The 56862-nt window shown below is 36.2% G+C and carries 58 protein-coding genes and 2 pseudogenes (1 of these 60 only partly in view); 35 read left to right on the forward strand and 25 right to left on the reverse strand.

Annotation, left to right across the window (positions count from 1 at the left end; translation table 11 throughout):
• Positions 1 to 240: 240 nt before the first annotated feature.
• Together QNJ66_RS07490 and QNJ66_RS07495 are read right to left on the reverse strand one after the other, a co-directional pair.
• Positions 241 to 1218, reverse strand: coding sequence for a J domain-containing protein (locus QNJ66_RS07490; RefSeq protein ID WP_366146275.1), 978 nt, complete (start codon positions 1216 to 1218; stop codon positions 241 to 243).
• 176 nt (positions 1219 to 1394) lie between these two features.
• Positions 1395 to 2417 carry a long-chain acyl-[acyl-carrier-protein] reductase gene (locus QNJ66_RS07495; RefSeq protein ID WP_300504718.1) on the reverse strand — a complete coding sequence of 341 codons (1023 nt, stop codon included), beginning with the start codon at positions 2415 to 2417 and terminating at the stop codon, positions 1395 to 1397.
• Positions 2418 to 2682: 265 nt separating this feature from the next.
• Here QNJ66_RS07495 and QNJ66_RS07500 point away from each other — a divergent pair, with 265 nt between their 5' ends.
• Positions 2683 to 3690 (forward strand): lysylphosphatidylglycerol synthase domain-containing protein, encoded by a 1008-nt coding sequence (locus QNJ66_RS07500; protein WP_300504720.1) that lies wholly within the window; start codon positions 2683 to 2685, stop codon positions 3688 to 3690.
• Positions 3691 to 4216: 526 nt separating this feature from the next.
• Positions 4217 to 4900, forward strand: coding sequence for a hypothetical protein (locus QNJ66_RS07505; RefSeq protein ID WP_300504723.1), 684 nt, complete (start codon positions 4217 to 4219; stop codon positions 4898 to 4900).
• 95 nt (positions 4901 to 4995) lie between these two features.
• Here QNJ66_RS07505 and QNJ66_RS07510 read toward each other — a convergent pair whose 3' ends face one another.
• Positions 4996 to 6477 carry a hypothetical protein gene (locus QNJ66_RS07510; RefSeq protein ID WP_300504725.1) on the reverse strand — a complete coding sequence of 494 codons (1482 nt, stop codon included), beginning with the start codon at positions 6475 to 6477 and terminating at the stop codon, positions 4996 to 4998.
• Positions 6478 to 6679: 202 nt separating this feature from the next.
• On the opposite strand from QNJ66_RS07510, the gene uvrC reads away from it, so the two are divergent.
• From uvrC to QNJ66_RS07535, 5 genes are all read left to right on the forward strand, one after another.
• Positions 6680 to 8533, forward strand: coding sequence for an excinuclease ABC subunit UvrC (gene uvrC, locus QNJ66_RS07515; RefSeq protein ID WP_300504727.1), 1854 nt, complete (start codon positions 6680 to 6682; stop codon positions 8531 to 8533).
• 439 nt (positions 8534 to 8972) lie between these two features.
• Complete coding sequence (locus QNJ66_RS07520; protein WP_300504730.1) at positions 8973 to 9749, forward strand: HAD family hydrolase; 777 nt, start codon at positions 8973 to 8975, stop codon at positions 9747 to 9749.
• A 630-nt stretch (positions 9750 to 10379) separates the two neighbouring features.
• A complete protein-coding gene (locus QNJ66_RS07525) occupies positions 10380 to 11156 on the forward strand; it encodes an RNA polymerase sigma factor SigF (RefSeq protein ID WP_300504733.1) in 777 nt (258 codons plus the stop codon).
• Positions 11157 to 11272: 116 nt separating this feature from the next.
• Entirely contained in the window at positions 11273 to 12532 is a 1260-nt protein-coding gene (locus QNJ66_RS07530; protein ID WP_300504736.1) for a response regulator, read from the forward strand.
• A gap of 68 nt (positions 12533 to 12600) precedes the next feature.
• Positions 12601 to 16203 carry a HEAT repeat domain-containing protein gene (locus tag QNJ66_RS07535; protein WP_300504739.1) on the forward strand — a complete coding sequence of 1201 codons (3603 nt, stop codon included), beginning with the start codon at positions 12601 to 12603 and terminating at the stop codon, positions 16201 to 16203.
• A gap of 145 nt (positions 16204 to 16348) precedes the next feature.
• On the opposite strand, the gene hemH is transcribed toward QNJ66_RS07535, so the two are convergent.
• The 5 genes from hemH to QNJ66_RS07560 all read right to left on the reverse strand — a co-directional run bounded on the left by hemH (position 16349) and on the right by QNJ66_RS07560 (position 20916).
• Entirely contained in the window at positions 16349 to 17512 is a 1164-nt protein-coding gene (gene hemH, locus QNJ66_RS07540) for a ferrochelatase (RefSeq protein ID WP_300504742.1), read from the reverse strand.
• Between the two features lie 428 nt (positions 17513 to 17940).
• On the reverse strand, positions 17941 to 19194 hold the full coding sequence (locus QNJ66_RS07545) for a DUF445 family protein (protein WP_300504745.1): 1254 nt from the start codon (positions 19192 to 19194) through the stop codon (positions 17941 to 17943).
• A gap of 83 nt (positions 19195 to 19277) precedes the next feature.
• Positions 19278 to 20000: a bifunctional demethylmenaquinone methyltransferase/2-methoxy-6-polyprenyl-1,4-benzoquinol methylase UbiE gene (gene ubiE / locus QNJ66_RS07550; RefSeq protein WP_300504746.1), complete on the reverse strand. Its 723-nt coding sequence runs from the start codon at positions 19998 to 20000 to the stop codon at positions 19278 to 19280.
• 58 nt (positions 20001 to 20058) lie between these two features.
• Positions 20059 to 20496, reverse strand: a complete 438-nt coding sequence (locus QNJ66_RS07555) for a DUF1353 domain-containing protein (protein WP_300504749.1) — start codon at positions 20494 to 20496, stop codon at positions 20059 to 20061.
• 72 nt (positions 20497 to 20568) lie between these two features.
• Complete coding sequence (locus QNJ66_RS07560; protein ID WP_300504752.1) at positions 20569 to 20916, reverse strand: hypothetical protein; 348 nt, start codon at positions 20914 to 20916, stop codon at positions 20569 to 20571.
• Between the two features lie 216 nt (positions 20917 to 21132).
• On the opposite strand from QNJ66_RS07560, the gene QNJ66_RS07565 reads away from it, so the two are divergent.
• The 4 genes and pseudogenes from QNJ66_RS07565 to QNJ66_RS07580 form a co-directional block, all read left to right on the forward strand.
• Complete coding sequence (locus tag QNJ66_RS07565; RefSeq protein WP_300504755.1) at positions 21133 to 21960, forward strand: photosystem II manganese-stabilizing polypeptide; 828 nt, start codon at positions 21133 to 21135, stop codon at positions 21958 to 21960.
• 259 nt (positions 21961 to 22219) lie between these two features.
• A complete protein-coding gene (locus tag QNJ66_RS07570; protein ID WP_300504758.1) occupies positions 22220 to 22936 on the forward strand; it encodes a heme oxygenase (biliverdin-producing) in 717 nt (238 codons plus the stop codon).
• A 377-nt stretch (positions 22937 to 23313) separates the two neighbouring features.
• Positions 23314 to 23871 carry a hypothetical protein gene (locus QNJ66_RS07575; RefSeq protein ID WP_300504761.1) on the forward strand — a complete coding sequence of 186 codons (558 nt, stop codon included), beginning with the start codon at positions 23314 to 23316 and terminating at the stop codon, positions 23869 to 23871.
• Between the two features lie 171 nt (positions 23872 to 24042).
• Positions 24043 to 24543: pseudogene (locus QNJ66_RS07580) on the forward strand (Uma2 family endonuclease); the annotation flags it as partial.
• Here QNJ66_RS07580 and QNJ66_RS07585 read toward each other — a convergent pair.
• On the reverse strand, positions 24532 to 25452 hold the full coding sequence (locus QNJ66_RS07585) for an alpha/beta fold hydrolase (protein WP_300504764.1): 921 nt from the start codon (positions 25450 to 25452) through the stop codon (positions 24532 to 24534). The pseudogene QNJ66_RS07580 and the gene QNJ66_RS07585 overlap by 12 nt on opposite strands.
• A gap of 241 nt (positions 25453 to 25693) precedes the next feature.
• On the opposite strand from QNJ66_RS07585, the gene infC reads away from it, so the two are divergent.
• The 3 genes from infC to QNJ66_RS07600 all read left to right on the forward strand — a co-directional run bounded on the left by infC (position 25694) and on the right by QNJ66_RS07600 (position 28533).
• Positions 25694 to 26233: a translation initiation factor IF-3 gene (gene infC / locus QNJ66_RS07590; RefSeq protein ID WP_300504767.1), complete on the forward strand. Its 540-nt coding sequence runs from the start codon at positions 25694 to 25696 to the stop codon at positions 26231 to 26233.
• Positions 26234 to 26315: 82 nt separating this feature from the next.
• Entirely contained in the window at positions 26316 to 26792 is a 477-nt protein-coding gene (locus QNJ66_RS07595; RefSeq protein WP_300504770.1) for a DUF6174 domain-containing protein, read from the forward strand.
• A gap of 16 nt (positions 26793 to 26808) precedes the next feature.
• A complete protein-coding gene (locus QNJ66_RS07600) occupies positions 26809 to 28533 on the forward strand; it encodes a diflavin flavoprotein (protein ID WP_300504773.1) in 1725 nt (574 codons plus the stop codon).
• 164 nt (positions 28534 to 28697) lie between these two features.
• Here QNJ66_RS07600 and QNJ66_RS07605 read toward each other — a convergent pair whose 3' ends face one another.
• Positions 28698 to 30479, reverse strand: a complete 1782-nt coding sequence (locus QNJ66_RS07605) for a fatty acyl-AMP ligase (RefSeq protein WP_300504776.1) — start codon at positions 30477 to 30479, stop codon at positions 28698 to 28700.
• Between the two features lie 135 nt (positions 30480 to 30614).
• Entirely contained in the window at positions 30615 to 31160 is a 546-nt protein-coding gene (locus QNJ66_RS07610) for an alpha/beta hydrolase (protein ID WP_300504778.1), read from the reverse strand.
• Positions 31161 to 31434: 274 nt separating this feature from the next.
• On the opposite strand from QNJ66_RS07610, the gene QNJ66_RS07615 reads away from it, so the two are divergent.
• Entirely contained in the window at positions 31435 to 32763 is a 1329-nt protein-coding gene (locus QNJ66_RS07615) for a hypothetical protein (RefSeq protein ID WP_300504781.1), read from the forward strand.
• Between the two features lie 48 nt (positions 32764 to 32811).
• Here QNJ66_RS07615 and QNJ66_RS07620 read toward each other — a convergent pair whose 3' ends face one another.
• Positions 32812 to 33408, reverse strand: a complete 597-nt coding sequence (locus tag QNJ66_RS07620) for a GUN4 domain-containing protein (protein WP_300504784.1) — start codon at positions 33406 to 33408, stop codon at positions 32812 to 32814.
• A 163-nt stretch (positions 33409 to 33571) separates the two neighbouring features.
• Between QNJ66_RS07620 and QNJ66_RS07625 the strand changes: the two genes are divergently transcribed.
• The 3 genes from QNJ66_RS07625 to QNJ66_RS07635 all read left to right on the forward strand — a co-directional run bounded on the left by QNJ66_RS07625 (position 33572) and on the right by QNJ66_RS07635 (position 36591).
• Positions 33572 to 34762, forward strand: coding sequence for a methyltransferase domain-containing protein (locus tag QNJ66_RS07625; RefSeq protein ID WP_300504789.1), 1191 nt, complete (start codon positions 33572 to 33574; stop codon positions 34760 to 34762).
• 68 nt (positions 34763 to 34830) lie between these two features.
• Positions 34831 to 35826 carry an arsenosugar biosynthesis radical SAM (seleno)protein ArsS gene (gene arsS / locus QNJ66_RS07630; RefSeq protein WP_300504792.1) on the forward strand — a complete coding sequence of 332 codons (996 nt, stop codon included), beginning with the start codon at positions 34831 to 34833 and terminating at the stop codon, positions 35824 to 35826.
• Positions 35827 to 35859: 33 nt separating this feature from the next.
• Entirely contained in the window at positions 35860 to 36591 is a 732-nt protein-coding gene (locus QNJ66_RS07635; protein ID WP_300504794.1) for a TVP38/TMEM64 family protein, read from the forward strand.
• A gap of 187 nt (positions 36592 to 36778) precedes the next feature.
• Here QNJ66_RS07635 and QNJ66_RS07640 read toward each other — a convergent pair whose 3' ends face one another.
• The 3 genes from QNJ66_RS07640 to QNJ66_RS07650 all read right to left on the reverse strand — a co-directional run bounded on the left by QNJ66_RS07640 (position 36779) and on the right by QNJ66_RS07650 (position 39357).
• Positions 36779 to 37279 carry a DUF3368 domain-containing protein gene (locus QNJ66_RS07640; RefSeq protein ID WP_300504796.1) on the reverse strand — a complete coding sequence of 167 codons (501 nt, stop codon included), beginning with the start codon at positions 37277 to 37279 and terminating at the stop codon, positions 36779 to 36781.
• Positions 37266 to 37511 (reverse strand): UPF0175 family protein, encoded by a 246-nt coding sequence (locus QNJ66_RS07645; RefSeq protein ID WP_300504799.1) that lies wholly within the window; start codon positions 37509 to 37511, stop codon positions 37266 to 37268. The genes QNJ66_RS07640 and QNJ66_RS07645 overlap by 14 nt, the downstream gene beginning before the upstream one ends.
• A gap of 265 nt (positions 37512 to 37776) precedes the next feature.
• A complete protein-coding gene (locus QNJ66_RS07650) occupies positions 37777 to 39357 on the reverse strand; it encodes an NAD(P)H-quinone oxidoreductase subunit 4 (RefSeq protein ID WP_300504801.1) in 1581 nt (526 codons plus the stop codon).
• A gap of 288 nt (positions 39358 to 39645) precedes the next feature.
• Between QNJ66_RS07650 and QNJ66_RS07655 the strand changes: the two genes are divergently transcribed.
• The 5 genes and pseudogenes from QNJ66_RS07655 (at position 39646) to QNJ66_RS07675 (ending at position 41929) form a co-directional block, all read left to right on the forward strand.
• On the forward strand, positions 39646 to 40974 hold the full coding sequence (locus QNJ66_RS07655) for a TIGR03279 family radical SAM protein (protein ID WP_300504805.1): 1329 nt from the start codon (positions 39646 to 39648) through the stop codon (positions 40972 to 40974).
• 118 nt (positions 40975 to 41092) lie between these two features.
• Positions 41093 to 41287 (forward strand): annotated as a pseudogene (locus QNJ66_RS07660) (type II toxin-antitoxin system HicA family toxin).
• Entirely contained in the window at positions 41284 to 41493 is a 210-nt protein-coding gene (locus QNJ66_RS07665) for a type II toxin-antitoxin system HicB family antitoxin (RefSeq protein ID WP_300504807.1), read from the forward strand. The pseudogene QNJ66_RS07660 and the gene QNJ66_RS07665 overlap by 4 nt, the downstream one beginning before the upstream one ends.
• Positions 41494 to 41612: 119 nt before the next feature.
• Positions 41613 to 41819 (forward strand): type II toxin-antitoxin system HicB family antitoxin, encoded by a 207-nt coding sequence (locus QNJ66_RS07670; protein WP_300504810.1) that lies wholly within the window; start codon positions 41613 to 41615, stop codon positions 41817 to 41819.
• 5 nt (positions 41820 to 41824) lie between these two features.
• Positions 41825 to 41929, forward strand: a complete 105-nt coding sequence (locus QNJ66_RS07675; protein WP_300504888.1) for a type II toxin-antitoxin system HicA family toxin — start codon at positions 41825 to 41827, stop codon at positions 41927 to 41929.
• Between the two features lie 52 nt (positions 41930 to 41981).
• Here QNJ66_RS07675 and QNJ66_RS07680 read toward each other — a convergent pair whose 3' ends face one another.
• The 3 genes from QNJ66_RS07680 to QNJ66_RS07690 all read right to left on the reverse strand — a co-directional run bounded on the left by QNJ66_RS07680 (position 41982) and on the right by QNJ66_RS07690 (position 42727).
• The gene (locus QNJ66_RS07680; protein ID WP_300504813.1) at positions 41982 to 42269 is read right to left on the reverse strand and encodes a type II toxin-antitoxin system RelE/ParE family toxin; all 288 of its coding nucleotides are present in this window, start codon (positions 42267 to 42269) and stop codon (positions 41982 to 41984) included.
• Positions 42244 to 42474 carry a hypothetical protein gene (locus tag QNJ66_RS07685; RefSeq protein ID WP_300504816.1) on the reverse strand — a complete coding sequence of 77 codons (231 nt, stop codon included), beginning with the start codon at positions 42472 to 42474 and terminating at the stop codon, positions 42244 to 42246. The genes QNJ66_RS07680 and QNJ66_RS07685 overlap by 26 nt, the downstream gene beginning before the upstream one ends.
• 85 nt (positions 42475 to 42559) lie before the next feature.
• Entirely contained in the window at positions 42560 to 42727 is a 168-nt protein-coding gene (locus QNJ66_RS07690) for a DUF2281 domain-containing protein (protein WP_300504819.1), read from the reverse strand.
• A 167-nt stretch (positions 42728 to 42894) separates the two neighbouring features.
• On the opposite strand from QNJ66_RS07690, the gene QNJ66_RS07695 reads away from it, so the two are divergent.
• Positions 42895 to 43545 carry a hypothetical protein gene (locus QNJ66_RS07695; protein ID WP_300504820.1) on the forward strand — a complete coding sequence of 217 codons (651 nt, stop codon included), beginning with the start codon at positions 42895 to 42897 and terminating at the stop codon, positions 43543 to 43545.
• Between the two features lie 2 nt (positions 43546 to 43547).
• Here the strand turns inward: QNJ66_RS07695 and QNJ66_RS07700 are convergent, their stop codons facing one another.
• Genes QNJ66_RS07700 through QNJ66_RS07710 form a run of 3 tightly spaced genes read right to left on the reverse strand, consistent with a single transcriptional unit; the run spans position 43548 to position 44544 of the window.
• Positions 43548 to 44003, reverse strand: coding sequence for a hypothetical protein (locus tag QNJ66_RS07700; RefSeq protein WP_300504821.1), 456 nt, complete (start codon positions 44001 to 44003; stop codon positions 43548 to 43550).
• Complete coding sequence (locus QNJ66_RS07705) at positions 43990 to 44337, reverse strand: type II toxin-antitoxin system RelE/ParE family toxin (RefSeq protein ID WP_300504824.1); 348 nt, start codon at positions 44335 to 44337, stop codon at positions 43990 to 43992. The genes QNJ66_RS07700 and QNJ66_RS07705 overlap by 14 nt, the downstream gene beginning before the upstream one ends.
• Before the next feature lie 6 nt (positions 44338 to 44343).
• Positions 44344 to 44544 (reverse strand): type II toxin-antitoxin system HicB family antitoxin, encoded by a 201-nt coding sequence (locus QNJ66_RS07710; RefSeq protein ID WP_300504826.1) that lies wholly within the window; start codon positions 44542 to 44544, stop codon positions 44344 to 44346.
• A gap of 378 nt (positions 44545 to 44922) precedes the next feature.
• Here QNJ66_RS07710 and QNJ66_RS07715 point away from each other — a divergent pair, with 378 nt between their 5' ends.
• The 4 genes from QNJ66_RS07715 to QNJ66_RS07730 all read left to right on the forward strand — a co-directional run bounded on the left by QNJ66_RS07715 (position 44923) and on the right by QNJ66_RS07730 (position 49975).
• Positions 44923 to 48915, forward strand: coding sequence for a magnesium chelatase subunit H (locus QNJ66_RS07715; RefSeq protein ID WP_300504828.1), 3993 nt, complete (start codon positions 44923 to 44925; stop codon positions 48913 to 48915).
• Between the two features lie 85 nt (positions 48916 to 49000).
• A complete protein-coding gene (locus QNJ66_RS07720) occupies positions 49001 to 49360 on the forward strand; it encodes a type II toxin-antitoxin system RelE/ParE family toxin (RefSeq protein ID WP_300504831.1) in 360 nt (119 codons plus the stop codon).
• A gap of 22 nt (positions 49361 to 49382) precedes the next feature.
• Positions 49383 to 49727, forward strand: a complete 345-nt coding sequence (locus tag QNJ66_RS07725) for a helix-turn-helix transcriptional regulator (RefSeq protein ID WP_300504834.1) — start codon at positions 49383 to 49385, stop codon at positions 49725 to 49727.
• A gap of 2 nt (positions 49728 to 49729) precedes the next feature.
• Positions 49730 to 49975 (forward strand): type II toxin-antitoxin system HicB family antitoxin, encoded by a 246-nt coding sequence (locus tag QNJ66_RS07730; RefSeq protein WP_300504836.1) that lies wholly within the window; start codon positions 49730 to 49732, stop codon positions 49973 to 49975.
• A gap of 64 nt (positions 49976 to 50039) precedes the next feature.
• On the opposite strand, the gene QNJ66_RS07735 is transcribed toward QNJ66_RS07730, so the two are convergent.
• Positions 50040 to 51029, reverse strand: coding sequence for a hypothetical protein (locus tag QNJ66_RS07735; RefSeq protein WP_300504837.1), 990 nt, complete (start codon positions 51027 to 51029; stop codon positions 50040 to 50042).
• A gap of 103 nt (positions 51030 to 51132) precedes the next feature.
• Here QNJ66_RS07735 and QNJ66_RS07740 point away from each other — a divergent pair, with 103 nt between their 5' ends.
• The 4 genes from QNJ66_RS07740 to QNJ66_RS07755 all read left to right on the forward strand — a co-directional run bounded on the left by QNJ66_RS07740 (position 51133) and on the right by QNJ66_RS07755 (position 52715).
• Positions 51133 to 51276 carry a hypothetical protein gene (locus tag QNJ66_RS07740; protein ID WP_300504840.1) on the forward strand — a complete coding sequence of 48 codons (144 nt, stop codon included), beginning with the start codon at positions 51133 to 51135 and terminating at the stop codon, positions 51274 to 51276.
• A gap of 271 nt (positions 51277 to 51547) precedes the next feature.
• On the forward strand, positions 51548 to 51784 hold the full coding sequence (locus QNJ66_RS07745; protein ID WP_300504843.1) for a hypothetical protein: 237 nt from the start codon (positions 51548 to 51550) through the stop codon (positions 51782 to 51784).
• A gap of 8 nt (positions 51785 to 51792) precedes the next feature.
• Positions 51793 to 52059, forward strand: a complete 267-nt coding sequence (locus QNJ66_RS07750) for a type II toxin-antitoxin system RelE/ParE family toxin (protein WP_300504845.1) — start codon at positions 51793 to 51795, stop codon at positions 52057 to 52059.
• A gap of 80 nt (positions 52060 to 52139) precedes the next feature.
• The gene (locus QNJ66_RS07755; protein WP_300504846.1) at positions 52140 to 52715 is read left to right on the forward strand and encodes a Uma2 family endonuclease; all 576 of its coding nucleotides are present in this window, start codon (positions 52140 to 52142) and stop codon (positions 52713 to 52715) included.
• Positions 52716 to 52763: 48 nt separating this feature from the next.
• Here the strand turns inward: QNJ66_RS07755 and QNJ66_RS07760 are convergent, their stop codons facing one another.
• Genes QNJ66_RS07760 through QNJ66_RS07770 form a run of 3 tightly spaced genes read right to left on the reverse strand, consistent with a single transcriptional unit; the run spans position 52764 to position 55376 of the window.
• Positions 52764 to 53960, reverse strand: coding sequence for a DNA double-strand break repair nuclease NurA (locus tag QNJ66_RS07760; protein WP_300504849.1), 1197 nt, complete (start codon positions 53958 to 53960; stop codon positions 52764 to 52766).
• Positions 53961 to 54013: 53 nt separating this feature from the next.
• Complete coding sequence (locus QNJ66_RS07765) at positions 54014 to 54706, reverse strand: TIGR00266 family protein (protein ID WP_300504850.1); 693 nt, start codon at positions 54704 to 54706, stop codon at positions 54014 to 54016.
• Between the two features lie 7 nt (positions 54707 to 54713).
• Positions 54714 to 55376 carry a TIGR00266 family protein gene (locus tag QNJ66_RS07770; RefSeq protein WP_300504851.1) on the reverse strand — a complete coding sequence of 221 codons (663 nt, stop codon included), beginning with the start codon at positions 55374 to 55376 and terminating at the stop codon, positions 54714 to 54716.
• Between the two features lie 167 nt (positions 55377 to 55543).
• Between QNJ66_RS07770 and QNJ66_RS07775 the strand changes: the two genes are divergently transcribed.
• The 3 genes from QNJ66_RS07775 to QNJ66_RS07785 form a co-directional block, all read left to right on the forward strand.
• A complete protein-coding gene (locus QNJ66_RS07775; RefSeq protein ID WP_300504854.1) occupies positions 55544 to 55861 on the forward strand; it encodes a DUF4359 domain-containing protein in 318 nt (105 codons plus the stop codon).
• 6 nt (positions 55862 to 55867) lie between these two features.
• Entirely contained in the window at positions 55868 to 56671 is an 804-nt protein-coding gene (locus tag QNJ66_RS07780; protein ID WP_300504856.1) for a segregation/condensation protein A, read from the forward strand.
• Positions 56672 to 56796: 125 nt separating this feature from the next.
• Positions 56797 to 56862, forward strand: partial view of an NDP-sugar synthase gene (locus QNJ66_RS07785; RefSeq protein WP_300504891.1) — the start only. It continues 1098 nt past the right edge of the window; only the first 66 of its 1164 coding nucleotides appear in the window; the start codon lies at positions 56797 to 56799; the stop codon falls past the right edge of the window.

Here is a 56862-nt window from a genome sequence, read left to right on the forward strand (position 1 = left end):
AGTTACTAGCCAAATTTCTGACCTGGCTTCCCCACTATTAATTTTCCTCCATTCTTAAAAACTAATAAACTTCTCATAGGTTTATTAGGGATGATTTTTTAAAAAAGTCTTTTCATTTTCTTTTTACAAACAGTCTCTTAAAGTGGGAAGTCATAAGTTATTCCTATTTGATTTCTCCCCGTCCCCCCGTCTCCCCGTCTCCCCATGAGTCACTACAGAGTAATTTAACTGCTTAACAGCTTACTGAAGGGAACTAAACCATTTTCCCACAGACTCAAGCCTTTCAGTATTTCGTTGACGACGCAGTTGATATTCTGCGTAAGCAGTATTAATACGGGCAGTAATTTGATGTGCTAGGGGATGTTCCGTGCGATCGGGATGCCACGATCGCAATAAATTTTTATAAGCTTGTTCTACTTTATTGGGGGGAGAAAATGCGGTAATTCCTAACACTTTCCACCAAGAAGAAGCAGGATCAAGTAAGATAGGATCAATCACTAAAGAACTATCCCAGAGAATTAATTTTACTCTTTCCCAAGGCATTCCATAACAACGATGATAAATTTTTTTGAGGGAATTTAACCCTAAAATTTCTGTACTGTGTTGATGCCATTGTCTAAAGGCACAAAGTTTATCCCACTGCCAAAAGGTATGATGGTCTTCGGCCAAAGATTCTAAAACAACTTTAACTAAGCTTGGTGGTTCTTTTAACTGTAATAAATTGGATAATTCAGGAGAAAATTCTCGATGTAAAGGATAATCTACCCATTCCCAATAATTAAAACCTGGTTTTCCTAAGCGTTGACGATAAAAAGAAAACCAACCCATTTCCCATACAGAAGCTAAAGGCGTAACTAAGGGGTAAAATTGACCCTTGAGAGCCGTTTCTGGACTATCTTCTAAGACACAACTTAAGGGAGTGAGTAAAGGGCTTGCTAAAGGATAAAATTGACCCTTGAGAGCCGTTTTCGGACTATCTTCTAAGAGACAACTTAAAGGAGTGAGTAAAGGGCTTGCTAAGGGGTAAAATTGACCTTTGAGACGATCTCGAGGAATATCCTCTAATAAACAAGCGATCGGTTTATGTTGACCCCTTAAAATAGGGGGAGAAGACTTGTGACGTTTGGCTGTGGATAGGAGTAAAGAAACTGCCAACAACATCCCTCCACAGATTAATATATTAGACAAAAAATCACTAATAAAAGCCATCACTCCCATAATTAAACCCCAAAAAATTCTAATAATCTATAGCAGTCAGTAATAATATGCGAGAAGAGAGAATATATCAGGACATAATACTATTATTTATGTCCCTACAAATACATCCTTGTAGGGGTTTAACACTGTTAAACCCTGCTCTTCATTGTCTCACAACCGAAACCTGATTTCTACAGTTACGAACTTAATAATGGTTGTAATCCATGTTTAACAGATGCCCCTCCTATTTGTTCCATCTTAGTCACTGTAATTTGATTACGTCCCCAAGAGAAATTAGTATGCCATTGTTCAAACTCTAATAAAATGGCTTCGGCAAAACAAGCAAACATTTGACGAGAAGGAACATCCATATTGACAGTTTCCATAATCTTCCAGTCAATATCTAGAGAATGTTCCACAACTCCGCCTTTAATGATATGGACATCAGGATGTTTAATTTTTGTGTCTAAATTCTTGGGATAACCACCATCCACAATTAAACAGGGTTTTTTCAGGGTTTCGGGATTAATTTCTACCCCTTTAGGCATACTCGCCACCCAAACGATAACATCTGCTTCGGGTAAGGCTTCTTCTAGCCCCATAATTTTACCCCGTCCCAACTCATCTTGTAGTCGTTGTAATCTTTCTTTATTGCGAGCAATTAATAAAAGTTCCTGAGTATCGGTTTTTTTATCTAACCAACGACACACCGCACTACCAATGTCTCCTGTTGCCCCACAAACGGCAACAGTTGCCTGGGATAAGTCAATACCCAGTTTAGCTGATGCGAGTTCTACTTGACGGGAAATTATATAAGCAGTGTGGGTGTTTCCAGTGGTGAAGCGATCAAACTCTAAAGAGACATTACGAACTTGTCGATTATCCTTAAGGTTGAATTCTTCAAAAATAATCGAAGAAAAACCCCCCAATGCTGTGATATTAAGGTCATTTTTCTGCGCAAAGGCCATTGCATTTAAGATTTTACGAATTGCTGCTTTAATCCGTCGCTTGATCAGCATTTCTGGTAAAAAAGCAGATTCTATATACTTTCCTTCGATTGTTTGTCCTGTGATGCTGGTAACACGAAAATGCTCGACGAATTGGGGTGGAGCAGAACACCACAAATCAAGTCCCTGACTTGCATAAGGACCATAGCCAAAGGCATCAGCGACGGAGTGGGCGTGTTCTAAACTTGTAAGATGACCAATTAAACCAAACATTGATTATTCTATATGATAATTAAGCAGAAAAGAGACTATATTATAGGAAAAAGTTAAGACTCTTAACAATAGTACCGTAATCTTTTACTTATTGATCATATTTTGAGAGTAGATAGCCTTTATCATAGAGGTAGGATTGGTGAAATTACCCATATTGCTGGTTTTAAATCTAAAAAAATACTCGACTTGAGGGAAGTGTCGGAAATTTTGATCTAGCTTTTTAGAGTATCACATCCAATTTTTGAAGTATTTTTACCCTCTATCTATGGCTAAAAACAATATTTTACGTTGGTTTCCCCCCTGTCTCAGTCTGGGGCTATTTGCTTTATCTCTATGGACGATACAAAATAACTTACAGCATTATCAAGCTGAACATTTTTGGGGCAGTTTATCGCAGATTCCTCCTAGTCATATTATCTTAGCGATCGTCCTGACGGCAATAAACTATTTAATTATGACTGGATATGAATGTTTAGGATTAGCTTATATTCGTGAATCCCTTCCCTATAGGAAAAAAGCCTTAGTGGGTATTATTTGTTCTGGGATTAGTAATAGTGTGGGGTTTGCGGTTTTGAGTAGTTGTATGATTCGTTATCGTTTCTATTCTACTTGGGGATTTTCTGTTGTCAAAATTGCCCAAGTTTCTGCTTTTTGTAATCTCTCATTTTGTTTGGGTTTATTTGTAGTTGGTAGTGTCATTTTCCTAAAAGAACCTTTAGCAATCCCCCAATTAATAGATTTCCCATTTCTGTCAGTTCGTCCCATTGGAATCATTTTTTTAATTGTTATTTTAGCCTATTTATTTTTAACTGTTATTCGTCAAAAGCCTTTAATTATTGGTAAGTGGATTATCCCCCATCTTACTTTTAAATTAGCAGCCAGTCAATTAATTATTTCTGCTCTGGATTGGTGTTTAGCTTCGGCGGTTTTTTATACTCTTTTATATCATTCTGTTTCTTTATCTTATTCTGCTTTTTTTGGGATTTACATGTTAGCACAAGTTGCAGGATTAGCTAGTAATATTCCAGGGGGATTGGGAGTTTTTGAAACGGTCATGATGTTATTATTAACTCCATTTATTACGTCAGAAAAATTATTAGGAACCTTGTTAATCTATCGGGGTATTTATTATTTTATTCCTCTGAGTGTAGCTGCTTTACTGTTAGGCAAATATGAATGGCATCATTTCTTTCAGAAGAAAAAGCCTGACTACGAATCAGTCTCTAGCCTCTCAACACCAGCTAGAGAAACTATCAATAAGGTAAATAATTAAAATAAGGGGAAGGAGTTTGAGACTCCCTGGGTTAAAACCGCAGGGATTCTAGAGGTTATCTAATCAGGGGATAAATCCAATGGATTCCCTTCGGTCAATTTATATTTTGGTCGGTCATTCATCCCCACCTTGTGGAAGGATCGGGTATAGTGCCCGACATTAGGATAAAAATAATCTTTGATGAGCGATGGGGTGTGTTCAAGATTCACAATTTTGGCAAAAGAAAGATAAGTCCAAAAACCCAGGCCAGCAAGGAGTTTAGACTATGAGTATATAAACTAGATCGAAAAAGTTACACTCTCCCTGTTAGATTTCTAAGGATTTTGGGAAATATAGGAATAACAAGGGACAAGTTCTCGTAATTCAAATTATAAGGAGTTGGCCTAAAATCTTCGCCAGTTTTACCGTATTTTCAACTATCTTGTTGTTGATACTATTTTGTCGAGTCTGTTTATGGCGATTCTTATGATTACTTAATTACTAAGTTCTTGTCTTTGTAAAAATGTAATCTCTAATTAGAAAAGTTATGTTGAAGCTTACGAAAATGTTGTCCTTAGCTGGAACTCTTATTGTCTTAGGTAGCATTAATCCTGCCCAAGCTGCACTAGTTGCTGAACCATTGGTTATTAATTCAGATGAGGAAAATGTAATACAAACAATTACTGGGTTACAAGTTTTGAATTCAGATGGTTCAGCAATTGATGTATTTACAGTTGATTTTCAATTTGATTCGTTCACTACCATTTTTGGCGGCTTCTCCTCTTCATCTGGCGACTTCTCCCCTTCATCTGAAGCGTTTTTTTTTGATGATTTAGAAGGCGCTGAGTCAGCTAGAAGAGCAATAAATGATGCTATAAATGGTATGACTACTACTACACCCATTGGGGTTGAGGGGTTATTCAATCTTCCTGGTTCCGAAGATGCAATTATTGTCGCTCTCAACTCTTATATAATTCCTGGCAAATTCAGTGACAATGATTCTAACATGGTGGAGACATTGATTGGTCAATTTACAAATGGCGCATGGGTAGGTAATACTACACAGTTACAACCCCAAGGTACTCCGACTATGTACGCAAAATTCACTAAAACAGGGGAAATTAATATTGATAGTACTCCCACTCCTACAGTCCCTGAATCCTCTAATTTAGTGAGTATTCTGATTTTTGGAACATCTCTTCTATTCGTGGCTAAAAATAGAATAAGATGAGGATGTATAACAATACATAAATAAAGCCCACTTAAGTGGGCTTATTGTAGTTTCCTAACACAAATTGAGAATTGACTATTGGTATTAATTAGAAATTAATTTCTATTTTTTCCGGATAACTTTAATTGAATTCCACTAAGTCCCAACAATATAAGGCTCAAAACTGAGGTAGATTCAGGAACTGAGGGTGCGTTGCTCGTTTCGTTTGGGTTAGTGCTTAGTGGGTTAGTGCTTTGCTGGTCATCTGGATCTTGGTGAGTTGACAAAGGAATTAATTGTATAGCAACTCTCTGATTCTCAGAAGCTTCTTGAGGATTGTTATTATTTACCCATCCCATAGTGATTTCACCTTTCAGGTTTGTGACCGTCGATCCCAACCCTCCAAGAATGGTTGGATCAGTGAAGTAAAAAAACGTTTCCTCTGAAATTCCTCCATTCTCAACTACAAGGTTTGATGAACTACAAAAATCACTAATGGGTGATCCATCAGCTTCATTAACACAAATTTCCATACTCGTATTTGCCGCAACCTGTTTGACAACAGAGAACAATTTGAGTCCCTCAATATTTTCACAAGTATTAACGGGAGAAGTAATCACTTTATCACTATTATTGTCATTATTAGCAGAAAATGTTACTGTAGCCTGATTATTGCTACATTGGAGTTCAAATCTAGTTGGAATGTTATTGGACCATACCCAATCCGTCTCATCTAATACCTGATCTAGAGTATCCCGACCTTTCACAAGTCTCTGTTCTTTAAATGTGCTACCTCCAGCAAGACTTTGTAATTTAAAGTTGGGAGCAGGAGTATCAAGAATCTTAAAACTCTCATTCCATAGCTGAAAACTCAAATCAATGCGAGGTTGCTCATCAATATTGCCTCCATCTTCGGAAAATAAAGTGTCTCCGGGGAAAACACCAAGAAAAGGTAAATTAAGGGTTGTAACCGGTTCAATAGCAAGAGAAAATTCAGGAATTTTTTTCTGCAATAAATCACTGATGAAATCATTAAACGGTTGTTCTTCAGCAGTGGGTGAATTGAATCTTGTATTCGCCCCTTGAGTAATACTACCTCCAAAGAAGATTTGTCCATTATTTACACGATTAGGATCAATAGGTGTGTTTTCATCCCAGGAATTAGGATCAACATTCCTGACATTGATAGAAAGGACTGGAGATATCAGTGGGTTTGTGTTAGGGTTCAGAGGGTTGCCACTAGGATCATTACCTGCATTATTAGTTTGATTAAAACGCAATGTAGCCTGTAAATTCCTGATTTCCGCTCCTGCGTCAAGGAAAGGTGTTATGTCATTAATAACGTTTTGGAAATCAAAACCTAGATAAGCTACTTGTTTTCCTGTTTGTCCATTTTGTTCATCTAACTGACCCACTGCAAGGAAGTTATTTCCACCAAGTGTAATCCCAGGAAAACGGGTATCTGAAAAATTATCCTCACTCGCAACAATACCATTGCGCTCCCACGTTTCGGCCTTTACCAGGTTACTGTTAAGAGCTATCAGACCGAAAATAATACTTGTTGTTGCTAGTTTTAAAGGGAAGATTAGAGTTGCCATTTTTCTATAGGTTTTTTTATTGTCTATGTTCAGGGTATAAAGTTAATTCCCCCAAAAACTTTTCATAACTTTTTAGGGTACTCAGAATAGAGTTTTTCTCAAGCTATTCAGATTTTGACACATAAACTATATTTTTGCTTTTGCGAGATAGTCTAATTTCTACGTAACATAGACAATTGATGGGTTAGGAGGATTTTGGTCTTTGTCACAGCTTTCAGAAACCTTAGACGGGCAAATAAAACTGCTCCCCAATGAACCTGGGGTCTATTTAATGCGCGATTATCAAGGGGACATTCTCTACATTGGTAAATCGAAACGGTTACGAACGCGGGTTCGTTCTTATTTTCAGTCTGGGCAAAAGCATAGTCCTCGCATCAGTTTAATGGTGCAACAGGTGGCTAACATCGAGTTCATTGTAACCGATACGGAGGCTGAAGCTTTGGCTTTAGAAGCTAATCTGATCAAGCAGCATCAACCTTATTTTAATGTTTTACTCAAAGATGATAAGAAATATCCTTATGTTTGTATTACTTGGTCGGAAAGTTATCCTCGAATTTTCATTACTCGTAAACGACGTTTAAATCATCAACGCGATCGCTATTATGGTCCTTATGTCGATACCCATTTACTACGGGAAACATTACGCTTGGTGAAACGGGTTTTTCCTCTGCGTCAACGGCCTCAACCTTTATTTAAAGATCGCCCTTGTTTAAACTACGATATCGGTCGTTGTCCTGGGGTCTGTCAAGGGTTAATTTCTCCTCAAGACTATCATAAAATTGTGGAAAAAGTGGCCATGATTTTTCAAGGAAGAACGGAGGAGTTATTACAAAAATTATCAGCACAAATGGAGTTAGCTGCTAGTCAGTTAAATTTTGAAAAAGCTGCTCAATTTCGGGATCAAATTAAGGCTATTCAAGGGTTAGGAATTGATCAAAAAGTTACTTTACCTGATGATACTATTTCACGGGATGCCATTGCCCTAGCTGCTGATAATAGTTATACCTGTATTCAATTATTCCAAATTCGTGCAGGCCGTTTAGTAGGAAGGTTAGGTTTCTTTGCTGATACGGTTTCAGGCAGACCAGAAGGTATTTTACAACGGGTATTAGAGGAACATTATCTACAGGTTGATGCTGTAGAAATTCCCAGTGAAGTTTTAGTGCAGTATCCTCTTCCTGAAACTGATATTTTAGCTAATTGGTTAGGAGAAAAAAAGGAAAAAAAAGTCAATATTATTGTACCTCAAAAACAGCAAAAAGCGGAGTTAATCCGTTTAGTAGAACGTAATGCAGGATACGAACTAGAAAAAATTAAACGCCATGCTCAACAAAATTTATTAGCATTAGAAGATTTAGCGCAATTATTAGATTCACCAACGATTCCCCATCGTATTGAAGGGTACGATATTTCCCATATTCAAGGGTCAAATGCTGTTGCTTCCCAAGTTGTTTTTATTGATGGAGTTGCGGCGAAACAATCTTATCGTCATTACAAGATAAAAAATCCCAATATTACTATGGGTCATTCCGATGATTTTGCTAGTTTAGCAGAAGTATTAGGTCGTCGTTTTCGTTCCTATGAAAATAAATCTGAAAACGAGTTATTAGGGTTAGATGATTATCCCGATTTAATTATGATCGATGGAGGAAAGGGTCAACTTTCTGCGGTGATAAAAGTTTTAGAAAATATGAATCTGATGCCTGGTTTACAAGTGATTAGTTTAGCTAAAAAACGAGAAGAAATTTTCTTACCTAACCAATCTCAACCTTTAGCTACTCACCCTGAACAATCGGGAGTTCAATTATTAAGAAGAGTTCGAGATGAAGCCCATCGATTTGCTGTAAGTTTCCATCGTCAACAACGGTTAAAAAAAAGCCGTCATTCCCGTTTAGATGACATTCCAGGGTTAGGCTTCCAACGACAAAAACAACTACTTGCTCATTTTCATTCTATTGATTATATTCGAGAAGCTTCTATTGAAAAATTACAAGAAGTATCGGGAATTGGTCAAGCTTTAGCAACAGAAATATATAATTATTTTCATCTTAATTAAAAATCTTAAATTCATCAAAAATTACTGTTTATCAATAAAATTGCTAGTTTTTATAGTAAGCAATAACAAATCCTCTTTAGATTTACCCCTTAAAAATTTCATAGGTAAACACTTTCACAAGTCAAAAGCAAAAAGTTTATCTCTTCTGTGAGTAATAGGATTCAAAAGGGAGATAATCTCACCGTGCGATGGCTAGATTATCCGTACCAAGCAATGATTATTTTCTTGTTTTTCTTCTTTATAAATTAAGAGTCTTTAAACCTAAATCTCGGGTAAATTTTTACTTTTACTTTTGTTTTTTTTGTTATTTTACTTTTTAATTTGCCTGAAAGGCCGCGTTAAAACCCTCCTGCGTGTTATAAAATATTAGATGGGGTTGACAACTGGATTTTTTATAAGAATAATGAATTAATAATGTCTAGGTAAAAATCTTCTAATAATGTCCCTAACTAACATCAACTCTGAATTAGTAAAGAATGAACTGAAAAAAATTAAATTAATAGCCACTGATATTGATGGAACCTTAACCAAAAATGGTCAGTTTAATAGTCAGTTAGTATCAAATTTAGAAACATTAAAACAACAAAATATTTTGGTTCTCTTAATCACAGGACGTTCAGCAGGATGGTGTCAATCTTTAGTCAATTATTTGCCAGTATGGGGTATAATAGCCGAAAATGGAGGTGTTTATGCTTTAAAAGAATCACAAAGTATGAAACCGTTAACAGCTATTAATAATATAAGAGAACATCGTCAATTATTACAAAATAATTTTGAGGAAATAAAACAAAATTTTCCCCATCTTCAGCCATCTTCTGACAATCAATTTCGCATAACAGATTGGACATTTGATTGTCACGAATGTTCTCAAGAAGAATTACTAACTATAGAAAAGATTTGTCAGGAGAAAAAATGGGGATTTACATATAGTCATATTCAAGGACATCTTAAACCCCTTAAACAAAATAAAGCTAATGGATTAATATTCCTCAAAGAAACTTATTTTCAAGAGTTGTCTTATTCAGAAATCATGACAGTTGGTGATAGTCCTAATGATGAAAGTTTATTTGATAAAAACTTGTTTCATATTACCGTTGGTGTAGCAAATATAGCTAAGTATCTAGACAAACTAGAACATAAACCCTTGTACATAACAAATTTATCAGAAAGCGATGGCTTTGGCGAATTAGTTAATTTTTTGGTCAAACAAAAATGAGCAAAAAAGTAATTGATAAATAAACAGGTTACTCACAATGTATAGCAATAATCAGAGTTCCTATTTTCTGATTAATAAGAGTATCAATAATCAAACGAGATGCTTTGTAGAGATAATCATTAATCTTGAATTATCTTTTATTACTAGGCTATATAGGCTATAGTTTATTCTAAAAAAACTAAGAGGTTTTATAAATCATTTCGCTGATCGCGGCGTTTGAGTAGCATCTGTAACAAAAACCACGCTAAGGCTGAAACTCTTTGAGGGCAAGGATTTTAGACCCTAACTTTTGGCTGGAAGTTGAGGTTTATATAACTCAAGGGAATTATTAATTTTTGTTAAGCATGAGAACAGTAAGTACAGAAAAACTCAGTATATTTGTGGTTGTTTGATTATATATGACTATAAGAGGTTTTGAAACGGGAAAGACCTTAACGACTTTACACAGAAAAATGATAACTTCATCTATCTTTAATATATAGCCCTATTTTCTCCGTAGGATTAAGTAGCGTGTAATTAAAAGAACTATTTAAAAAATAGTATAAATCCCGTTGTACGCAACCTTCTCTTCATTTTAGGCTAAGTATAGTTAATTGCTTGCTAACAACAGTAAAACAGCGCGGATTTGCCATGTATACTCCCGTAAAAGAAAATGTAAAACTCGAAACCCTTAAGTTGTTTCAAGAGTATCAAAAAAACCCAAAAACTAGAATAAGAAACAAAATTTTAGAATTAAATTTTGGTTTGGTTCGCAGAGAAGCACATCACTGGGTTCATCAATGTCCAGAAAGCTATGAAGATTTAGTTCAAGTTGGGAGTTTAGGTTTAATTCGTGCCATTGAAAGGTTTAGTATTGGAAAAGGTCATGCCTTCAGTTCCTTTGCTATTCCCTATATTAGAGGAGAGATTCAACATTATTTACGAGATAAAAAATATACAGTTCGTATCCCTAGACGTTGGTTAGAAATAGGAAGACAATCTATCCATGTTCGTCAAGAATTTAGAGAAAAATTTAATCGTCAACCCACGGATTCAGAAATTGCTCAAGTTCTAGAAATCTCATTAAAAGAATGGCAAGAAGTCAAACTAGCTTTCCAAAATAGAGAACCGGTTAGTTTAGATGTCAAAATTAGCAATGGTGGAGAAGGACAAACCAGCTTAGGAGATTTAGTTCCCGACGCTAATTATCGCAGTTTTCAACTAGCACAAGAAGATCAAATCCGTCTCCAACAAGCATTAGGAGAATTAGAAGAAAAAACAAGAAATATTCTTGAATTTGTTTTCCTCAAAGACTTAACTCAAAGAGAAACAGCCGAACAATTAGGAATTAGTGTTGTTACCGTTTCTCGTCGTGTCAAAAAAGGGATAGAAATTCTCAAAAATAATATGAGTCAAGAGATATGTTGATTTAAAAAAGAGCTTAATTTACTCTTAATTGGTGATCTTAATCACCTAAAAACGAAATAAATTATGAGAGACTGGAGTTAGGTCTATAATGTAAATTAATGAAAGGAATTGTGTCAATGGCTGATGTTGATCGAGAAAAAAGAAACACTCCATCTTCTTTAAACACCCTTTCCATGACACAGAGAACTTGTGAACCCGCTTCCCCTATTTGTTTCCCAAAATTTGCCACTACCCAACAGGCAAGTTTATTTCAAAAATTAAAAAACAATCAATTTAGTGGTAAAGTTTGTTGCCAAACTGCCCAAGGAACACAATCTAATATTTATTGGTATTTAGGGAGAATTATTTATGTAACAGGGGGAACACACTCTCTAAGAAGATGGATAAGAACAGTGTTGCAACATTGCCCAAAACTGAAAGCAATGGGATTGCAATCTCTCTCCCTGGAAAAAGATATTTCTGTCTCCATTCGTCAAAATCATCCCATTAGTTGGGACTATGATTTACTATGTAGTTGGCTGAAACAGCAAAAAATTGATCGCGCACAATTGTCAGATATTATTGCTAGTATGGTCACGGAAGTTTTATTTGACCTCATGCAACGTAGTCAAGTATCTTGTCATTTTTATACTGATAGAAAATTCTCTTCTCCTCCAGTCTTACTTGACCCACAACAAAGCATTGTTACTACCTGGAAATCTTGGCAAAATTGGCATCGTTCTATGTTAGGAAATCACTCTCCTAATGAAGTTCCTGTGATTAAAAATTTAGAACGATTAAAAAAAAGGTCTTCACCGAAAACCTATCAATTTTTAACCCAGTATATTGATGGAAAACGTAGTTTGCGAGATTTAGCGGTTTATATGGAGCAAGATTTATTAAGGTTGACCTCATCCTTAGTACTGTACATTCAACTGGGACTGATAGACTTAAAAGAAATTGAAGACTTACCTCAATCTTTGACTTTACCTAAACAAAAGTTATTAGCTAAAAATCCCAAAAAGTTGATTGCTTGTGTCAATGATAACCCTCGAATTTTTCAGTTAATGAATGATATTATTACAGAGGAAGGGCATCAATTTTTAGGTATTAGTAATAGCAACAAAGTTATCTCCTTATGTATGGTTCATAAACCTGATTTAATTTTTGTTGATTTAGAAATGTTGGGAATAGATAGTTGGAAAATTTGTCGTCAACTTCGTAAATCTCAAATGTTACCAAAACCTCCCATTATTATTTTCTTAGGAAAAAAAGGAGTGTTTGAAAGGTTACATCATACAATTGCTGGATGTGCTGGTTTTATTAGGAAACCCTTGAATAAACAAGAAATATTGGAAACAATCATTGAACACCTACCCCAATCAGTCGCTGCTTAAGAAAAGCTTTCAGTTCGTCTATAAATATTGTGATCAAGTAGAATTATAAGTAAAATTAGGCGACAATAATGTCCCAACCCAACCCACCCGTGCTTGAAAAGAAATCCTCCTCCTTCAGCATTGACTGGAAAAAAGTCGGTCGTATGATGCTGAGATATTTTTTACCCATCAATCCTATGAGTACCCAACCCGATGAAAGGGGAAACGATGGGAAAGACCTGCTAATTGGTTTAGACTGTATTCAAATTGCTAATCGTAGTAATGCTTATTCAAAAAACTTTCAGAACCAATCATCTCAAGATAAACCCCTTCAATCTAGGGAATTAAATCTTAACAACTCTCAACTAGAACTATTATTTAAACAAATTTGTGATCCAAATAGAGACCCCAGACGCAGACGCAACATTGCCATTATGGGGGAATCTGGAACAGGCAAAAGTGTTTTTTTGCAAACCTTTGCTCGTTGGATGCTAGAATCAACAGACTATATCCCTATTTGGGTGTCTCCCGAACAACTAGGCAGCTTTTCTCTTGAAGAATATTTAACTCAAAAATGGCTCACTCAATGTTGTAAGCACTATAGCAAAAAGCAGAAAATATCTCTAGAATTTTGGCAAACTTCTTTTGATGAGTTATTAGAAACCGGCAGAGTTTGGTTATTCGGGGACGGGATAGATTACTTATTCACTGAATCTAGCGATAATAGCAGTGAGTCTCCCCTTTCCTTCTTCAAAGAACAACAAGAATATACAGGAAATTCTCATCTAATTTTAACCTGTCAAACCGTTACCTGGAAAATTCAATCGCAAGCTTTAGCTGCATTTGATATCTATGAAACTAAATCTCTTTTAAATCAAACTGAAATTCAACAATTTGTGGAAAGATGGTTATATCCCTACTCATCTCCAAGGGAAAATTCAGCAATAAAAAGGGATTTAGACAGAAATTTATCCACTTTATTGGGTCAACCCGAAAACCAACACCTTCAAACTTGGTTAAATAATCCCTTACGCTTATCTTTGCTTTGTCGTCTTTGGCAGAAAAACCCTCACACCTTACCCCAAACAGCAGCAAGTTTATATCAAGTCTTAGTTAATGAATTCTATCAATGGCAAGCAGAAAACAGTAATGTTACCCTCGCAGAACAACAACCATTGAATGAATTTTTAACTCGTTTAGCCTTAAATCATCGAGAAACGGCCTTGTTTTCTGCACCTATTTCTCCAGAGATGATCGAAGATAATACTTCGTTACTTTCTTTGAGTTTGCAACTACACTGGTTAAGACCGATTGGAATAGTTAGAGAACTAGAAAAACATAATCAGTATCGATTTGAAGATCAAACCGTTGAAGATTATTTCGCAGCTTTGGGCATTGAGAACTGGCAATATTTTTTCACCACAGAGACAACAAAAATCGAGATGTTTAGTGATAAATGGCAACACATCTTGCTATTTTGGATAGGACGAGAAGATATTGCTTGCGAAGAAAAAGAAGCCCTAATGACAGCGTTAATTGAGTTTGATGATGAATGTGGTCAGGAAAATTTTTATGGTTTTCGGGCTTATTTAACCGCAGCTAGGGCCTTGTCAGAATTTCAGGATTTTTCTTTAAAAGAAATGATCATAGAACAATTGTTCATCTGGGCATTAGCAGACGAGGATGACTCCAACTTACGTCGTTTGGCCACTAGAGAAACGATCGCTGATATTTATCGTCCTCTGGTGATTACTCATTTAATTAACAATTTTCAAAATGATTCCCAACTGTTACAACAACAACAAAGATTGAACTATTTAGAACAATTAGGTAAAGGGAACCAAAAGGCGATCATAGCTTTAACGCAATGTTTACAAAATACCGAAGATACAAACCTTCGTTGGCAACTAGCAGAAACTTTAGGAACCATTGATCCAGGGAATTCTACGGCTATTAATTTAATCGTTCAAGGGTTAGAAAATGCTACCAAGGAACAAGACTATCAAAAAGCATTTTTAGCATTAGAAAAAATTGCTCAAGGACAGGGACAAGGTATTAAAGCCTTAGTACGTTTATTACATAGTCAACCCACTCCTAATTTAAAAAGACGGACTTTTCAATGTTTAGAAATTATTGGTCAAGGAAATGCAACAGCTATTGCTATTTTAGTTCAATTAATTCGTAGCACTAAAGACGAAACTATCCGAAAACAAGCAGCGGAAAGTTTAGAAAAGATCGACCCCGGTAATCCCACAGCGATTGCTGGTTTAATTAAATTAATAAAGACAACAAAAAAAACAAGTATTCGTCAAGAAGTGGTTTATATTTTGGGAGAAGTTTCTCCAGGAAATTCTCAAGTTATCGCCGCGTTAGTTTCTCTTCTCGAAGCGAACGATGATCTGTATATGCGTTGGATGGCTATTAGTAGTTTAGGTAAAATTGGGGTAGGAAATGAACAAGCGATCGCAATTTTGGAAAAATTAATGGAACCAGAAGAACCGTTACTAATTCGCAAGGAAGCATTAGATAGTTTAGGTAAAATTGACCCCAACAACAAGAATATTATTAAAGTTTCTATGCAATTAATGGAAGAAGTAGAAGACGAAGAATTATATCGAGAAATTGCCGAAAAACTGGGGAAAATAGACCCAGGAAATTCCAGTTCTATTAATGCTTTAACAAAAAGTTTGCAAATATCAACAGACGAGTTTGTTTTACGTCAAGTTGCGGTAAGTTTGGGCAACATTGATCCAGGAAATTTAGAAGCATTGATGGTTCTAGTCAATCTAATTCAATCTACAAATGATCCAGATATTCGTAGTTTAGCTGCCGAAAGTTTAGGAGAAATTGGTCAGGGAAACCCAGCCGCGATCGCAACATTAATCCGACTATTAGAAACAAGTTCTCACCTAGAAAGTCGCCGTTGTGCAGCGAAAAGTTTAGGTAAAATTGCTGTTGGAAATAAAGGGGCAGTCGCTACTTTTATCAGAGTTTTACCAACTATTAAGGATCAAGATTTAGGAAGACAAATGGCCGAAGAATTAATAACTATTTTACCAGAAAAACAAATGCCTCAAGTGGTTAGTCAATTGCGGGATCATCTACTATATAGATCATTACCGCATTATTCTCCCTGTTATCAAGTGATGTGGCATTGTGCGCAACATTTACCTTATCAAACTTTTAAAGAAGTTTGGCAGCAACGAGGTTTACCACAGAAACTGTCATTAACTTTACAAACCTCCGAACCAGAAACACGAGAGAATAACACCAATTTTGAGAATTTACAACAACAACTTAAAAACGCACCCGAGTTAACTTCGAGTCAGATTATTTTCATTGAAACTCGCTGCTTTATCGATGCAGAAAATCCTGCTATTGATATCTACGACCAAATGTTAGAACAAAACTGTCCAGTATTTGAATATGGTTTACCAGAAACCCTTTCTAAACTTCGTCTTTATTGGCATTTATTACCAAAAAAATTTAATAAAAGCCAGTTAATTTTACTTTTTTATGATCACGGTAATTCTAGTTTATCGTCCCATCTTTTAAATAGTTTAGCTAAGTTTAAGGGCATCATTGCTGTTATAACCCGACAGGAATCATCAGAGTTATCCGTTTTTTCTCCTGATGATCCCCAATTGGGGCAAACCCTCATAGACTGGCTACAACAACAGTTAAATTCGTGATGTTCATTGACGGGGAGTATGTGGGTAGTGTGGGGAGATGGGGAGACGGGGCGAAAAATCAATAATTACATCTCGCTTTTGAAAAGATGTAATTATTGATTGTTAATTGTTAATTTCTCAACATCTTGTTTAAATGCGTCTTAGCTTACAAAAGACCCACATAGTGTAGCGGTCCTTGACCGATCATTAACTCGATCAACAAGCCGAAAAACCCTAACATGGCTAATCTACCGTTCCAAACCTCAGCAGCAGTGGTCAATCCCCACTGCCAACGTTCTTGAGGATACATTTTCATGTTTTTCTTGGGATGGGTAACAGAGTCAAAGGTGACGGGGGGTTCTTTGAGGGAATGATTCACTAAGTCTGCTAACGCATCGATGAAAAGGGAATGGGTATTTAAGGCCGGAACTCTGAGAAAATTGGTAATACCTGCTTCTTCAGCTACTTCACGGTATTCAATATCAATCTCTTGTAGGGTTTCGATATGTTCCGAGACAAAACTGATGGGAACTACTAATAAATCTTTAACTCCTTCTTCCCCAAGTTCTTGCAATGCTTCCTCTGTGTAGGGTTTTAACCATTCCACCGGGCCGACTCGACTTTGATAGGCTAAAGTATGAGCATTGGGACGGTTGAGGGTTTTCATGATCAAACGGGTACAAGCTTCAATTTCTGCTTGATAGGGATCGCCAGCTTCTTCAACGTAGCTTTGTGGAACCCCGTGGGCGCTAAAAAAGATATGAATGCGATCAGGGTTAGAACATTTATCCAATTCTTGGGCAATGAGATCGGCCATCGCTTGTAAATAAAGGGGATGATCGTACCAAGATGGAATCAAAGTATATTCGATCTGTCGTAGCATAGGATCGGCTTCCCACATTTCTTCTAGTACCCGAAAACTAGAACCACTGGTACTGATAGAAAATTGAGGATAGAGAGGAAGAATAACCAATTTACGGAGGCGATCGCGTTTGATGCGGGCAATGGCTTCTTCGGTGAAAGGATCCCAATAGCGCATTCCGATATAAATATCGGCTTTTTGCCCAGTCTCAGCTAATTTCTGTTCTAGGGCTTCTCCTTGCGCTTCTGTAATCTTCCGTAATGGTGAACCTCCCCCAATCTGACGATAATTTTCTTGGGAGGTTTTGGTTCTCGCATTAGCAATGAACCAAGCTAAGGGTTTTTGTAGCCAAGGAAAAGGTAGTCTGATAATTTCTGGATCAGAAAATAGATTGAACAGGAAAGGGCGAACATCTTGTAATTGTTCTGGACCCCCTAAATTTAGTAATAAGACCCCAACGCGATCCATAATTTTTTATAGTTAATTAAGATTTTTCGATTCTTAAATAAGTGTAACAAGATTTGCACCCTTAATAACAGTTTTCAATTTGATTAATTAATATGTACTACCAGCGACGGGCTAACCTTCATGATGCAACCGAGATCGCCCCTCTGTGGATGGCTTTTTCCCAGAACAAGAGGATAAATCAGTATCTAGTAGTAATTCATACCAAATCCGCTTATTATCGTAGAGTAATATTCTATCTCCCCCTGCCGCCTCTGCTTCCTCTACTCATCAAGATGATTATCTACTATCTAAAGCGGATTTAGTATCACCCCCCTCGTAATCACAATCAATGAACAACTATTATAATTTACCGAAAAAATCAAGAATTTGTTATCAATATTAATAATAAATTGATACTAACAGAAGTAGATTTTATCTTTTAATTAAGACTATCTCAGTAACAATAATACGGTTTGAAAAGAGCCTACTAAAAATCCTAAAATTCCCCCTAGATTAACGATAGCTTGTAATTCACTTTTAACAATACCTTGGACTGCCATTTCTAAATTTTGGGGAGTGGTGGCATTAACCCTATCAATAATAACTTGATCAATAGATAAAATAGGAATTGCTTGAGCGACAATTTTTTCTAAATCTTCCTCTAAATATCTTTCTAAAATTAAAGCTAATTCCTCACTAATAGTTTCCAAAGATGAGGTTATAGCAGAAGAATCTTGAAGTCTATTAATAATTAAAACAGATAGTTTTTCCCAATCAACAGTTTTCCCAAAATCTTGAACAAATTTTGCCCCACTTTGTTGAATATAAAGTTGTACCGTTTCACGGGTAGTTTTACGAAGTTGTCTAACAGTAGAAACCGGTAAATTTTGTAAGGCAAGACTCTGTAACCATTCTCTTAAACGACTACGAACTTCTAAAGATAATAACAGTTCTTTTAACCGAGTATTAGCCATTTCTTTGTCTTCCAAACAAAAACTTCTTAACCGTAATAATGTATTACGAACCCCGAATAAATTAGCAACAACCCAATAAGTTCCACTGGTTTTTTCCCTCACCCCTTCATCAATAACTTGGATATTTCTTTCTGTTAAAAAGTCAACCAATGTTTGTCTGATCGTATCAGGAGGGATAACCCCTTCTAATAACCAATCAGCGAACTGTCTAGCTTGAGCATTATTGAGTTTAAAATCTAAAAGAATTTGATCAAAAATCTGATTAATTTGGGTTTCCAAAAAATCTTGTCTACGGGCTAAAGTTCTTAAAAGTCGGGGTAAAGATTCGCTAAATAAATCCTCTAAAATTCCCGATAAAATTTTTGCAGTTTTTTGTTGCTTATCTAATTTTACTTGTTTAATAGATAAGTTTAATAACCATAAAATAGCTGCTTGTACCCGTTCCGTCTTCAACAAACGTTTTGCTAATTTTTGTAATTCTTCAGGGGTTAATAATGACCCCATAATTGTATCAGAAACCTTCTTAGCTAATCGTTCTTGGTTACGAGGAATTAAACCTGGTGTAAACGGTAAACGACGCTTACCAATATAAATCGCTTTGTAAGGGCGAAACAACATATTAATAGCAATATCATTGGTAAAATAACCAATAATAGCTCCTGCTATCGGCGGAATAATAATAGTAGAAACTAGAGATAAATTAATAGAAGAAATATCTAACAAAGTCATGATCAATAACCAAAGATTTCAACTCATTTTTAAGAGTTATCAGTCATAAGTTATCAGTTATCAGTTAAGTTTATTTCTCACTGTTAACTGTTAACTGTTTTACTGCCCACTAAAACCCCCATTAATCCTAGAGCAATGGGATAATGAATAACAGGATAAAACCCTACTTCTCGAGCTAATTTTACTTGTTCTGTTCCGATAGGAAATCTTTCTAAACTAGGCATAATATAGGCATATTCGTCCTTCAGTCCATAATATTCTGCAAAAGGAACCACTAAATTATCAAGATACCATTTTTGGAACCCCTCTTGCCAAGGTTGTGAAGGACGATGGAAGTCTAGAATAGCTACTTTAGCCGATGGTTTCAAAACACGGTGTATTTCTTGTAAAGAACGGGAGATATCCGTAACATTCCGTAACCCATAGCCCATAGTGGCACAGTCAAAAGTGTTATCCTCAAAGGGTAAATTTAGGGCATCCCCCTGTATCCATTCTAACGGTAACCTAGGATACTGATTGTAAGCTCGTTGGGCTGCGATCGCCAATAATTCTTGAGAAAAATCTAAACCGATAACTTTTCCTGTTTTACCGACTTTACGGGCTAATAATTGGCTTAAATCGCCACTACCACAACATATATCTAAGCCCATATAACCTTCTTTGGGTTCGCTCCAGTTTACGGTCATTTGTTTCCAGATACGATGCTGCCCAAAACTTAACCAGCTATTGAGTTGATCGTAAACCGGGGCAATGCGATCGAAAATAGTTTGAATATCCGTAGCAGAATGCCAAGTGTTATGGTTCATAAATACAAAAACCGACTGTTTCTACAGAAAATAAAAATCACATTATTCAATTAGTTTTTTATTCCCATTTGTTAAGTAAATTAGCAACAGTTACTGCGGAATAGGCAAGATCCACATTTAATGGAGACACAAATGCTTGCTCCATAATTGTGCGGAACAATAAATCAGCTTCTTTCCGTGTATATTGTTCTTTATTTCCTGTTTGTAAACTGAGAATATCTCCCCTCATTTTTTGCTTTGGATCATTTCGTCTACCACCATTAGTAACATATAAGTAGTCATGAATAAGAGGTGCTTCAAGAGACAGTTCAAAAGGAGCAATCACTCTCCAGAAGAAACGAGGGATAGAAGATAAATCATATTCAGAGTGTTTATATACTGCAATTTCCACCTGTCTTTTTTTATCAACATAGCTATAGTCTTCAATCAAACTCCAGAAATGGGTGCTGGGGTTATAAGAAACCGTTGCTCGTTGAATTGGGCTAGATTGTGTCATAGTGCATATTGATTATAAAAAATCTCGAAAATGCTTGATGCTCTCTTTTAGTTGAAATTTTCTCTTAATTATTTATTGAGCATCATTAGCCATGTCTATATCTGAAGATAAATGCTTTAAAAAAGCTTGAAGCTTCATCCGTTCGATGTAAGGCCATCCTCCCGTCTCGTCAATATCCCGTAATAACTCATACAAATCGTTGCGACTATTGGGTAAGGAAGGTTCTAATAAATTAACCCGAATATCTCTATGTAACGCCTCCAGAGTTCGCAGTAACTCAAGTAACCGTTGTGGGTCATCATTACATTGAGTGGAAGCAATATTGACCCTGGTAACAATCTCTTCTAGAGACGCTGGAAAAGAACCATGTTTAGAGTTAAGGGACGGATCGGTTGTTGCTGATGAGTTGATTTGTTCCATTCTTTTTTTGCTCTTTTCCCTAGCCATACCAATCATAAAAGATTTTCGGCTCAAAAGAATTGCAAACTGAAAAGGGATGTTGGGGACGAATTTTGGTAGAGTAGATCCCGATGCGATTGCCTAACTTGTCCATGAGATGGCAAGCAACAGCCTTTTATGAGTGATGGCCAGAGGGACAAGACATTTTAATTTCAGATTAACAAAGCGAGGATGATTATGAGATTTCGTACATTACTGGTTGCTTTTTTTGCCTTATGTTTAGGGTTACTCACCGCTTGTAGTGACGTACCCGATAGTACAGCTAACCCCCAAGACTTAACTTACGACGAAATTCTAAACACAGGAATTGCCAACAACTGTCCGCAAATTTCTGAATTTACAAGGGGTTCTCTTGCTATTGAACCGGGTCAAACCTATTTCGTTGATGATCTTTGTTTGCAACCCCAAGAATATTTTGTCAAGGAAGAACCAGTTAACAAACGTCAAGAAGCAGAATATGTTCCTGGGAAGTTATTAACCCGTTATACCACTAGCTTAGAGCAAATTAGCGGTAATATTACTGTTGATGACGAAGGAGTTGTTACCTTCAAAGAAGAAGGTGGTATTGACTTCCAACCTGTGACAGTTCAACTTCCTGGAGGGGAACAAGTTCCTTTCTTCTTCACAATCAAGAATTTAGTGGGTAAAACCGAACCTGGATTTAGTTCCATCAATACTTCCATTGATTTTGTGGGTGATTTCCGAGTTCCCTCCTATCGCGGTGCAACTTTCCTCGATCCTAAAGGTCGTGGGTTAGCTACTGGTTATGATAACGCGGTTGCTTTACCTGCTACGGCTGATAAGGAAGACTATGCTAATGTGAAACAAACTCCCATTGGTCAAGGGTCTATCTCTCTTCAAGTGACCAAGGTAGATAAAGAAACAGGAGAAATTTCTGGAGTATTTGAAAGTGAACAGCCCTCTGATACCGATTTAGGGGCTAAAGAACCCGTTGATGTCAAAATTCGTGGTGTTTTCTATGCTCGCGTGACCCCTGAAGTATAAGGGTGAAAAGAATATAAGTTCTGTCAGATTCTTTCCATGAAACAAAGTGGCAAACCGCCCCTTTTTTAACAAAACCCCGCCCTTAACGGCGGGGTTTAAATTAATTTACATTTATTAATAATTAAACCCCAACTTTTGTAAAAATTCTTAATGAAAATTGCCCTTAATTTAAGATACTCTACACAACTAGGCGGTTTTTTAAGCTTTTGTCATGAAGCCACCGATCGAGTGTTCACTTACAATAACAGGAAAAGATAGCATGAGCGTTAATTTAGCAACCATGTTACGGGAAGGTACAAAAAAGTCCCATACAATGGCGGAAAATGTTGGTTTTGTCAAGTGTTTTTTAAAGGGAGTTGTTGAAAAAAATTCCTATCGAACATTGGTGGCTAATCTCTATTTTGTCTACAGTGCCATGGAAGAAGAAATGGAGAGATTATGTCATCATGAATTAGTTTCTAAGATTTACTTTCCAGAGTTAAATCGTAAGCAGTGTTTAGAAAAAGATTTAAGTTTTTATTATGGGCCTAATTGGCGCAATGAAGTTGCCCCTTCAGAAGCAGCAAAAGCTTATATAGCACGTATTCATGAGGTTGCAGAAACTCAACCTGAATTATTAGCAGCACATTCATATACTCGTTATTTGGGGGATTTATCCGGCGGACAAATTCTCAAAAAAATTGCACAACGGGCGATGAATTTGGGAGAAGATGGCACAGCTTTCTACGAATTTGAAACCATTTCCGATGAGAAAGCTTTTAAAAATAAGTACCGTCAATCACTAAATGAAATGCCCATTGACCAAGCAACAGCCGAACAAATTGTTGACGAGGCAAATGCTGCTTTTGGGATGAACATGAAAATGTTTATGGAATTAGAAGGTAACTTAATTAAAGCTATTGGAATCATGCTCTTTAATACCTTAACCCGTCGTCGTTCTACAGGAAGTACAGAGTTAGCAACGGCTGAAAATTAAGCTTCTTTTTTGTCTTAGAAGAATTTTCAAATAATAATCCTGACAGCTTGGTTTTGGTTATTCTAATCTTGATCAAGTTATCAGGATTATTGTTAATTAATAATTGTCATTCTAAGAAAATAAATAATCTCTTCCATAATAAATAACGAATAACTGTCATTATAAGGAACGAAGAATCTCATTAACCTCTTTGCATTAACTATCATTCTGAGGAATGAAGAATCTCTAGTGCCTTTTTGTTGAACAAATATAAATAAATATTAAATTACTTATCAGCTTAAGATAATAATAACAATATAACTTAATTTCATTAGTAGGATCGGAGTAGAGAAGAAACTCTCGCAGATAACCTCTTCAAAGTCATGGAGGTGAGAGATATGATGAGATTAAATCAAACACTTTTTTCTACTATCGGACTATCAACCCTGATGACTTTATTAATGACTTCAGGAACGGTTCAAGCAACTCCACTTTGTTATATGGTGAATCAAACTGGTCAAACCGTCGATTTATCCTATATGTGTAATCAAAACACCGCTACAACTCAACACTCACAAACTCAACCAGAAGAAAGGACTTTTAGTCGTCGAGTTCCTGTTAATAATCCAACATACCAAACACCAATGAGAACCTATACGGATGTCTATAAATATGTTAACAGTAATGAAAGTGAGGAAGATGCTTGGAACGATTTCCAATACTATAATCGATTTTTGGAATTTCCTAGTGCTAATGTATCAAGAAGCGTAACTCGTCAAGAAATTAGTCCTAGAATTATTCGGTCGGAAGCTGTTAATTTTTACAACGCTGATACTTCATTCAATCAACCAACATTTACAACAAGACAACCACGAGACTTACGTAATGTTTCTAGTCAATATGTTTTAAATGGTCAAGGTGTTCTCGAATTAAGGTACTATGATCTTAATAATTAACAAAGTCTAAGACTAAATTAATAGGATATCCTTCTTAAAAAGATTAACTTTTAAGCCCGTCAATTCGGGCTTTATTACCAAATTAAATCCGAAATTTGAGAAAGTATTATGATACAAACTGAACATAAATTTTTAAAATTAGATAAATTTTTATAACTTCCTGAAACAAAACCAACACAGGAATATATTAACAGTAAAATTACACAGAAACCCATGGCCCAAGGAAAACACAGTCTTATTCAAGCAGAATTAATTATTGCTATTAATGCTATCAGTAAACCTCAAAAAATTGCTTATGCTTTGCCTGAACTTCGTTGTAAATTTGGGGAACGTTCCCTAGTCCCTGACGTGGTTGTTTTACAATGGAATAGAATTAACCGTGAGGAAAATGGAGAAATTGCTAATAGTGTTTTAACTCATCCCGACTGGACAATTCAAATTTCATCCCCGAATAAGAGTTATATGAAAGTAACAGGAAATATTTTACACTGTCTCAATTATGGGACTGAGTTAGGTTGGTTAATTGAGCCTGAAAACCAATCAATTCTTGTCTTTCTTCCTCAACAACAGCCCCTATTATTAGAAGATGTAGAAAATAGTTTACCTGTCCCTAACTTTTTATCAGAATTACAATTAACCGTCGGTGATATTTTTAGTTGGTTAAAACTGTAAACCGATAACTGTTTTCAACCAATCTAATAAAATAGGATTAAAGCGATCGGGACATTCATCCTGAGGACAATGACCAGCATGATCTAATTCTATTAAAGTTATCTGCTTATTTAAGTTAGAAAATTTAGAAGCTAAAGTAACAGGAATCATTTTGTCTTGACGACCCCAAACTAACAACATAGGAATACTTAATTTTTGTAATACATCCTTGACAGAAGGAGAATAATTAGGTTTTCTTAGCCCTTCAAATAAGAGACAAAACGTTCTCGCAGCCCCCCGATCTTGTGGAGGAATAGTAATCATGTCTAATAACTCATCAGTAATAGCTGATTTATCATAATACGCAACCCCAACCCAGGGGCGAATTACCCCAGGACGACGAATAATATTAAACAATAATTTTAATAACAAAGGAGGACTAAATACCCCTTCAATGGTATTAACGATCGGGCGTAAACCTTTGGGAATTGCCTCCTGTCGTAAAGAAACATCAGGTAAACTCAACATCACCAAACCAGCCACCATTTCAGGATATTTAAACGCTGCGGTTAAACAAACCAAAGAACCAATAGAGTTACCTACCAAAACAACTGGTTGACCGATGAAAGATCGCCAAAAATCATAAATTTGTTCTGCCCATAAATAAGTGTTGTAATCCGTTGCGGCTTTCTGGGATTGACCAAACCCTAATAAATCTAAAGCATAGACTCGATATTGTTGTCGTAGGGTAGGGATATTGTGTCGCCAATGTTCCACCGCCGCCCCAAAACCATGTACTAAGATTAAAGGGGGTTTTGTGTCGGATTGTGCTGTTTCTGCTGGTAAAAAAGTGTAACGAATTGGCCAACCACGCCAAATCCATTGTCTTTGTCGTCCGATGCGCTTCTCCCAAGCTTGTTGTTGACTCACTGAATGATCCTGTTATAAATCTTTACACCTTTTTATTTTACGATCGCTCACAGAAGGATTAAACTAGGAAGTAAATAGGGTAAGTATTATCCTTAACGGTAAATTGCCCCAACCTAACAATATAGTCAATAAATACAATCAGAACTTAGTAGAAAATGATTACAATAAAACAGGCTAGTCTTATGGCCTGGATTAACTACTAACGTTCATTAATCATATCGAGAGACATTAACAAACGCCTGTGATAGATAAAAGACGCACACAACGCGATCTCCCTAAAATCAACGAAAGAATCCGCTTCCCCGAAATTCGGGTCATCGATAGTGATGGTTCCCAACTGGGGATAATTACCCCGGAAGAAGCCTTAAAGGTTGCCCGGGAACGAGAATTAGACTTGGTGTTGGTTAGTGAAACAGCTAAACCTCCTGTTTGCCGAATCATGGATTACGGTAAATATAAGTTTGAACAGGAGAAAAAAGCTAGAGAAGCTAAGAAAAAACAACACACCGCTGATGTTAAGGAAGTGAAAATGCGCTATAAAATATCAGAGCATGATTATCAAGTGCGAGTCAATCAGGCTAAACGCTTTCTTAAATCAGGGGATAAAGTCAAAGCAACTATTACCTTTCGAGGGAGAGAAATACAACACTCTAACTTAGCACAAGATTTACTCAGTCGTATGGCTACCGACTTACAGGAATTAGCAGAAATTCAACAGGCCCCCAAACGAGAAGGCCGTAACATGATGATGTTAATGAGTCCCAAAAAAGACTCTAAATAAATTAGTTCCTAAATTATTCTTTCATCAGCAGACGTACATTAGTACGTCTGTATTTTTTTAAGACGAATTTGAGGGAAAAACCATGAAAAACCTACAATTTTTAACTTTTTTAGTCATCGGATTATTAATAGTAATGTTGGTGAATATTATGCCGATCGCTGCTAATGGTGATAACAACTCTTCCTTAAGAGAAACATTAGAAGAAAATCGTCAATTATGGCGATCGCAGACCATAAAAAATTATCAATACATATATCAACAATGGTGTTTTTGTCCACCTCCCAGTAATGATTATCTCAAAGTTTCCGTTAAAAATGATAAAATTACTGAAGTGGTTAATTTAAACAATAATCAAGTCATCCCAGATTCAACATTTCCCAAAACCATTGAGGGACTTTTTAAAATTATCGAAGATGCAATTAAACGTAATGCTGATGAAATTTTAATTACTTATGATCCGACCCTTGGTTATCCCACTCGTGTAGCTATCGACTATCTCAAAATCCTAGCAGATGAGGAAATGACCTATACCGTTGAAAACTTGAGCAAACTCGATTAATTTACCCCGAAAATATATGATTAATAAACCCAGAGACGTACAAGTTTATCCCATTGCTTCTGATACCATAGCAATAAGATCGCGGACATGGGATCGCTTAAAATTTGAAATAGAATACGGACTAAAACGAGGAACCACAGCTAATTCTTATCTTATTCAAGGGGATAAAATTGCCTTAATTGATCCCCCAGGAGAGTCATTTACCGAGATATTTTTAAAAGCCCTACAAGAACGGATCGATCCCACAAAAATTGATTATTTAATTTTAGGTCATGTTAACCCCAACAGAGGGGAAACAATCAAAGCTTTACTAAAAATTGCTCCCAAAATTACCATCGTTTGTTCTAACCCTGGGGCATTACTATTACCTAATATTTTATTACCCGAATTTCCGCCCCAATTAAAAGTAGTCAAAGGAGAAGATATCTTAGATTTAGGGCAAGGACATAAACTAGAATTTATTCTAACCCCAAACCCTCGTTATCCCGCACAAATGTGTACTTACGACCCCAAAACACAAATCCTTTACAGTGATAAATTATTTGGGTCTCATGTTTGTGGGGATCAAATTTTTGATGAAGGATGGCAAGTTTATGCCGAAGATCGACGCTATTATTTTGATTGCGTCATCGCCCCTTACGCCAAACAAATTCAGACCTCTCTCGATAAATTAAGCAGTAAACCCGCTAAAGTTTACGGAACCGGTCACGGTCCATTAGTACGTTATGGCTTAAAAGAATTAACTGATTCCTATCAACAATGGTTAGAGGCGCAAAAAGCCCAAACTCTAAGCGTTGCCCTCGTTTACGCCTCCGCTTATGGCAATACCGCCACCTTAGCTCAAGCGATCGCCAGTGGTATCACCAAAGCCGGGGTCAGGGTTGAGTCCATCAACGCCGAAGTAGCCGAACCCGATGAGATCAAAGAAGCTATTAATAACTGTTCCGGGTTTATTTTTGGGTCCCCCACCCTTGGAGGCCACGCCCCCACCCAGATCCAAACCGCGTTAGGGATCACCTTAGCCAACGCCGATAAATCGAAACTAGCAGGGGTATTTGGCTCCTATGGCTGGAGTGGAGAAGCCATAGACCTCTTAGAAAACAAATTTCGGGATGGTGGTTATCAATTCGGTTTCGACCCCATCAAGGTCAAATTTACCCCCACTCAGGCAACATTAAAAACCTGTGAAGAAGCAGGAACAGACTTTGCCCAGGCGGTGAAAAAAGCCCAAAAACGCCGTCAACCGAAAAATTCCGTGAATCAGTCCCAGACAGATCGCCTACAACAAGCTTTAGGACGTATTGTCGGGTCATTATCCATTGTTACCTGTCAAGAAGAAGAATTAAGCGGGGCCATGTTGGCCTCTTGGATCTCTCAAGCGACCTTTAACCCTCCTGGGTTTACCGTAGCGGTGGCCAAAGAACGGGCGATCGAGTCTTTGTTACATCAAGGGAGTTACTTTGTCTTGAATATTCTCAGAGAAGGGGATCATCTTGGTTTGATGAAGCATTTTCTCAAGCCGTTTTCTCCTGGGGAAGATCGTTTTGAAGGGTTAAAAACCCAGGTGGCTGATAATGGTTCTCCTATATTAGAAGATGGGTTGGCTTATTTGGAATGTAAAGTCAGCGATCGCATGGAATGTGGTGATCATTGGCTTATTTATGCGATCGTCACCAAAGGAGAAGTTTTACACGATGGTGTAACCGCTATTCATCATCGTAAGTCTGGTAGTCATTATTAGGGTGGGAAGTTTGGGGAGTGTGGGGAGTGTGGGAAGGGTGGGAAGACGAGAAACAATATTAATATTTTGCTCCCCAGTCACCCCGTCACCCCGTCTCCCAGTCTCCCCTATCTCCCAGTCTCCCAGTCTCCCCGTCACCCAGTCTCCCAGTCACCCCATCTCCCCTATTTCAACTTTTCCGTAACTTCAGCATTCTCACTCCAAACAGCAGCAACATTAATGGTTCCGTTCAAGAAGTTTTGACGACAAGCGCGACGTTGAATTTTACCACTGGCGGTTTTTAATACGGTTCCTGACTTGGCTAAAACGATGGCGTAGGTTTGTATTTCATGTTCTTCGGCAATTTCTTGGCGAATATCTCCCAATAATTGCTCAAAGTCCTGTTCTCCACTACGTCTTTCTAACTCCTGAACAATAACTAATTGTTCTTCTCCTTCTACTTCAACAGAAAAAGCAGCCCCATAGTCAGAACGAAAAATCGGATTCAAATGTTGTACCGTCCACTCAAGATCCTGGGGATAATGGTTAGTTCCGCGAATGATAATTAAGTCTTTCATCCGTCCAGTAATATAGAGTTCTCCGTCTTTGAAAAACCCTAAATCCCCTGTTCTTAAAAAGGGACCTTCTTGGGTATCTTTTATATAAGCTTGAAAAGTTTCTTCTGTGGCCTCTTTGCGCTGCCAATAACCCTCGGCCATACTGGGGTCAGATACCCAAATTTCTCCCACCTCATCTTCAGCGCAACGGGTTAAGGTATCGGGGTTGACGATGGCTATATTGGTTTCACACACCAACCGTCCACAACTAGCCATGATACGGGTTCCTTTTTCCTGTTGGGGATCGGCTTCAACAATTTTATCTTGTTCCATGGCCGACGCATCGACACAGATAAACACGGGATGGGTTCCTTTGGGTTTACTGGATACCAGTAAGGTATATTCAGCCAACCCGTAAGCAGGGGCAAAAGTTTCCCAACGAAACCCACAAGGGGAAAAAGTTTCCACAAAATTCATCATTACCTTGGGGTTAATGGGTTCGGCGGCGTTTCCGGCTGCTTCCCAGCTACTTAAGTCTAGTTGGGCAATATCTTTGCTTTTGAGGCGACTTAAACAGAGATCGTAGGCGAAGTTGGGGGCTTGGGAATGGGTAACTTTATACTTAGTAATGTTCTTTAACCATTGAATGGGACGCTTAATAAAAGAGAAAGGAGACATCACATAACAGGGAGTTCCGTTGTACATAGGAACCATCATCCCTTCTACTAACCCATAATCATGAAAATAGGGCATCCAAGTATGGGTAATACTGTTTTCATCGTAGCCACAGGCCCGTTGTAAATAGCTGGCATGGTGCATTAAATTGAAGTGAGATAACATCACTCCTTTGGGGGTGGAAGTGGACCCAGAGGTATATTGTAGGTAGGCTAGTTGGTCTTTATCCACCTGGGGATCTTGCCAACCTTCAGCCAAGGATAAATCAACTGTAGCGGTGTCGATCCACTTCATTTGGTCAAATTCGGGAAATTCTCCTTTAACCCCTTCTACAAGGGATAAAATGCCCTCTGTGGTTAAGGCAAAGGTGGCGTTAGCATCTTTAACAATGGCCCGCAAACGGGGTAAAGTCCGTTTCAGTCTGCCTGACTCTGGTGGAGGGACGGGAATGGCAATGACACCAGCGTATAAACAGCCACAGAAAGCGGCGATAACCTCTAACCCTTGGGGATATAAGAGTAATGCTCTTTCTCCTTTAGCTTGATATTTTTGTAATAAACTGGCGATCGCTTTCGCTTGTTGATTTAACTCAGCGTAGGTTAAGGGTGGGGTTTCTTTTTTCCCGTCTATTAAAAAAGTATAGGCGTGGCCGTTGGGGGTTTGCTGGGCCCTTAGACGCAATAATTCTATTAGGGTGGTGGGAGTGGTTAAAGATTTTTCTAAGCCTTGAGTCATGGTTATTTTTGAAGAAGGAGTTAGAGGGAGGTAAATATATAAATAAACTTTATTAATTCTAAAGGAAATCTTGATCTTCGCAAGTCTTAGCCAGTTATCAGTGATCAGTTATCAGTTATTGTTCACTGTTCACTGTCAAAAGGGAAGATCGGGGATATTATCGAGAAACCCCTCAATATTTTGATAGACTTCTACTAAGCGATCGCCGTCTACATGAATTTCTTCGGTGGGATAGTTTTCAAATATTTCAACTAAGCGTATATTTTGATCGGATAAGGCTGAGGTAACTAAAGCACCTCTTAAGGATTCTTTATTAGCGCGTTTTGATGGAGTGTGAATTACTTCCCCGATGGGATCAAGTATCATTCCTCCTGCAAAACTATTAAGAACTTTGGATAAAAAAACGGGATCAACATCCACATTCTGATTTAATAATGCTCTTAATTCTTCTGGTTTTTTATTGGCTAATCTCAGATAGTTTTTTAGGGATCTTGATGTTTCTCCTGTGTTTGCTAACTGACTTAATTCTTGAACAGAAATAGATTCCCTTAAAATGCTGTATTTTAAGACTACTCTTTCGGCCCCTTGGACTGACTGTTTAGTAAAAGTTAGCCCTAACATAGCTAATATAAAACTAAAAATAAGTTGAGATTGTTTAAATAGCTTTTTGTTCTGTGTCATAACAAATAGTATCTTTAGCAATATTTTCGTTGTTACTATTCTAGCGAGAATTAAATAATTTGACCGCAGTTTCAAGACAGTAACAAAAACTGTCACAGTCTTACAAAAATAACTTCTGTTCGATAGCGCCGGAACGTAGTGAGGAACTTCTGACTTCTGTGCGATAGCGCCGGAACGCAGTGAGGAACTTCTGACTTCGTTATTGCCTCTTGCCTGTTATATTTTGCATTGAATATAATGAGAATGGTAGCTCATTAAATTAGGAGGGTATTATATGACACTTCAGCCCGAAATTATGCAATCCGTTGAACAATTAGGCTATCGTGTTACTGTAGGAGACGTGGCAGCAAAATCAGGGTTAAATATTAATTTAGCACAACAAGGATTACTGGCTTTAGCTTCTGATGTATCGGGACATTTAGAAGTTGCAGAGTCGGGAGATATTGTTTATCTTTTTCCTGAAAATTTTAGAACTATTCTTCGTAATAAATACTGGAAGTTACAATTAAAAGAAACCTGGGATAAAATTTGGAAAGTATTATTTTATATTATTCGGATTTCTTTTGGTATTATTTTAGTTGCTTCTATTATTTTAATGTTAATTGCTATTACTGTGATTATTATTGGTATTAGTTCTAGTAGGGATGGTGATAGTAATAATTCTGGAAGTCGTGGGGGAGGTTATAGGGGAGGAGGTATCTTTTTCTTTCCTAATTTTGGTGATCTATTTTGGATATTTTATCCTGATTATGGTTATAATCGTTACGGAAATAATTCTTCTCGAAGATCCCAAAATAGAGATGATAGTGGGATGAATTTTTTAGAAGCAATTTTTTCTTTTTTATTCGGGGATGGTAATCCTAATTATAACTTGGAAGAACGTCGCTGGAAAGCAATAGGAACAGTTATCAAAAATAATAAAGGTTCAATTATTGCTGAACAAGTTGCCCCATATCTAGATAATATTGATCGCTATAATCGAGAAAATGAAGATTATATTTTACCGGTTTTAACTCGCTTCAATGGTAGTCCCGAAGTCTCTCCTAATGGTGAACTAATTTATCATTTTCCTGAGTTACAAGTCACTGTTCAAGAATCAACTCAAAAATCAATTTCTAGTTATCTAAGAGAGAGATTGTATAAATTTAGTGAAGCTGGTAGCGGTAAAATAATGTTAGCTATTGGCTTAGGAGCATTGAATTTTATTTTAGCATTGATCTTGGGTTCATTTTTGAAAGATCCGAGTATCGTACAACAATTTGGTGGTTTTATTGCCTTTATTAACTCAATTTACTGGTTATTATTAGGATATGCGATCTCTTTTTTAGGGGTTCCTCTTGTTCGTTATTTTGTTATTCAAATAAGAAACGATAAAATTGATTCAAGAAATAGTCAAAGACAAGAAAGAACTGAAGTTTTACTGAATAAAAATGAAACTATACAACATAAATTAGACTATGCAAGTCAATTTGCTAATCAAGCAATGATACAACAGTCTGACATTGCTTATACCACAGAAAAAGATATCCTAGAACAAGAAATTGAACAAGCAGATAAAATTGATCAAGAATGGCAAAAACGTCTAGATGGTTTAGATAATTAATCATCAATTTTTTATCCACCCTAAAGTTTGACCAAAGATGATTAATTTTTAGTTAGTGAGATCACATTCAATTAAACGCATAAAGCAAAAAGTTGCCATCTTAAACCCATAGGGAGACTTCCACCAAATGGCAGGAAAAGTCCCTTCTGGAGCAGATAAGCTAAAATCCCAATTATCATAGTTACCCCCCTCCCATGTTCCATTTTTACGCCAACCAACACGATCTCCGTACTTCTCAAGGATACCCATATTTTGAGCGCGCAGGGTCTCGATACTACCACCAACTTCCACATAAAGACCTAACTGGATACTAAGTCCAAAGCGATCGTTGCTATAGTCTCGCCAAAGTTTATCAATCACTTGCAAAATAGTGCAAGGTAGTTGTTTCATGTCGTTTGGGGTTAGATCGTCTCGACTACGGTTAACTGCATCAAGGATCACTCTGCTGGTTTCTTGATCCGCTTCTTTAAATTTTCCTGCTTTTAAATATTCTTGTAATTGACTATATCTATTTATATCTGAGACTAATTTTAATTTTTCTTCTAAATTTGTTACTTTATCTTTTAATGACTTTATTTCGCTTAGTATTTCCGCTAAATCAGGAGTTTCTTCTGGGGTAATAGCTGGGGTTAGAGATTCAGACATAATAAATTATGGGTAACAAATAGATGATAGATGATATCTTAGGAAAGTTAAGGCAAATCTCAGGAAATTCTCATTACTTTCATTTTTAATGATATTACATTCCTGAAAAATGGTCTATTTTGTTTTTCTTTTGTAATTAGTCAAAGCTGGTTTACGGATAAATATGGTAACCTCTCACTCTTCAAACGCTGTTAGTTATGATATCGAAAAAACTGTCCTAGATCGTTATCAAGAAGGGGCAAAAGTTCAACAACCTAGTTTATGTTGTCCAACTGAATACGAGGGAAACTATCTAGAAATTTTACCTCAAGAAATCATCGAAAAAGACTACGGTTGTGGTGATCCTACTCGTTATGTTAATGAGGCAGAAACGGTTTTAGATTTGGGTTCAGGAACGGGTAAAAATTGTTACATTTTAGCTCAAAAAGTCGGAAAATCTGGTCAAGTTATTGGGGTGGATTTTAACGATGAAATGTTAAAAATTGCCCGTAAATATCAACAAAATATTGCTGAGAAAATTGGAACCCATAATACAAAATTTGTCAAGGGCAAAATACAAGATTTAACCTTGAATTTAGACTTAGTTGCAGGTTGGTTAAAGGATCATCCTATTCAATCTGTGGATGATTTAACTAAATTTGAAAGTGAATGCGATCGCTTTCGTAAAGACAACCCTTTAATTGCAGATAATAGCATTGATGTGGTGATTTCTAACTGTGTTTTAAACTTGGTTAAACCGAATGATAAACAACAGTTATTTGAAGAACTATATCGGGTTCTAAAACGAGGGGGAAGAGCAGTTATTTCTGATATTGTTTGTGATGAAGATCCTACACAAAATATTCTTAATGATCCTGATTTATGGAGCGGTTGTATTGCAGGAGCATTTCGAGAAGATCAATTTTTAAAGATGTTTGAGGATGTGGGATTTTATGGGGTTGAAATTCTCAAAAGAGAGGAAAAACCTTGGCAAGTTATTGATGGTGTTGAATTTCGTTCTATGACTATTCGTGCCTATAAAGGAAAAGAAGGGCCTTGTTTAGAAAGAAAACAATCCATCATTTATAAAGGACCTTGGAAACAAGTACAAGACGATGATGGACACACTTTTTGTCGGGGAGAAAGAATGGCAGTTTGTGATAAAACCTATCAGATTTTAACTCGTACAGAAAGTCCCTATCAACAGGATATTATTGGAGTTTCTCCTTATCAAGAAATACCCTTAGAAGAAGCAACAGAATTTAGTTGTAAAAATAAGGCAATTCGTCATCCAAAAGAAACCAAAGGCAGTAACTATCATCTAACAGAAACTAAGGAAGATACTGACTGCTGTACCCCTGGAGAATGTTGTTAATTATTCAGTTAACAGTGATCAGTTAGCAATGACTGATTGCTGTTAATTTACATAATGGAGAAAAATCAATGATTTCTTTAAATAGTAATCAAATCAACCCGTTTTTTAAAAAAGTTAAAAACCCTTTAAATAAACAAAAAATAACCGTATTACAAATTAATTTAGGCAAACGGTGTAATCTTGCCTGTACCCATTGTCATGTGGAAGCAAGTCCCAAAAGAACAGAAGAATTATCCCCGGAAATCTGTCAACAATTAATTCAATTAATTAACCGTTTTCCACAACTTGAAACCGTTGATTTAACGGGAGGCGCACCGGAAATGAACTATGGGTTTAAACCCTTAGTTGAAGCAGCTAGAAAAGCAAAAAAAGAAGTTATTGTCCGCTCAAACCTAACTATATTTTTCGAGGAAGGTTTTGAAGATTTACCAGAATATTTTGCTAAAAATGAGTTAAGAGTAGTTGCTTCTTTACCTTGTTATTTAGAAGATAATGTGGATAAACAAAGAGGAAAAGGGGTATATAATGCTTCTATTCGTGCCATTCAAAAACTCAATCAATTAGGTTATGGAAATGATCCTAATTTAGTTCTAGATTTAGTCTATAATCCACCCATTCCTAACAATAATAAATTTTCTTTAACTCCTGAGCAAATAAACTTAGAAAAAGATTACAAAACATTTCTAAAAGATAATTTTGATGTTTGTTTTAATAAGCTTTTTACTATTACTAATTTACCTATTGGGAGGACTAAACAATATTTACAGAATAAAAAAATATATGAGCCTTATGTTCAATTTTTAGAGTCTAATTATAATGAGCAAACTCTCGATTATGTTATGTGTCGTAACCAGCTATCTATTGATTATTTAGGCAACATTTATGACTGTGATTTTAATCAAATGGAGAACATACCAGCAACCTTACCCAATGGAGAACCTTTAACCGTAGAAACCTTATTAAAAATTGGTAATTTAGATGTTATTAATGATATCAAAACTGCTGATTATTGTTATGGTTGTACTGCTGGTAGTGGTTCCAGTTGTGGGGGTTCACTAATTTAATTTATTCTAACTATTAATTTAAGGAGATTAACTATGCTAAAAAATACAAAATTACGACAACTATTATTAAAATTAGGAGGAATTACTGTGTTAACTGCTGCTACTATAATTGTTATCAAACAACTAGGAATTTTAGATAGTTTCAGTATTATTGAAAGCTTACAAAATCTATTACAATGGATACAAGATTTAGGAACTATTGGTTATATAGTCTTTACTTTGGCTTATATGTTATCCTCTGTTGTTTTGATTCCTGCTACTATTTTAACTTTGGGTGCCGGAGTCATTTTCGATGTAATTGAAGGCTCAATTTTAGTTTCTATTGCCTCGACATTGGCTGCAGTTTTAGCATTTTTAATCGGACGTTATTTTGCTAGAGGATGGGTTGCTAAACAAATAGAAAACTATCCAAAATTTAAAGCAGTTGATGAAGCAGTGGCCAAAGAAGGATGGAAAATTGTGGGATTAACTCGTTTATCTCCTATTTTTCCTTTTGTGGTCTTAAACTATGCTTTTGCCATTACTAAAGTATCTTTAAGAGATTATACTATTGCTTCTTGGATAGGAATGTTACCCGGTTCAATTATGTATGTTTATATTGGTTCTCTCATTGGTAATATTGCTACTTTAGGTGCCGGCGGAAGGGAAAAAACAGCCTTAGAATGGGCATTATATATTGTAGGATTAATTGCTACTGTATTAGTCAGTGTTTATGTTACTAAAATTTCTCGACAAGCGTTAGATAGTCAAATTGAAAAAACATAAAAAATATAATTATAAACCGGCTTACTCTTATTTTACCATAACATAAAAGAAGTTGAGTTCCATCAATACTAAGTCTATAACCAATAAAGTAAGTTTTGAGTCAGTTTTATACAAATTTTCTTATATCGAATTCAGGTCAATAGGTTGACTAAAATAAATACCCTATTTTTCATGTAGAGGAACTTACTTAAGACTTTAATTCCCCTGTTTCTTTTAAAATTTGCTCTTCTAAATTAGAGGAAATATGAAAGTGTGAATCGGAACGTAACTGGTTAATAATTGTTTTTACTGATGATACATTGCCTTGCTGCCATCCTCTTAAAATAATGCCTAAAACTCCAGTGATATTTAACCCTAAATTTCTGGCAATTTTCCTTCCATCCCTTTCATCAAGTAATTTCCAATCTGCTTTTAATTCAATAGCTAAAGCAATCGCTTCAGATTCTCCTTCGTCTAATTCCCGTCTTAATAATTTGACAAAAGCTTCATTTTCTACTGATTTAACTCTTATCCAAGAAGCATCAAAAGCTTCTCTTAATTGTAAGGAACCTGGAAGATTTTCGTTAATTCTTAACTCCTTTAAAACAGCATTAGGAATAATAATCTCTCTAAATTGTTCTCTAACAAGATGCAGTTGATTGATTATTGCTAAATTAAGCAATGGGGATGTGTTACTAATGACTTGCATAGCTTAAATCTTCTTCTAATTCTTGTTGAGTATAATGTCGATTAGTTCCTCTTTCTCCTAATAATTGACTAAATTGATAATGTTCCATTTTTGCTAATTCTCTAGCTTTTCCAAAAGACAGTAATTCTTGTTGGTATAAACTCACAGCTAATTCTTTTAGTAATTCACTTTCAAGACGTTTTTCTGGTAAGCGAATCGATTGTATAATAGAATCGGGAATAGATAATTTCATGGTTTAATGTTTAGCTAGATTTACATCTAAAATTATTATAACAGTTATTATCACCAACTTTTAAATTATATTACTCCCTTCTGATTTTATTTGTTTAGGTTAAATAATTCTCTAAAACTAAAAAAGTAGATTAAATTATTATCTAGCTTAATGTCTGATAATTATATTGATTTTACTCATCTTAAGTCATCTTTTGTGTTAAAGAACTAGCTACAAAAAAGCCTACTAAAAGTAGGCTTTTCAATCAGCAAAATAGACTAAATTACTATTTAATCATCGGCGCTTTAACTGCCAAATCATAGCGAGAAGCAACTTCTACTTCTTCAACTAAACTAGGCACAGATTGACGTAACAAAGCGGTTAATTGAGTGGTGGTTGAATCGTAAATCTGAGTCACAATTTTCGGATACAAACCAATACCAATAATGGGAATTAACAGACAGGCAATAATAAACACCTCTCTGGGTTCTGCGTCAATTAGTTTGGTATGAGAAACTAACTCTTTATTCTCCGGTCCATACAACATTTCTCGTAACATGGACAGTAAATAAATGGGGGTTAAAATGACACCAATGGCAGCTAAAAAGACGATAATAACTTTGAAAGTCGAGTTATAAGCATCGCTAGTAGCAAAGCCCACAAACACCATTAATTCTGCCACAAAGCCACTCATTCCCGGCAACGCTAAAGAAGCCATTGAACAAGTGGTCCACATAGCAAATACCTTCTTCATTTTCTGACCAACACCACCCATTTCATCTAACATTAGGGTATGGGTACGGTCGTAGGTTGCCCCCACCATAAAGAAGAGACTCGCCCCAATTAAACCGTGGGAAATCATCTGTAACATTGCCCCACTCATACCAATATCGGTAAACGAAGCAATACCTATCAAGACAAACCCCATGTGAGAGATGGAAGAATAGGCAATTTTCCGCTTTAGGTTACGTTGGGCAAAGGAGGTTAAGGCCGCATAAACAATATTCACCACCCCTAAAATAACCAACACCGGGGCAAAATAGGCGTGGGCATCGGATAACATTTGTGCATTCATCCGTATCAGGGCATAACCCCCCATTTTTAAGAGAATACCCGCTAGTAACATATGCGCCGGCGCTGTAGCTTCTCCGTGGGCATCCGGTAGCCAAGTATGAAGGGGAAAAATCGGTAATTTTACTCCGTAGGCGATGAGGAAACCAGCATACAAGAATAATTGTAACTTCAACGGGATATCTTTAGCTGCGATGGTCGCCATATCAAAGGTGACAGTATCCCCGTAAAAGGCCATGGTTAAAGCAGCAACCAGGATAAACAAAGAACCCCCTGCTGTGTAGAGGATAAACTTAGTAGCTGCGTACAAACGCCGTTTTCCGCCCCAAATAGATAAAATAAGGTAAACCGGAACTAATTCTAATTCCCAAACCAGGAAAAACAGTAACATATCCTGTACAGCAAACACGGCTATTTGTCCGCCGTACATAGCTAACATCAGGAAATAGAAGAGTTTGGGCTTAAAAGTCACCGGCCAAGCAGCCATGGTTGCTAAAGTGGTGATAAAGCCGGTTAATAAAATCAGAGGCATAGCCAAGCCATCAGCCCCCACAGACCATTTTAGGTCTAGTTGCGGAACCCAAGCATAGCTTTCTACTAGCTGTAAGTCGGGGTTACTGAGGTCATAACCGGTATAAAAAGCGTATACAATAATAGCAAAATCGATTAAACCCACGGTTAAAGCGTACCAACGGACGGTTTTGCCGTCTTTGTCGGGAATAATGGGGATTAACAAGGCTGCTACAATGGGAAAGAGAATAATGGTGGTTAACCAAGGAAAATTAGCAAGGTTCATTGATATTTTCTAAGCATTCATCAAAATTTAGGGTTTTGCTAGGAGTCAGGAGTGATATAACCATCTATGAAAGTTCCCTGTTGCCTGACACCAAACCCGTTCGGTATGATCGTGGTGAGAGCCTAAACTGTGAGGATAAATGACAATCCAGACTATCACCATTACACCCATCAATTTAACAAGATTTTTCTATAGATAATATTGTAAAAATCTTAAATTTTTTGAAAGCTTTAATTGCTTAGCAATTTATAATTATAAATTCTACATTCTACATTCTACATTCTCAATATGACTTTATCTTCTTTTCGCCCTGCTAAAATTACGGCTGTTTTATCGGATTCTATTGCCGAAGAAATTGGCTTTGAAGTTGGGGATGCTATTGTTTCTATTAATGGCACAAAACCCCGTGATTTAATCGATTATAATTTTTTATGTGCTGATGAATTCTTAGAATTAGAGGTATTAGATGGTCAGGGTAAGCTGCATCAAGTGGAAATAGAAAAAGATTATGATGATAATTTAGGTTTGGAGTTTGAAACGGCTTTATTTGATGGTTTGATTCAATGTAATAATCGTTGTCCTTTTTGTTTTATTGATCAACAGCCTCCAGGAAAACGAGATAGTTTATATTTGAAAGATGATGATTATCGTTTAAGTTTTTTGTATGGTAGTTATTTAACTTTAACTAATTTGACAGAAAGAGAATGGCAAAGAATTGAAGCTATGCGTTTGTCTCCTTTATATGTTTCTGTACACGCAACGGAACCAGAAGTTAGAACTAAATTGTTAAAAAATGAACGAGCAGGATTAATTAAAAAACAGTTTAAATGGTTTCAAGAAAGACGGCTACAAATTCATGCTCAAGTGGTGGTATGTCCTGGTATTAATGACGGTATACATTTAGAAAGAACTTTGCAAGATTTAGCGGAATTTTCTTTAGGAGAAATCCCCACTATTTTATCAGCAGCAGTGGTTCCTGTGGGTTTAACTAGATTTCGTCCCACAGAAGATAAATTAATACCTGTGAGCCAAGAAAAAGCACAAGAACTTATTAAACAAGTACAAACTTTACAACAAGAATTTCATCAAAAATTTAACAGTAATTTTGCTTGGTTAGCCGATGAATGGTTTTTAATTGCTCAAGAAGAGTTACCGACAGAATCTCATTATGAAGATTATCCGCAAATAGGTAATGGTGTGGGTTCTATTCGTCAATTTATTAAAGAATTTCAAGAAAAAGCTAAACAATTATTACCCGAAAAAATAGAAAATAAAAAAACCTTAACTTGGGTTGTAGGTAATGCAGTAGAAAAAGCCTTTCAACCCTTAGTTAAACAACTAAATAATGTTGGAAATTTAACCATTAATTTAGCTCCATTAAATAGTGACTATTGGGGACAAGAAATTACCGTAACAGGTTTATTAACAGGAGAAGATATTGTTTCCAAATTAAAGAATAGAGATTTAGGCGATGGAATTTTATTACCTTCTATTATGTTAAAAGATCACGATACAGTTTTTTTAGATGATCTGAGTGTTGAGAAAGTTTCTGATTACTTAAACAGTCCTATTATCATTATTAATAGTATTTCTGACTTGATTAAAAATTGTTGTTAAATTATCTATGAGTTATTTTTTCTTATGTTTTGGGTATACGCATCATTTAACAGAGAATGATTTCTACTTCTAAAGTGTTATTATTAACACAATATACCATTAACAAAAATCTTGTAATATGAAAGTTAAATAGGTATTAAAGCGACTAAAAGCAGATGGATGGTATCAAGTAAGAATGAGAGGAAGTCATCGAATTTTAGCTCATCCTCAAAAATCAGGTATTGTTGTCGTTCCAGGAAAATTAAGTAATGATATTCCTATAGGAACTTTATCAGCTATTTGGAAACAAGCAAAATTAGGAGAAGACAAATGAAACAGTATGCAGTGATTTATGAAAAAGGTGAAACAAATTGGGGAGCAATTGTTCCCGATTTACCAGGATGTGTTAGCATCGGTGATACTTTAGAAGAAGTACAAGAAAATGTTAAAGAAGCGATCGCGCTTTATTTAGAGGTATTAGAAGAAAGAGGTGAAGAAATACCTGAACCTTCGACAAAAGTAGGATTAGTTAATGTTTAATTTTTATTTTTTTACAACCCCAACAAATAAAAAAGGTAAAAGAAATTGCTACAGCGCAAGGAATTTATTATAATGAACTTATTAAGCAATGGATTGTAGAAAAAGCATCTCAAAAAAACATGAGTAAATGGCGTGTTATTCTTGAAAAAGATATAGAAACAGGATATTTTTCTGTTTGCTGTCCAGAGTTACCAGGTTGTACCTCTTGCGGAGAAACAGAAGAACAAGCATTAGAAAATATAAAAGAAGCGATAGAGTTATATTTACAACCGGATGACATTAATTTATCCTCTGATGTGATGATTAGAGAGGTAATAATTACATGACTCGTATGCGTCGGTTAACTTCAAAGGAAGTTGAAAAATTGCTAAAAAAATATGGATTTGAATTAATTTCACAAAAAGGAAGTCATAGAAAATGGCGTAATATTGATTAGAATTAATGTTAGGTTATTTGAAAAGATAATTATTGATAATCACGCTTAAACTTCACGACTCATAAACTTTACTTCTATGAGCAATAAAAACAACAGTAACTTGATAATGTGTTTCATCAATTTCATAAATTACTCTATAATCACCGACACGATAACGATAATAACCTGATAAGTTACCTTTCAACTTTTTGATATTTGGGTAAGTATAGGGATCAACTTTTAAACGCTCAAAACAGCGATCTAATTTTTTTTGTAATGAACCAGAAGCAGATTCAAAAAAAGCTTGAGCATCAACACTAATTAGAACAGTATAACTAATATTTTCGCTTGAGTTGTTCAACGGAAATTACCTTATTTTCTTTGACGTTTTTTTGCGCTTGAGCAAATGCTTCCTTAAATCCCTCAATTTTTAGTAATTCTTCAGTTGCTTCATTATCGTCTTTTTCCAGTAAATCAACTAAGAAATCAGCAACAAGTAAAAGCTTGTCTGTTGATAGTTGATCTATATATGATTGGACTTGCTGACGAAGTTCTAGATTACTCATAAATAAACTACACTGCATTGTAACAAAATTATATCTTATATTCAGCTAAAGGATCATTAAAATCATCACTCATCCAAATTTTTCCTTAATGTAATCCCAAAACTCTTTTTTTAGGAGAAGGTTTTGACTTCTCTAAAGTTAACGAAGATTCTTCAATAATAGAGTTTATATAGTCTAAGATTTGTTGTTGTTTATCAAGGGGAATATTTTGAAATTTAGTGATAATGTTTTGAGTTATGTCATTAGTTGTCATAAACTAAACTTAAATTTCACTATGAATATTATATCAAATTGAACTGAATGAGTTAGAATACAATCATGAAGGTATGTTACACTACAGTTAATCCACCATACAATATTGTTGATCATACTATTGAGTAGCAAGATAGCAATATACTTGAGGTATCAAGGAGATAAACCGTGAAACAGGAATTATTCAATGAATACTTTTTAGATGTAACTAGATGGGTGAAAAAATCACGGGAATTAATGATTGCAGCCAACTACTTGATAGGAATAAGTAATGGTCTTTTTAATACTGGTAATGACGTAATTAATAATTACTCAAAGTTACAATACCATCCTTTTGAAGCATGGGCAAGTGTCAGCAGTGCTGCATCACTTCTTTTAGGATTAGCATTGGAAAACTTGGTAAAAAGTCATTTAATTGAGAAAGAAAAAATTTATATTGATAAGAACAACAAGGTTAAGGGATTACACGGTGGACATGATCTTTTAAAAATGCTTAATGATTCTGATTATAGTTTAAATGAAAACGAGCAAGAAAATATAAAATTGCTTACCTTTCAGCTACAGAGTCTCAGCAAATATCATCTTGCAAAAAATCCTACTAAACAAGCAGAGTTTACTGGAAGAACAACAAATCCTGTTACTATTTATAATTTAGTCATGAAGATAGCTCACGAATTATTAAGTGAAAATAATCGGAAGCTGTTTTTAAATTCAGATGATAGTTATGATCACATACCTCTAAAACCAAATTTTACAGAAATACCAACAAAAGAAATTTTAAAAATTGTGGATGCTTTACGAAAAAATGGACATCTATAATTTTACTGTGTATATTCATCAAAATCATCTGACATTTCAATTAAACCTTTTGCACTTCCGAATTTTGGTCTAGGTTTTTGGGATTTTAAGGGCAAAATTTGAAACGGTTGTCCATGATTTACATTATCTTGAGATTCCTGTTCATCAATTAAAGAGGAATCTTCAGAAACAGTAACAGTTAACTCTAAACCTAACTTATTTAACCAACTAGCTAAACTGTAAATTACATCGCTTCCTGATTGATTTAATAAGTCATCAATTTTATTTTTCTGTAGTTGTATTTCATGAGGAGATAATTGAGTTTCTCCTAAAGCTTCTAAGATGTTTTCTAAGGCGATTTTTAATAGTTCAGTTTCGGGGTTTTCTTCTTGTAAAATTGCCCAAAGATAAGCGGTTGCTTCTGTGGAATCTTTTAAAGATTCTATTAAATATTGATGATAGTTTTTAGTCTTTGTCATTTCCTTGATTCCTTTGATAATCTAACCAGTATTGTTTCGCTTGTCTAATGTCTTTTTGTTGACTGTCTTTATCACCTCCACATAATAGGATAATCAAAATTGAACCTTTTTGAGCAAAATAAATTCTATAACCTTTTCCATAGTTTATCCTCAGTTCACAAACTCCGTCTCCTACTGATTTATAATCTCCTAAATTTCCTAATGTGACCCTGGTTAACCTTGTTTTTATTTTAGCTCTTGTTTTACCATCTTTCAATTTATTTAACCATTCCTCAAAAGGAACTTTACCCTCTGAAGTTTTATAGATTAAAATTTGTTTAGGTTGGTTTTCCATGAGATTTTAAGCAGTTTTAAGTCTTGTGTTAATTTCTGACGTATCAGCAACTTCTAAAAACAACTCAACTGCTTCTTTTAAATTGTCTCTTACTTCTTCTATTGTCTCTCCTTGACTAGCAATATCTAACTCTGGACAAAGAGATACATAACCATCTCCTTCTCTTTCAATAATTTCTGTAAATTGTTGTATTGTTTGCATTGTCATTAATATTTTCGAGATTAATTTTTACTATTATAACTAATCGTTTAAAATAGAAATGCTTTCCAATCTATATTATCTATTGTCTTTCATCAATAATTGAATTAAATACACTTAAACGTAAAATTGTCAATCCTAAAATAAATAACTTTTGTAAATATAAACTTGAGTAAACACTCAGAAAATTTGTCAATATTTGTAACAAAATATGTCATTTTTCTTTACAAAATGTGTCAAATTATCCATGAAACAATCCATTGGGTGTCGTTTTCTGATACAAACACATAGAGAGCTAATTGATTTTGGCGGGCAACTTTCTTAGCCGATGTTGCTAGATTCCCCACCGTTTCAGACCTTAATAAAAACAAAGGAGCCATACCATATATGTTTACCCATGTCAAGTCCACCATTCGCCATATCGTTCCAGAGGGAACTAATGGTCGTTCTTTGCTAAAGGTGGTCTATGTGGTGTTAGAACCTCAATATCAGAGTTCCCTTTCCGCAGCAGTTAATGCTATTAATAAGAATAATCCTAATCTAGCCATCGAAATCAGTGGCTATTTAATTGAAGAGTTAAGAAACCCCGAAAATTACGCAGAATTTCAAAGAGATGTGGCAGAAGCGAACTTATTTATCGCTTCTTTAATTTTCATCGAAGACCTAGCAGATAAAGTGGTTGAAGCGGTGAAGCCCCATCGTGATAACCTAGATGCAGTATTGGTATTCCCTTCAATGCCCCAAGTAATGCGCTTAAATAAGTTGGGTAGCTTTTCCATGGCCCAGTTGGGACAGTCCAAAAGTGCGATCGCCCAGTTTATGCGCAAACGCAAAGAAAATTCTGGGGCCAGTTTCCAGGATGCTATGTTAAAGTTATTGCGAACACTGCCTCAAGTTTTGAAATATCTGCCAGTGGAAAAAGCGCAAGATGCTCGCAACTTTATGTTAAGTTTCCAATATTGGTTAGGAGGGTCTTCTGAGAACTTAGAGAACTTCTTAGTCATGTTAGCTCATAAATATTCCTATCCCGATCTTTTCGAGGATAAAGAGGTTGACTACAAAGAGCCTGTGGTTTATCCTGACATGGGAATATGGCATCCTTTGTCCATGCAGATGTTTGAAGATGTTCCCTCCTATCTGGAATGGTATAACAGTCGTAGCGATATTTCCGATGACTTAAAAGACCCCTTGGCCCCTTGTATCGGACTTATTTTACAACGAACCCATCTTGTCACCGGAGACGATGCACATTATGTCGCAATGGTGCAAGAATTAGAATGTATGGGGGCAAAAGTTATCCCTGTGTTTGCCGGAGGGTTAGACTTCTCCAAACCAGTGGAAGCTTATTTCTGGGACAACACAGTTAAAGGAGTGGAACCCGTTGCTACTGTTGATACTGTAGTATCATTAACCGGTTTCGCATTAGTAGGTGGTCCAGCGCGTCAAGATCATCCCAAAGCGATAGAATCATTAAAACGCCTCAACCGTCCCTATATGTGTGCGTTACCCTTGGTCTTCCAAACCACAGAGGAATGGGAAAAAAGCGATCTCGGGTTACATCCCATCCAAGTTGCGTTGCAAATAGCCATCCCTGAATTAGACGGTGCCATCGAACCCATTATAATGTCAGGACGGGACGGAAATACAGGCCGGGCGATCGCACTTCAAGATCGTATCGAAGCAGTAGCCCAACGAGCTATGAAATGGGCTACCTTAAGGAAGAAGCCTAAACTAAACAAAAAAGTAGCTATAACCGTGTTTAGTTTCCCACCCGATAAAGGAAATGTGGGAACAGCAGCATATTTAGACGTATTTGGCTCAATTTACGAAGTAATCAAAGCCTTACAGGGTAATGGTTACGATGTACAGGAAATTCCTGACTCTCCGAAAGAACTCATGGAAGCCGTCATACACGACGCACAAGCACAATATGCTTCTCCTGAGTTAAATATAGCCCATCGGATGTCTGTAGAGCAATACGAACGCTTAACCCCTTATTCTGTCCGTTTAGAGGAAAACTGGGGACCACCACCAGGACATTTAAACAGCGATGGCCAAAATTTACTCATCTATGGGAAACACTTTGGTAACGTCTTTATTGGGGTACAACCCACCTTTGGATACGAAGGTGATCCCATGCGGTTACTATTCTCAAGATCCGCAAGTCCTCATCATGGTTTTGCTGCTTATTACACCTATTTAAACCAAGTTTGGAAAGCAGATGCTGTCCTCCATTTTGGAACCCATGGATCGCTAGAATTTATGCCAGGAAAACAGATGGGAATGTCAGGTGAATGTTATCCCGATAGTCTCATTGGTAGCATTCCTAACTTATATTATTATGCAGCTAATAATCCCAGTGAAGCGACAATTGCAAAACGTCGTAGCTATGCAGAAACTATCTCTTATTTGACTCCACCGGCTGAGAATGCAGGGTTATACAAAGGACTGCAAGAATTAAGTGAGTTAATAGGTTCCTATCAAACCTTAAAAGATGGCGGTCGTGGTGTTCCTATTGTTAACACCATCATGGATAAATGTCGCTTAGTTAATTTAGATCAGGATATTGAATTACCTGATACTGATGCTAAAGATATGAACCAAGAAGAACGAGATAATATCGTCGGTTTGGTCTATCGAAAATTGATGGAAATTGAATCTCGTTTACTTCCCTGTGGACTCCATGTTGTCGGTAAACCTCCCACCGCAGAAGAAGCGATCGCAACTTTGGTAAACATCGCATCCTTAGACCGAGAAGAAGAAGGAATTACTTCCTTACCTCGCATTATTGCTGACAGTTTAGACCGAGATATTGAAGAAGTCTATCAAAACAGCGATCGGGGAATTTTAGAAGATGTAGAATTGCTACAACAAATCACATTAGCAACCCGTGAAGCAGTGGCATCTTTAGTTAAAACCCAGGTAGATGCAGAAGGAAGAGTCTCTCTTGTATCTAAACTGAACTTTTTAAACTTAGGTAAAAAAGCCCCTTGGGTAGAAACTTTACACGATTTGAGTTACACAAATGTCGATCAAGATAAGTTAAAACCACTGTTTGAGTACCTCGAATTTTGTTTAGAACAGGTTTGTGCCGATAATGAATTAGGAGGGTTACTAAAAGCATTAGAAGGGGAATATGTATTACCTGGTCCCGGTGGTGATCCTATCCGCAACCCCAACGTTTTACCTACTGGTAAAAACATCCATGCGTTAGATCCTCAGTCCATTCCTACACTCGCTGCTGTCAAATCTGCAAAAATAGTAGTAGATCGTTTAATTGCCCGTCAAAAAATAGATAATGGCGGTAATTATCCTGAGACCATTGCTTGTGTATTATGGGGAACAGACAACATCAAAACCTATGGTGAGTCCCTAGCACAAATTATGTGGATGGTAGGAGTTAAACCCGTACCCGACGCATTAGGAAGGGTCAATAAATTAGAATTAATTTCCCTCGAAGAATTAGGACGACCTCGTATTGATGTAGTGGTCAACTGTTCTGGGGTGTTCCGTGACCTCTTTATTAACCAAATGAACCTCTTAGATCAAGCGGTTAAAATGGCAGCAGAAGCAGACGAACCTATCGAAATGAACTATGTTCGTAAACACGCATTACAGCAAGCAGACGACATGGGAATTAACCTCCGTGAAGCTGCTACCCGTATATTTTCCAACGCTTCGGGTTCCTACTCTTCCAACGTAAACTTAGCGGTAGAAAATAGCAGTTGGGAAGAAGAAAAAGAGTTACAAGATATGTATCTCAACCGTAAAAGTTTCGCATTCGATTCAGATAACCCTGGTATCATGAAAGATAACCGAAAAGTGTTTGAATCAGCGTTAAAAACGGCAGATGCAACCTTCCAAAACTTAGATTCATCGGAAATTAGTTTAACCGATGTTTCCCATTACTTTGATTCTGATCCCACAAAAGTTGTCGCTAAGTTACGGGATGATGGTAGAAAACCATCTGCTTATATTGCGGATACAACCACTGCTAATGCACAAGTTCGCACCCTTTCTGAAACCGTCCGTTTAGACGCGCGTACCAAGTTATTAAACCCTAAATGGTACGAAGGAATGTTATCTCATGGTTACGAAGGTGTGAGGGAACTTTCTAAGCGTTTAGTGAATACAATGGGATGGAGTGCAACCGCAGACGCAGTTGATAACTGGGTGTATGAAGACGTAAATACAACCTTCATTGAAGACGAAGAAATGTGTAAACGTCTGATGAATTTAAACCCTAATTCTTTCCGTAAAATGGTCGGTACATTACTCGAAGTTAACGGACGAGGTTATTGGGAAACCTCCGAAGAAAACTTAGAAAGGTTACAGGAATTGTACCAGGAAGTTGAGGACAGAATTGAAGGTGTAGAATAACATAGTAGGGTGGGCAATGCCCACCTTAACTTTTAAATTTATTGTCCATTAAAAACATCTTTAAGCAAAATTATGATAATGAACAATGAATATAAAACCTGTAGAATGGATGGGTAGTTCTTTGGATGACTTAAAACAGTTTCCTCAAGAAGTACAGTCCGATATGGGATACGCTTTGTATCTAGCACAAACAGGGATGTTATATAGTTCTTGTAAACCCTTAAAAGGATTTAAAGGTGCAGGAGTTATTGAAATTGTAGAAAATTTTGATGGCAATGCCTACCGAGCCGTTTATACTGTTAAACTAGAAGGAGTCATTTATGTCTTACACGCTTTTCAAAAAAAATCCAAACAGGGAATTACCACTCCTAAACAGGAAATTGATTTAGTCAAAAGAAGACTTAAACAAGCTCAACAACACTATCAAGACTATTATGCTAACTAATCTTTAACTAGCAGGAGAAATCATGAATCAAGAAATTAACTTTTACTCTGGTAGCGGAAATATTTTTGAAGACTTAGGCTTTGAAAATGCTGATGAAATGTTAGCTAAAGCTGAATTGACTAGACAAATTAATTTAATTATTCAGCAGAGACAATTGACTGATGAAGAAGTTGCTAAATTATTAAGCATAGAACCTTCTCAAGTAATAGAATTAGAAAAAGGAAAACTATTAAAATTTTCTACTGATGATTTAATTCGATTTTTGAAAGCGTTAGGTAAAGATGTAGAAATTGTTGTCAAAAATACCTCGTCTGTCTCAGGAAAGCTTACAGTTACTGATACAGAATCTAACGTGATGGTAAGTTAAAAATGAAACATAATAAAGACTCAGAAAATCTATATCTAGACTATTTTTTATACCTAAAATATCCTATTTCAATTTATCCTGAAGATGAAGGAGGATATACTGCTTTAATTCCTGACTTACCAGGATGTATAACTCAAGGGGAAACCTTAGAAGAAGTTGTTATTAATATTGAAGAAGCAAGAGAATTATGGATAGAGACAGTTTATAATAGTGGCAAAAAAGAGATTCCTTTACCATCAAGGAAATAGTTGATATTTTTAATTAAATAAGGTGTATTACACTTCGTTAATACACCCTACAAAATAGGTTATCTCACTGATTTGAAGGAAGTTTAAGTCCCCTAAATCCTACAGAAAACTTGGTATGTTCTCCCGCAGGATTTGTTGTACTGCGTTGATAACGAACTAAAGGAAAACTAGCATTAAACTCGGTACTAGTAGGGAATTCACAATCTGTTTGACCGACTGTAATTGTTGAACCAGGACTGATTAGAGTAAAATAATCTGGTTGATTGGCGGAAGATCGAACCGAAGCTAAACCTTGAAGACCTCGATCACTACAAGTCTGGCCAAAATTATCAGTAATAGTGCCTCTATTCCTCTCCCGATTTACTGCCAAATACAGGTCTTCGTTAGTTTTATTGGTAATAACAAAACCTAGCATTATCCTTCCATTTTGGTTTTTGCTAATTCCACTAATTTGCATTTTCATAAATTGGTTTTCAACTGCTTCAATAATCGTCGTGTCGCGAGGAGTTGCAGTTGCTTCCCAAGTATCGACTGATGGTGTTTTTGAAGATGGTATGACTTCAGGTTGACCAGACTGACTCATTCGAATTGTTCTGGCTAGGTCTTGTTCATTTTCTAAATTGATCGTAACGTTCTGCGTCGGATAGCCTGACTTAGTTAAAACAACACGAACATTTCCTTTACTGGGAATCTTAACGGTACCATAACCATTATCATCTGTGTATGTCATTTCAGGTGGTCCACTTGAACCCATCACAGTAACTTCTACTCCTCCTAAAAGTTCCCCTGATTCTGTTCTTGTATATAGTTCAACTTTTTCTTGTGTAATTGATTCAGTGGGTTTTTGTGTAATTGATTCAGTGGGTTTTTGTGTAATTGATTGAGGGGGACAACTTAAGTTTAGCAAAAAGCATCTAAACTCTGGAATACCGATTAAACCGACTAATACACTACCAGCAGTTAAAACAGTTCCTATAATTGTTAAAATTAAGAACCAATTAGGCTTTTTAGGCATAGGGGAAGGTGTTTGAGGAGCTTGATGTGTTCGACTCATAAAATTAAAAAGATTCAATATTTATAACCTCAATGGTACGAGTTCATTATGAAAATGACAGCATCAAAAAGACGGAAAAAGACGGTATAGATTACATACTATTATGGGTAGAATTGCTGAAACTCAACCTAATGCAAGTCGTGCTATGTTGGAGTTATTGGAACGTTCTATTGATGAGACTCAAGCGACTATAGCAGCAACCGAAGCAACCATTAACGAGGAAAAGAGAGGGTTTAACTTATCATGACACAAGAATCATTTACTCCTGATATAGAACAAATTAAAGCAACATCAGCATACCGAAGCAGAATATCAAAGATTAGTAAAATTTTTGGACGAATTAATTGATGTCGTAGGTGAAAATGAATCTCATCCCTTAGCATCATTAATGGAAGTAATAGGAGTATTAATTGAAAATTATTAAGATCAATATATTCCTGAATTATCGGCTTAAAATTGGCAGTTCTATAGAAATAATTGTGCTAAACTGTTATTAATTATAACTTTTTTAAACTCTCATGATTCAAGTTACCTTATCTCAAGATATTTTTACAGGTATTAGTAAACTTGCTAATCAGTTCAACTTATCTGTTGATGAACTTTTACAAGAAATTAGTCAAGGAAAATTAACCGTTATTGATACAGAAACGTTAGAAGACTTATTAGATGTTCGAGATGCTATCATAGCGGAAAATGATCCTGACAATCAAGAAAGAATTTCCTGGGAAGATATAAAACAAGATTTAGGATTATAATCTCAAACATGACAGAATATAAAATAGAGTTCCTGAAAAGTGCTAAGAAAGAACTTGAAAAACTTCCCAGAAACATTCAAGAAAGAATCAGCAATAAACTTGAAAAATTAAAAATAGATCCTTATTCTCCTGACGTGAAACAACTCAAAAATGGGGAGGGAAGGTTAATAATAAGAATAGGAGACTATCGAATTATTTATCGGGTTGAGAATAATATTTTAGTAATTTTGGTCATTAAAATTGGTCATCGTAGTAAAGTATATAAAAAATTATAAAAAATGGAAATAATAATGATTAAATTTAGAATTAATTTGGTAATATTGAATTGTGATTTGATAATTGAGGTGAATAAGTTATGATTAATCCTCTAGAAATTAAGTTTGATTCTTGTCAACTGACAGATGAACAATTCTATAAACTTTGTCAAGATAACCGTGATTTACGGTTTGAAAGAAATAGTAAGGGAGATATGATGATTATGGCACCAACAGGAGGAGAAACAAGTGAGCGTAATTCTGAAATTAATTTTCAATTGAGACTATGGAATAAACAATATAAACTAGGTAAAGTTTTTGAATCTTCTGGAGGTTTCAAGTTACCAAATGGTGCAGATAGATCCCCAGATGCTTCTTGGATAACTTTAGATAAATGGAATAATTTAACATTAAAACAACGTCAAAAGTTCCTGCCTTTATGTCCTGATTTTGTCATTGAATTACGTTCTCCCAGTGATAGTTTAAAATCTTTACAAGAGAAAATGCAAGAATATATAGAAAATGGAACAAAATTAGGTTGGTTAATTAATCGAAAAGATAAACAAGTAGAAATTTATCGACAAAAAAAACAAGTAGAAATATTAGATAATCCCACCACCTTATCAGGAGAAGATATCTTACCTAATTTTGTTTTAAATTTAGAATTAATTTGGTAAAAATATCAACAGTAACACAACCTTCTAGGTTGTTAAAATAATATAATTCTAAGCAATACTGCCTCTTTTTCTCGCCTCTTTATAAGAAGTTCCCACATTGTGTAAACCAACCCGAATCATTTGTTGTTCCAATAACGCAAAAAAACGAACGCGATCGCCACCTCGGATCACTGCTTGGTTATGAGACTCAGCTAAGGCAACAGGATAGCCAAACCCTTTACTTACCTGTGCTAACATAATCCCCAAAGCCTGATCGAATAACTCTTGATCTTCAACCACCCAGGCCGGCACTTCTACCCTAGCAATTTCCGTTCCTACATTAACGTAACAAAAATAGATGCGTTGCGCTTCATCATAAAGATCGAGAATACGGGCCGAACTTTTCCAGAGAGGTCCCCGTTCTCCAGGTTGCAGACTTTCCCCCCATAACGTCGTATCTCGTAAAGGTTCAATCATCTGACAAGGGGCCTTTTCTTCCCCCAAGTCCAGACAATTCATAATACAGTTTGGCGTGTCAAAGGTACAGTTATGAAGACGCAAAAAGTTGACAGCTTCCACACTACGGGAGGCACTAAGATACCCCATCAAAGGAATACGTGCAGCCTTTAATTGTTCCCAAGCCTCTTGAATAGGCACTAAAATTAAATCACGAGCATCATGGGCCAAACCGTCCAAAAACCAATAGACTAATGAGCCATCTACCATGCTTAAATTGGGTTCATGGTGGGCCCCTGGCGGTTTAACCCAACCACAGGCCATTTCCGCTAAACATTCGGCCTCTAAAACGCTTCGGCGATATCCTAACCATTCTTCTGTCCTAATACCCCATTGTCTCGAAACATAAAGGTCTTCGGGACGATAATAAACCTCTGGTAAACTATCTAATAAAGGGTGTAAATTTTGTCCATAATGAAGCATTACCCTTCCCACATTAATTAGATAACAATAGGCAATTTCGTGGTGAGAGGGAGCAATTTGTGAGCCATCTGTAGCAAAGACACTATGACTGTAAGGAGGAGGAACAATTGTTATGCGAGTGTCCAAAGGTTCCATAGGTATAGCAGCAGAAAAAATGAGGCGATCGCTCCAAGTTTGGTAAAGTTCGAGTAATTCTTCTTGTTTATTTTGTGCTTGTTTTAATATAGTTTTTGCCAGTTCCAGACGTTGGGAACTAGCGTTCATTTCTTGTTGAAAATGCTGACTAATTCCTGGGATTTTTCCTGCTAGTTTAGCGATGTCTAACATAAGAATTTTTTCTCCTCATTATTATTATAATACTCCATAAAATTCTAGTAAATTTAATGAATAAAAGGGGCAAAAAAATTTAATAAAGCATAACGATGACGAGATTGTATCCAGATTTTACCAATACCTTTAAAATGGCAAAATAGATTATGTTCTCCTACGGTTCCTATATGTACCCCCGACACCGACAAATTTTGAAGCTGTTTAATTTCATAGTTTAGTGTATCTTCAAAAGCCACTAAATAACTGAGATTAATAATATAGTTTCCTTTAACTGAAATTTCCTGAATATTACCATAATAATTTAACCATAAGTCTCCCGTTCCCAAAAGATGTAAAAAAAAGGAATCCCGTTCACTAATTGGCTTAATATTGGGAGACGATATCACTCTCAATTGAACTTTTTCACTACAAGCCAAAAAAGAAAATATTTGAGTAATTATTCCCGATTCTCCATCTAAATAATGATGTTGTATAGAACCAAGAACATCAGGAATTAAATAAACACTACCAGGTAACTTAGGAGCGGTTATTTCATGAATAGTTAAATTAGAAGTCAGAGAAAAATTAAGGTTTAAATCTAAAGAATCATTCATAACAGCTTTACCGATTTGAATAGAAGCATCTCTAATATTCAAGGCAGATATTTTAACAAAAGCCTTGTCTGAAGACTTTAATTTAATCATTAAATATGCAGAATCAGGGTCGTTATTAATTTGATATTCAAGGTGTTGATTAGTTGACATTTATTGTTTACTTAGATTTTAATTTCTTAGCGATTAAATAGCCCCAATTTTTTCCCTGATGGGTTTGACAGTATAACTTGCCCTCTCCCCTAAATTTTATGAAGATTTTGGGTTTTTGCCACCATTTTTCCTTAAGTTCTTTAACTTCATATTTTAGACTATTTTCAAAAGCAACTAAATGCTCAACCTTTACCCAATACTCTTCTTCAACTTCAATCAAATAAATTGCACCTAACCCATTGAGTAAGACTTCACCTTTTCCTGTCAGACTTAATAAAGTTAAAGTCTGATTTTCAGAGGGAAATTTAATTTCTGGAATACCAAAAAATAAAGTCATGGTGCCATCGCAGGCCAAATAAGCAGAGGCAACAACCACAAGTTTATACTTTTTAATGCTATGAACGACAATATTCCCAATCATAGCAGAAGCCAACAAAACCTCATTTGTATCGTTTAAACCGCAAAATTCTGTTAAAAACAGGGATTCTGTGGCAATTATCTTTGTATTAGATGATTTGCCCTTAGCTGAACTTCGACGGAAGCTAGTACTGATACTCACATTGCCACGCATAGCTACCAAAGTTCCTGCTTGAGTTATCAATGTTTGATCATTTTTCAAGAGAATACGAGCTATGGAACTTTCTCGCTCATTAATAATTTTAACTTTCATGTTGAACAGGGGAAGGGAAAAACAGAAGCAGAAGAACAAAGCTATAATTAAACGGAAAAAATTATTTAAAATTATTTCAGTGTTGATAGCGATGGCAAAATGACATGAACATACTACACATAATCAAAGTTGTTGGCGGAGTCAGTCTCATTGGCCTGGGAACCAGCATGGTATTAACAAACCCTGGACAGATAGATTACGAAAGTTATGCAACCGATACCCTCAGCAGCTATTTAAAGCAAGAACTGTGTTCACAAGCATCGGGAGGGTTAGGCAGTTTTCTCGCTAGTCATTGCAAAACCCTTGTTGATACTGGAAAACCTCACATGAAGCGGGTTATCGCTAATAAAACCATTCGCCAAAACTACTTGTTATTTAGTGTTTATGAAACAGAACTGCTTTTGCCCTCTCCAGTTCCCAATTACGAATTTGGAACCATCGGGGTATTTCAGCAATTTTACACCTATCAAGCTGATAAATTTTAGTAAACCATGACTAACAGCCCCACCCCTATTTTAAACCCAATCAAAACCAATCAGGCCACAGAAGTTATCGAAACCCTGATTAATTTAGCCCAACAGGGAGAAATCGATCCTTGGGACGTTCAAGTAATTGATGTTATCGATCGCTTTTTGCAAGAATTAGGCATCAACGACTATGGAGATAACATTTACGAACAAGCCACTTTACCCAAGTCAGGACAAGCTTTTTTATGGGCATCGATGCTAGTCCGTTTCAAAGCCGATTCTTTAGAACAACTAGAAAGCGACCAGAGTGAGCCAGAATTACCTTGCGACCCAGAAGAAATGACGGAAGAGGGACATAGACAGTTCCGTATTTCCGACCTAGAAAAACATCTTCGTCGTAGAACTGCCGCCCGTCCTCCTCGTCAACGTCGTGTTACCCTGCAAGAGTTAATCACTCATATCGAAGAAATTGCCGAAGAAATAGAAACAGCAGGGCCCCCTCGTCGTCGCAAAGCAACCCCTAAACCCCATTCCCAACGAGAAGCCATGAAAATGGTGACTCAATTGGCACACCAGGAAAATTTAACGGAATTAGCCCAACAATTAGAAGTTTTTTTCGCCCAACAGTGGCCAAATTCACCCGAAATAGAACGAAAACTAGATTTAGACGACTTATTACACCAATGGCATCAACTTAACCCTCCCCACGACGACCATAAACAAGATCGAGTTGGGGTCTTTTGGGCTTTATTACTCCTCTCCTCTCAATCCAAAGTCGAATTATCTCAAGAGGAATTTTATCAAGACCTCACCATTCAAGTGCTTTGAGTTATATTATTGAACGATTAACCATTAACTGATTTAAAATCGTTATCCGAATTTAGCAAAACTTAATGGTAAACTAAGCAGTGTCACCTTAAATACCTGTGGCGAAGATTGAGGAAAGATTATTAATGAAAGCCATGATTCTGGCCGCTGGGAAAGGAACTCGCGTTCGTCCCATTACCCATACCATCCCT

It is taken from the genome of Crocosphaera sp. (assembly GCF_030064895.1).
Lineage (GTDB): Bacteria > Cyanobacteriota > Cyanobacteriia > Cyanobacteriales > Microcystaceae > Crocosphaera.

Bases quoted from the DNA above. Each gene is read 5' to 3' on its own strand.
- QNJ66_RS07490 (WP_366146275.1), bottom strand. From the start codon at position 1,218: ATGGGAGTGATGGCTTTTATTAGTGATTTTTTGTCTAATATATTAATC.
- QNJ66_RS07495 (WP_300504718.1), bottom strand. From the start codon at position 2,417: ATGTTTGGTTTAATTGGTCATCTTACAAGTTTAGAACACGCCCACTCC.
- QNJ66_RS07500 (WP_300504720.1), top strand. From the start codon at position 2,683: ATGGCTAAAAACAATATTTTACGTTGGTTTCCCCCCTGTCTCAGTCTG.
- QNJ66_RS07505 (WP_300504723.1), top strand. From the start codon at position 4,217: ATGTTGAAGCTTACGAAAATGTTGTCCTTAGCTGGAACTCTTATTGTC.
- QNJ66_RS07510 (WP_300504725.1), bottom strand. From the start codon at position 6,477: ATGGCAACTCTAATCTTCCCTTTAAAACTAGCAACAACAAGTATTATT.
- QNJ66_RS07520 (WP_300504730.1), top strand. From the start codon at position 8,973: ATGTCCCTAACTAACATCAACTCTGAATTAGTAAAGAATGAACTGAAA.
- QNJ66_RS07525 (WP_300504733.1), top strand. From the start codon at position 10,380: ATGTATACTCCCGTAAAAGAAAATGTAAAACTCGAAACCCTTAAGTTG.
- QNJ66_RS07530 (WP_300504736.1), top strand. From the start codon at position 11,273: ATGGCTGATGTTGATCGAGAAAAAAGAAACACTCCATCTTCTTTAAAC.
- QNJ66_RS07535 (WP_300504739.1), top strand. From the start codon at position 12,601: ATGTCCCAACCCAACCCACCCGTGCTTGAAAAGAAATCCTCCTCCTTC.
- hemH (WP_300504742.1), bottom strand. From the start codon at position 17,512: ATGGATCGCGTTGGGGTCTTATTACTAAATTTAGGGGGTCCAGAACAA.
- QNJ66_RS07545 (WP_300504745.1), bottom strand. From the start codon at position 19,194: ATGACTTTGTTAGATATTTCTTCTATTAATTTATCTCTAGTTTCTACT.
- ubiE (WP_300504746.1), bottom strand. From the start codon at position 20,000: ATGAACCATAACACTTGGCATTCTGCTACGGATATTCAAACTATTTTC.
- QNJ66_RS07555 (WP_300504749.1), bottom strand. From the start codon at position 20,496: ATGACACAATCTAGCCCAATTCAACGAGCAACGGTTTCTTATAACCCC.
- QNJ66_RS07560 (WP_300504752.1), bottom strand. From the start codon at position 20,916: ATGGAACAAATCAACTCATCAGCAACAACCGATCCGTCCCTTAACTCT.
- QNJ66_RS07565 (WP_300504755.1), top strand. From the start codon at position 21,133: ATGAGATTTCGTACATTACTGGTTGCTTTTTTTGCCTTATGTTTAGGG.
- QNJ66_RS07570 (WP_300504758.1), top strand. From the start codon at position 22,220: ATGAGCGTTAATTTAGCAACCATGTTACGGGAAGGTACAAAAAAGTCC.
- QNJ66_RS07575 (WP_300504761.1), top strand. From the start codon at position 23,314: ATGATGAGATTAAATCAAACACTTTTTTCTACTATCGGACTATCAACC.
- QNJ66_RS07595 (WP_300504770.1), top strand. From the start codon at position 26,316: ATGAAAAACCTACAATTTTTAACTTTTTTAGTCATCGGATTATTAATA.
- QNJ66_RS07600 (WP_300504773.1), top strand. From the start codon at position 26,809: ATGATTAATAAACCCAGAGACGTACAAGTTTATCCCATTGCTTCTGAT.
- QNJ66_RS07605 (WP_300504776.1), bottom strand. From the start codon at position 30,479: ATGACTCAAGGCTTAGAAAAATCTTTAACCACTCCCACCACCCTAATA.
- QNJ66_RS07610 (WP_300504778.1), bottom strand. From the start codon at position 31,160: ATGACACAGAACAAAAAGCTATTTAAACAATCTCAACTTATTTTTAGT.
- QNJ66_RS07615 (WP_300504781.1), top strand. From the start codon at position 31,435: ATGACACTTCAGCCCGAAATTATGCAATCCGTTGAACAATTAGGCTAT.
- QNJ66_RS07620 (WP_300504784.1), bottom strand. From the start codon at position 33,408: ATGTCTGAATCTCTAACCCCAGCTATTACCCCAGAAGAAACTCCTGAT.
- QNJ66_RS07625 (WP_300504789.1), top strand. From the start codon at position 33,572: ATGGTAACCTCTCACTCTTCAAACGCTGTTAGTTATGATATCGAAAAA.
- arsS (WP_300504792.1), top strand. From the start codon at position 34,831: ATGATTTCTTTAAATAGTAATCAAATCAACCCGTTTTTTAAAAAAGTT.
- QNJ66_RS07635 (WP_300504794.1), top strand. From the start codon at position 35,860: ATGCTAAAAAATACAAAATTACGACAACTATTATTAAAATTAGGAGGA.
- QNJ66_RS07640 (WP_300504796.1), bottom strand. From the start codon at position 37,279: ATGCAAGTCATTAGTAACACATCCCCATTGCTTAATTTAGCAATAATC.
- QNJ66_RS07645 (WP_300504799.1), bottom strand. From the start codon at position 37,511: ATGAAATTATCTATTCCCGATTCTATTATACAATCGATTCGCTTACCA.
- QNJ66_RS07650 (WP_300504801.1), bottom strand. From the start codon at position 39,357: ATGAACCTTGCTAATTTTCCTTGGTTAACCACCATTATTCTCTTTCCC.
- QNJ66_RS07655 (WP_300504805.1), top strand. From the start codon at position 39,646: ATGACTTTATCTTCTTTTCGCCCTGCTAAAATTACGGCTGTTTTATCG.
- QNJ66_RS07665 (WP_300504807.1), top strand. From the start codon at position 41,284: ATGAAACAGTATGCAGTGATTTATGAAAAAGGTGAAACAAATTGGGGA.
- QNJ66_RS07670 (WP_300504810.1), top strand. From the start codon at position 41,613: ATGAGTAAATGGCGTGTTATTCTTGAAAAAGATATAGAAACAGGATAT.
- QNJ66_RS07675 (WP_300504888.1), top strand. From the start codon at position 41,825: ATGCGTCGGTTAACTTCAAAGGAAGTTGAAAAATTGCTAAAAAAATAT.
- QNJ66_RS07685 (WP_300504816.1), bottom strand. From the start codon at position 42,474: ATGAGTAATCTAGAACTTCGTCAGCAAGTCCAATCATATATAGATCAA.
- QNJ66_RS07690 (WP_300504819.1), bottom strand. From the start codon at position 42,727: ATGACAACTAATGACATAACTCAAAACATTATCACTAAATTTCAAAAT.
- QNJ66_RS07700 (WP_300504821.1), bottom strand. From the start codon at position 44,003: ATGACAAAGACTAAAAACTATCATCAATATTTAATAGAATCTTTAAAA.
- QNJ66_RS07705 (WP_300504824.1), bottom strand. From the start codon at position 44,337: ATGGAAAACCAACCTAAACAAATTTTAATCTATAAAACTTCAGAGGGT.
- QNJ66_RS07710 (WP_300504826.1), bottom strand. From the start codon at position 44,544: ATGACAATGCAAACAATACAACAATTTACAGAAATTATTGAAAGAGAA.
- QNJ66_RS07715 (WP_300504828.1), top strand. From the start codon at position 44,923: ATGTTTACCCATGTCAAGTCCACCATTCGCCATATCGTTCCAGAGGGA.
- QNJ66_RS07720 (WP_300504831.1), top strand. From the start codon at position 49,001: ATGAATATAAAACCTGTAGAATGGATGGGTAGTTCTTTGGATGACTTA.
- QNJ66_RS07725 (WP_300504834.1), top strand. From the start codon at position 49,383: ATGAATCAAGAAATTAACTTTTACTCTGGTAGCGGAAATATTTTTGAA.
- QNJ66_RS07730 (WP_300504836.1), top strand. From the start codon at position 49,730: ATGAAACATAATAAAGACTCAGAAAATCTATATCTAGACTATTTTTTA.
- QNJ66_RS07735 (WP_300504837.1), bottom strand. From the start codon at position 51,029: ATGAGTCGAACACATCAAGCTCCTCAAACACCTTCCCCTATGCCTAAA.
- QNJ66_RS07740 (WP_300504840.1), top strand. From the start codon at position 51,133: ATGGGTAGAATTGCTGAAACTCAACCTAATGCAAGTCGTGCTATGTTG.
- QNJ66_RS07745 (WP_300504843.1), top strand. From the start codon at position 51,548: ATGATTCAAGTTACCTTATCTCAAGATATTTTTACAGGTATTAGTAAA.
- QNJ66_RS07750 (WP_300504845.1), top strand. From the start codon at position 51,793: ATGACAGAATATAAAATAGAGTTCCTGAAAAGTGCTAAGAAAGAACTT.
- QNJ66_RS07755 (WP_300504846.1), top strand. From the start codon at position 52,140: ATGATTAATCCTCTAGAAATTAAGTTTGATTCTTGTCAACTGACAGAT.
- QNJ66_RS07760 (WP_300504849.1), bottom strand. From the start codon at position 53,960: ATGTTAGACATCGCTAAACTAGCAGGAAAAATCCCAGGAATTAGTCAG.
- QNJ66_RS07765 (WP_300504850.1), bottom strand. From the start codon at position 54,706: ATGTCAACTAATCAACACCTTGAATATCAAATTAATAACGACCCTGAT.
- QNJ66_RS07770 (WP_300504851.1), bottom strand. From the start codon at position 55,376: ATGAAAGTTAAAATTATTAATGAGCGAGAAAGTTCCATAGCTCGTATT.
- QNJ66_RS07775 (WP_300504854.1), top strand. From the start codon at position 55,544: ATGGTATTAACAAACCCTGGACAGATAGATTACGAAAGTTATGCAACC.
- QNJ66_RS07780 (WP_300504856.1), top strand. From the start codon at position 55,868: ATGACTAACAGCCCCACCCCTATTTTAAACCCAATCAAAACCAATCAG.